The sequence below is a fragment of the Micromonospora fiedleri genome, assembly GCF_016774385.1.
GTDB classification, from domain to species: domain Bacteria; phylum Actinomycetota; class Actinomycetes; order Mycobacteriales; family Micromonosporaceae; genus Micromonospora; species Micromonospora gifhornensis.
The window spans coordinates 512,994-569,542 of sequence record NZ_JAETXL010000004.1 but is presented as its reverse complement, the minus strand read 5'-3'; the positions used below and the strand labels follow the sequence as shown (position 1 = coordinate 569,542).

Below are 56,549 nucleotides of genomic sequence, written 5' to 3'. Positions count from 1 at the left end.
GGTGGCCTTCCCACTGGCCGGGGTGCTGGCGCTGCTCGCCGTCGTGGCGGTGCTCCGCCGACCGGGTCGGATCAGCCCCGGTGCGGCCGGGGCGTTGCGGGCGTACGGCGTGGTGGTCGTCGTGGCGGTGCTGCTGCACACCACGATGATCAAATGGCAGCCGTGGGGGAACCGGCTGTTGCTCTATGCGCTGGCGGTGGCGGTGCCGTTGGCCGGGCTCTGGCTGGACGCGCTGCTGCGCCGCTCGGCCTCGGCGCGGCTCGCCGGCACGTCGGGACGCGCTGCGGGTGGGCGGCGGTCGATCGCCGCGACCGTCGTGGTGACGGTGTTGGCGACCTCCGCGCTGGCCGGTGTGCTGGCGGTGTCGTACGGCTTTCCCCGCCGGCTGGTCGGCTCGGGCTCGGTCTTCACCACCGCCGAGTGGGAGCTGCGTTTCCTGCGGCGTCCTCAGTGGGCGGAGGAGTACCGGTGGGCGGCCGACGCGGTACGCGCCGCCGAGGCCCGCCGGATCGGCCTGTCGCAGCGCAACGACGACTGGGAGTACCCGTGGTGGTTGCTGCTGCGTGACGAGAACGGCCGGCCACCGGAGTTGGTCGCGCTCCAGTCGGTGGTGGACGACCGCCCGGCGGCCGACCCGGCGTCGGTGGACGCGATCGTCTGCGTCGGCAGCCGGACCCTCTGCGCGGACCTGGTGCCCGACGGCTGGGAGTTCGAGTTCCGCAGTTATGTCGGTTACGCCCTGCCCGGCCGCTGACCTCCTGCCCCATTGGCCCGGTTGATCGCACCACGCAAGTATCCCGAAGCGTATTCACATACCCGCATTCCACGCGTTACCGTCCGGCAACTCGATCGACGTCCCGCGATCGAACCGAAAGGAGCGCGTCGATGTCTGGTTCCCCTGCCAGGCGTGAACGGACGCCCCGACGGCGACTCGTCCAGGTCGCCGTCCTCGCCACCGCTCTCGTCCTGCCCATGCTCGCCGGGCCGGCCTCACCAGCCGCCGCGGCCGACCGTCCCGCCGTCCAGCCACTCCCCGCCCACCTCGAAACGATCCGCGCCGCCGAGGCCACCCAGCTCTACGGCACTCCCGGCATCCGACCGCTCGCCCAGCGTCGTACCGCGCTGATCACCATGGGCGACAGTCAGATCTCCGGCGAGGGGGTGGGCAACTACGTGCCCGGCACCCACCAGCCGGGCAACTGGTGCGACCGCTCGTACGACCAGGCGGTGTTCCGTACCGGCATCGCCGCCGACGAGCGCTACAACATCGCCTGCTCGGGCGCCACCCCGTGGAACCTGATCGCGGGCGGACCGACCCAGCACAACGAGCTGAACCAGGGCGACCACCTCGCCATCAAGGCGCGCAACACCAACATCAAGCTGATCTGGGTGGTGGTCGGCGCCAACGGCGACGGCACGATCCAGTTCGGCCCGGTCGCCACCGACTGCGCGCTGCGCCGCGTCCTCTTCCAGGGCCCCTGCTGGCCCACCTACACCGACCAGTGGACGGTACGCACCGACGGCAGCCGGCGCGCCGTCGAGGACGCGCTCAACGACATCCGCCGGACCATGACCGGGGCCGGTTACCTCAACACGAACTACGAGTTGGTGCTGATGTCGTACTCCAGCCCGGCCAGCCCCGACGTGGAGGACAACCCCAACTTCCCCGGTTGGTACGCCGGCGGCTGCCTGCTCTACCTGGCCGACGCCGCCTTCGCCCGGAACAAGGCGGTACCGCTGTTCGAATCGGCGCTCCGGGCGGCGGCGGCCAACACCGGCACCCGCTACCTCGACGGCAGCCGACTCTTCCACGGCCACGAGGTGTGCACCGACAACACGTCAGTACGTGGCCTCTACATCGAACTCGGCGTCTGGGACGAGAACGCGGCCCGCCAGTCGTTCCACCCGAACTACCGGGGTCACGGCATGTTCGCCCAGTGCATCACCCAGTTCTACGCCTCCGGCCAGCAGCAGGGCACCTGCGTCGACCCGGCGAGCACCGGCAACGGCGTGCTCTACCCGGGCCTGCTGCAGTTCAAGCAGCTGCGCAACGCCGCCACCGGCACCTGCGTGGACGGCAAGGGGTACGACTCACGCAACAACACCGCGCAGCAGTCGTACCGCTGCCACGGGGGTCGCAACCAGGGCTTCTGGTACGACCCGACGCGGCAGTCGCTGCACTCCGAGCTGTCCCACGACCGCTGCCTGGACGTCTCCGGCGGATCGTTGACCTCCGGCACGACTGTCAACGTCTACGACTGCCACGGTGGCAACAACCAGAAGTTCGTCTTCTCCGGCAACCAGATCCGCGCCGCCGGCAACACCAACCTCTGCCTGGCCTTCGACAACCCGCTGCTGGGCACTCCCCGGCTGCGGCTGGCGAACTGCTCCAGCAGCTCCCGGCAGCAGTGGTCGTTCGAGTCACGGTCGTTCGCGCAGCCCGTCGGGTACGGGTACGACGACTTCATCGGGTCTCGCGTCTACTGACGCCCGTCCCTGATCATCGGCGGGGCGGTGGGTTCACCTGCCGCCTCGCCGGTCGTTCTCGCCGGCGCGACGGTCAGTGGGCCGCGGCCGGGTGCAGCGTGGTCGGACGGACGGCGGAGGCTTCCGCGACGGTCGCCAGAACCCGGGGCCGGGTGGCGCGTACCCGGGTGCGGAAGGCGTGGTTGAACAGCGCGTCGAGCTGCCACACCTGCTTCGGGTGCTGGGTGCGGACGAGGAAGCGCTCACGGATGCCGTCGATGGCGGTGGCGGCCAGCTCGACCGAGTGCAGTCGGGGGTCGGGGCTCCAGGTCACGTGGCTCAACTCGCGCAGCTCGGTGTTGAGGTGCAGCCGCAGCCGGTGCAGCACCCGGGTCTGCCGGGTGATCACGAGACGTCGGTGGGTGAGCAGGAGAAGGTATTCGCCGGACATCGGCCGGTCGGGCCGGCTGCACCGGGTGACCAGAACTGTGGCGTCGCTGGAGCCGACGCAGCGACGGAACACCGGCATGTGTCGGGTCGCGGTCTGCACCGCCAGCCCGGCTTCGGCGGCGGCGGGAAGGAACGTTCGGGAGAAGACGTCCATGCCCTGCCCAACGACCTTGCTCAACTGGTGACGTGGCTCACGCAACTGCTTTTTGCAAATTCCACGTTATGAAGATCGGCCCGCCAGCGCAGGTCAGAGCAGTTCGACGATCGTCGCATTCGCCATTCCGCCACCCTCGCACATCGTCTGCAGGCCGTAGCGGATGCCGTTGTCGCGCATGTGGGCGAGCATCGTCGTCATGATCCGGGCACCGGATCCGCCGAGCGGGTGCCCGAGGGCGATCGCCCCGCCGCGCGGGTTGAGCCGCTCCGGGTCCGCCTCGGTCTCCGCCAGCCAGGCCAGCGGCACCGGGGCGAACGCCTCGTTGACCTCGTACACCCCGATCTCCTCGATGCCCAGCCCGGCGCGGCGCAGCGCCTTCGCGGTGGCCGGGATCGGCGCGGTGAGCATGGCGACCGGGTCGTCGGCGGCGACCACGGCGGTGTGGATGCGGGCCAGCGGCCGCAGGCCGTGCCGGCTGGCCCACTCGCTGGTGGTGACGGCCAACGCGGCCGCGCCGTCGGAGATCTGCGAGGCCGAACCGGCGGTGACCACCCCGTCCGGGCGGAACGGAGTGGGCAGCTCGGCCAGCTTCTCCAGCGAGGTGTCCCGGCGTACGCCCTCGTCGGCGGCGAACTTGCCGCCGTCCGGGAGGACGACCGGCGCGATCTCGCCCTCGAACGCTCCCGCGTCCTGGGCGGCGGCGGCCTTCTCGTGACTGGCCAGGGCGAACTCGTCGAGCTGGGTACGGGACAACCGCCAGCGCTGCGCGATCAACTCCGCGCCGACGCCCTGGTTGAACGGCAGCGGTGAATCCTCGGCGACGCCCTCGACGCCCCGGTAGCGGGCCAGGATCAGGTCGCTGAACGGCTGGCCGCCGGCCACGCTGGAACCCATCGGCACCCGGGTCATCGACTCCACCCCGCCGGCGACCACCAGGTCGGCCTGGCCGGAGAGCACGGTGGCGGCGGCGAAGTGCAGGGCCTGCTGACTGGAGCCGCACTGCCGGTCCAGCGTGGTGCCGGGTACCGACTCGGGCCAGCCGGCGGCGAGCACGGCGTTGCGTGCCACGTTCCAGGACTGCTCGCCGACCTGGGAGACGCACCCCCACACCACGTCGTCGACCTGCGCCGGGTCGAATCCGGTCCGTTCGGCGAGGGCGCGCAGCACGTGCGCCGACAGATCCACCGGGTGCACCGCGGCCAGGCTGCCCTTGCGCCGCCCGACCGGGGTACGCACCGCACCGACGACAACCGCGTCACTCATCTTGTACTCCCCGGTAACTTGGGCTGCCTCGATCCTACGCCCATCTGCCGGTCGTCCGCCCGCGCTGGCATGCTGGTCTCGTGCCTTCCGAAACGGATGCTGGTCGGGTGCCTTCCGGGACGACCCCGATGCAGTGGCGGATACCTGCGGCCCTACCGGTGCTCAAACTGGTCGGCGCGGTCGGCCTCCTCGCCCTGGGATTCCTGCTGGCCGAGGGTGACCTGCTCCGGCCGGTGGCCAGCGCGTTGGGCGCCGCGCTGCTGGCCGGATGGGGCGTACGGGACGTGATCGCACCGGTCCGGCTGGCCGTCGACCCGAGCGGGATCACCGTGCCGAAGGGCTGGACCGGCCGGCAGCACCTGCCCTGGTCGGCGGTGGAGAGCATCCGGGTGCAGCGCCGGCCCGGGCGCGGCTTCGCCGGCCCGGCGCTGGAGATCGACACCAGCGAGACGCTGCACCTGTTCAGCCGGCTCGACCTCGGCACCGACCCGGAGGAGGTCGCCGACGCCCTGGCCGCCGTCCGTCCGGAGCCGGCACGAGGATCCCGGCCGCCCTCAGGCGAGCAGAGCGACGGTACGGATCAGCGCCGCGCCGAGTAGCAGCACCATGATCACCGTTCCGCCCACCGCCTGCACCAGCGTCCGGTGTGACCTCGGGGCGTAAGCCAGCACCAGGGCCATGAGCCCGCCGAACACCAGGCCGCCGAGGTGCCCGGCGATCGAGATCTGCGGCACGGTGAACGTGAAGATCAGGTTGATCACCAGGATCGGCAGGATCGCCGAGGTGTCCCGACCGAGCCGTCTCATGATCACGAATATCGCCGCGAAGAGACCGAAGATGGCGGTGGACGCGCCGGCCGACATCTGGTTCGGCGGGCTGAACACGTACACCGCGACGTTGCCGCCGAAGCCGGCGATGAAATAGAGCGCGGCGAAGCGCAGCGGCCCGAGCACCGCCTCCAACGACTGGCCCAGTACCCAGAGCGCCCACATGTTGAGCAGCAGGTGCAGGATGCCGTAGTGCAGGAACATCGCGGTGACCAGGCGGTACCACTGGCCCTCGGCGACCCCGCCGATGCTGCCGTCGAGGAACATCGCCCGACCCAGCACGGCACCCCACTCGGTCAGCGGGGTGCTGCCACCCATCAGACCGCCGAAGCCGGTGCCACCGGCCGCCGCGTCCCCGCCCCGGTCGGAGGCGATCGACACCAGCATGACCAGCACGTTGATCGCGATCAGCGCCTTGGTCACGTAGCCGTGCCGGCCGGCGGCACCGCCACCGAAGGCGGTACGCGCCGGCCGGACGCTACGACGTCCTTCCGACACACACTCCGGGCACTGGAATCCGACGGATGCCTCGTTCATGCAGTCCGGGCAGATCGACCGGTCGCACCGGGTGCATCTGACGTACGTCTCCCGCCCGGGGTGGCGGTAACAGGCCGGAGTGGTCGGCGCGGACTCACTCACCGCGAGCCCCAGGTGCCCGAGCGCTCAGTCATGCGAGCAAAGGTACCTTGATCCGCCGCAGCGACGGGTGGGGCCGCACCCCGGTCGGATCCTCCGTGCCCGCCACACCCAGGCCCGGGCGGCGGACACGGCCGGACGACGTACGGGTCAGGCGCCCTGACGCTCGATCTCGACCCGCTCGATGACGACATCCTGAAGCGGCCGGTCGCTCGGGCCGGTGGGGGTGTTGGCGATCGAGTCGACCACCTTCGCGGACTGCTCGTCGGCCACCTGACCGAAGATGGTGTGCCGGTTGTTCAGGTGCGGGGTCGGCGAGACCGTGATGAAGAACTGCGAGCCGTTGGTGCCCGGCCCGGCGTTCGCCATCGCCAGCAGGTACGGCCGGTCGAAGCGCAGCTCGGGGTGGAACTCGTCGGCGAAGTTGTAGCCCGGGCCGCCGCGACCGGTGCCGGTCGGGTCACCCATCTGGATCATGAACCCGCTGATCACGCGGTGCGAGATGGTGCCGTCGTAGTACGGACCGCTGCCCGGCTGGCCGGTCCGCGGGTCGGTGTACTCGCGCGTGCCCTCGGCCAGCTCGACGAAGTTGCGGACCGTCTTCGGCGCGTGGTTCGGGAAAAGCTCCAGCCGGATCGGACCGGCGTTGGTGTGCAAGGTGGCGTAGACAGCCTCGGCCACGGGTACTCCTCACTCGTTGGTCAGTTCCTTGCGGATCCTCCCATGTGCCCGATCTGGACATGCGGAGGCATCCGAAGGTGGAGGATGACAGAGGACAACTCCCAGGAGGTGGGAACGTGTTTGGATTCGCGCGGCGCAAGACCCAGGGGCAACTGGCCAGGGCCGAGCTGAACCGCGGCGTTGGTCACCTGCGTCAGGCTGCCACGCACGCGGCGAAGGGTGCGGGCGCCACCGTCGGTCCACGGGTCGAGGCGGCTCGCAGTGCCGTCATGCCAGCCACTGTCATGATCCGTGATCGCGCGTCGAGCGGTCTGGCGACGACGGCTGCGGCACTCGCGCCCCTGACCCTGGCGATGCGGCAGGCGCAGGCCGAGGCAGCCGGCAAGGCTGCTGCCGGAAGGAAGGTTGCCGCCACCAAGAAGGCGGCGGCCACCAGGAAGGTCAAGGCGAAGAACATGAAGGCGAAGAAGAAGTCCCGCCGCGGCACCATGATCGGCCTGCTCGCCGCCGGCACGGTGGCCGGCCTGGCCGGTGCGATGGCCCTGCGGCGCTACCGGGAACAGCAGACGTGGGCCGAGTACGACCCGGGCACGACGCTTGAGCCGATGCGCGAGGAGGTGGAGACCATCGAGGTGCGTACGAGTGGACCGGCCGGCGCGGGCAAGGCCTCGACCGGCGCGGGCAGTTCCGCGGTGGCCGCCGGCGACAGCGCCTCCACCACCAAGACCACCACCCCGCCCAAGCCCACCCCGACCGACAAGGTCCCCTCGGTCGCCGAGGGCGCCCGCACCACCACCGGCCGCCCCGCCGACAACCTCACCCAGGCCGTCAACAACTCCCCCTCCACCTCCAACGGCCGCCCCTAACCCCAGCGCCCCTGCACCCCACCCCCTCTTCCCCGCCGATCTTGCACTTTGTGTCGGTGCATAGCGGACTTATGCCGCGAATCACCGACCGAAACTGCAAGATCGACGGGGAGAGGGGTGGGGTGGGGAGGGGAGGGGAGGGGTTAGAGCCAGTCGTTGCGGCGGAACCAGCGGTAGAGGGCCAGGGAGATGGTGAGCATCAGGGCCAGGACGACGGGGTAGCCGTAGGCGACCTTGAGTTCGGGCATGAACTCGAAGTTCATGCCGTAGATGCCGGCGATGGCGGTCCAGACGGCGGCGATGGCCGCCCAGGCGGCGATCTTGCGCATGTCGTTGTTCTGGTCGACCGTCACCTGGGCCAGGCGCGCCTGGAGGATCGAGTTCAGCAGGTCGTCGTACGAGTTGACCTGCTCGACCGTACGACTGAGGTGGTCCTGCACGTCTCGGAAGTAGCGGCGTACCTCCTTGGGGACCTCGCGGTTCATCTGCGTGGTCAACGCGAGCAGCGGACGCTGCAACGGCATCACCGCGCGCTTGAACTCCACCAGTTCCCGCTTCAGCTGGTAGATCCGCTGGATCCGGCCGGTGGCCTGACGGTCGAAGACCTCAATCTCCAACACGTCCATGTCGTCCTCGAGTTGGTCGGCGACCTCCAGGTAGAGGTCGACCACCCGGTCGGTGATCGCGTACGCGACCGCCCAGGGGCCGTGCAGCAGCAGGTCCTGGCGACCCTCCAGCTCCTCCCGTACCGGTGCGAGCCGGCTGGCGTCGCCGTGCCGGACACTGATCAGGAAGTGCGGACCGATGAAGAGCATCACCTGCCCGGTCTCCACGACCTCGGAGTTCTCGGTCAACTCGGTGTGCTCGCAGTAACGTGCCGTACGCAACACCAGGAAGCTGACCTCGCCGAAGCGCTCCAGCTTGGGCCGCTGCTGGGCCTTGACCGCGTCCTCGACGGCCAGCTCGTGCAACCCGTAGCTCTCGGCGATCTCGGTCATCTCGGCCAGCTCCGGCTCGTGCAGCCCGAGCCACACGAAGCCGCTCTCCTCGCGGCGCGCCGCCGCCAGCGCCTCCGCGAAGGTCCACTCGCCGGGCTGACGCCTACCGTCGACGTAGACGGCGCAGTCCACCACCGCGCTGCGTGGCGACTCGGCCGGAGCCGTCACCGTCCGTGTTCCGTCCGGGCTGAGTCGACGTGTCATGGCGCGTACCGGTGACCAGTCGCGGGGCCGCAGCGCCCGGCCGGCGACCGCGGAGCGGGCCCGATCCTGATCCGGAGGTGACGTCCGCTGGCCGGCGGTGGAGGTGTTCCGGCCTCGCTTGATCCGATCGGTCATCACGCCCCCTCCGCACGCCCTGGTTGCGGCTTGCAGGGTACGCCGCAGCAACGATCATGGTGGCTTCGGCGACGGCCGGGGGTGGCGCCGGACGGACCGGACCGCTACGGGGGGTGAGGCTGCGGCCCGGCCCGCCCGGCGCCATGGGGGCGGGGGTGGTGCTGCCGCGTCACCCGGGGGCGTACGGCGGCCGGCTCGCGTCGGGCATGTCCACGATGGTCGAAGCCCGGAAGGCCGCAGTACGCAGGTGAGTGACGCTCGCAGCATTGTGAGCCGCCGGTCGCCCCAAGGGGAGCCCTGGAGCGACCGGCGTGGCCGTACTGTCAGAAATCCGACAGTTATTCGCCTCGAACGGCTTCCATCGCCTCGGCCAGCCGCCGTACACCCTCGTCGACCCGATCCGCGGTGACTGCCGAATAGGCGAGCCGGAGCGCGTGCCGCCCACCGTCGATGACGAAGTCACTGCCCTTGACCACCGCGACGCCCCGCTCGGCGGCCGCCGGCGCCAACTTCTCGACGTCAACGTCCTCCGGCAACTCCACCCAGAGGAAGTAGCCGCCGTCCGGCTCCACGAACCGGGCCTCGGGGATGTGCCGGCGCAGCGACTCGGCCAGCACCCGCGCCCGCTCGCCGAGCGCCGCCCGGACCGTCTCGATCGACCGCTCGATGTCGCCGGAGACGCAGAACTGGTGCACGATCGCCTGCGCCACCATGCCGGGCGAGATGTAGAGGCTGGTCGCCTTGCTCGCGATGGCGCCGATCAGGTCCGCCGGGCCGACCAGGTAGCCCACCCGTACGCCGGGGCAGACCGTCTTGGTGAAGCTGGAGGCGTGCACCACGACACCACGGGTGTCCATCGACAGCATCGACGGCAGCGGCTCGCCACGGAACCGGATGTCGGCGTACGGGTCGTCCTCGAAGATCGTGAAGCCGTACTCCGCGGCCAACTCCAGCAGCTCCCGGCGCTTGTCCAGGGAGAGCGTCACACCGGCCGGGTTCTGGTAGTTCGGAATGATGTGCGCCAGCCGTGGCCGCACCCCGGACTCCAGCAGCTTGCGCAGCTCGGCAGTGTCCAGGCCGTCCGGCTGGATGGTGACCCCGTGCAGCTCGCTGCCCATTCGCTGAAGGTTCAGCAGGGTCCGGTCGTAGGTCGGCCGCTCCACCACCACGGCGTCACCGGGGCGTACCAGGTGGTCGAAGAGGAAGGCGTCGGCCTGAAGGGAACCGTTGGTGATCAACACCTGGTCGGCCTCGACCCCGTGCTTCTCGGCGATCCACTTCCGCAACGGAAGGTAGCCGACGGAGGTACCGTACGCGGTCACCCCGGCGGGGTCGGCGTCGAACGCGCGGACGGCGGCGGCCTTGAGCCCTTCGACATCGACGATGTCCAGCGAAGGCGCGCCACGGGCGAAGGAGATCAGCTGCTCGGCGGTCATGGCTGTTCAGCGTACGTGCGGTGGCAGGGCGTACGCCGACGGCACGGCGATGTCCGCATCCTGAGCCACCGGGTCGGGTGAGCCGAGCGACCGGGAAAGGTGAGTGGGTGATCGGGAGGACGGCCGAGCAGTGCAGGACTGACCTGCTCGGCGGAGCGGGTCAGGACCTACCTGACGGCGGAGCCGGTCAGGCGGCCGCCGGTTCCCGTCCGGCGAACACCGGCTCGCCGGCCGACACCGGGGACACGGAGGCCAACGGCACCTGCCGGGACAGGCCCGCCACCTGCACCCCGAGCGAGGTGATCAGCTGCCCCCAGTCGAAGTAGGACCGCCAGGTGACGATCCGACCCCGCCGTACCCGGACCATGTCCACCACCTGCCAGGACACGGAGTGACCGGTCGGCGCGACAGTGCCGAACGGGGTGTGCAGCACCCCGGTGTGGGTGCCGGTGAGCCGATGCTCGACCGCCGCCCCGCCGGCCGTGCGTACCGCGCCGAGTGGGTCGACCCGCAGGTCAGGAAAGGCACCCGTCCAGGTACGCAGCAGCGCCGGCAACTCGGTCGGGCGCACCGTCACGCCAGGCATGCCGTAGCTGCCGTCGACCGCGTACAACTCGGGCAGGCGGGCCACGTCCCGCCGCAGCAGCATGCCGTACTGCTGCTCGATCAACCGGTCCGCGCCACGCATCCTGGCCTCCCCACCGGCCCACCCCACCACCGACCCAACCCCCATACCCCCCACCCGACCCCACCACACCCTCACCACCACCCCGGGCCGGGGCCCAGCCCGTCGATCTTGCAGTTTCGGTCGCTGATTCGCGGCTTATGGCCGTTATGCGGGGACACAAAGTGCAAGATCGCCGAGCAGGTGGCCGCAGGCGCGGGCTCGGGAGGGCGGGTGGTTGAGGGTGGGGGTGGGTCGTGGGGGAGGGTTAGGGTGCTGGGGTGTCGGTTGAGCCGTTGCGGTGTGCTGGGGCGCTGATCGTCGACCCGGAGGGGCGGTTGTTCTTTCAGCGTCGGTCGCCGGACCGGCGCTTGTTCCCCAACTGCTGGGACATCGTGGGTGGTCACGTCGAACCGGGCGAGACGGTCGAGGAGGCCCTGCGTCGGGAGGTCTTGGAGGAGACCGGCTGGCGGGTGGCGGAGATCCTCGGCCCGGTCGGTGAGTTCCGCTACGTCGGTGACGACGGTCTGGCCCGGATCGAGTACGACTGGCTGGTCCGGGTCGACGGTGACCTGGCCGCGCCGGTGTTGGAGGCCGGCAAGCACACCGAGTACCGCTGGCTCGGTCCGGATGATGTCGACGTGCTGGACGAGCACCGCCACGTCAACGAGGGCCTGATCCGCCAGATCGCGGAGCGAGCCTTCGCCTTGCTCAAGTCAACGCCTTCCTGAACGACAGCGGCGGACCGGCGACTCGGGTCGCGGCGGTTGGAGAAGTTGGCCTACCTGGCAGCGGTGTCCGGCTGGGCCGACGGCCGCCCTCGGGACGGCGCTATCCTCCTCCGGTGAACGCCGTGAAGACAGAGACTGGTACCGGCATGGTCGGAATGGTGCTGGCGGCTGGCGCGGGTCGCCGGCTGCGCCCGTACACCGACACGCTGCCGAAGGCGCTGGTGCCGGTGGATGGCGAGATCACCATCCTCGACATCGCCCTGCGCAACCTGGCCGAGGTGGGACTCACGGACGTCGTGGTGGTGGTCGGGTACGCCGCGGACGCCGTCCGGGAACGTCAGGCCGAGCTGGAGCGCCGGTACGGCGTCACGATCACCCTCGTGCACAACGACAAGGCCGAGGAGTGGAACAACGCGTACTCCCTCTGGCTGGCCCGGGACTGGTTCGCCCGGGGCGTACTGCTGGTCAACGGTGACACGGTGCACCCGGTGAGCGTGGAGAAGACGCTGCTCGCCGAGCGTGGTCCCGGTGTTCTGCTGGCCATCGACAACATCAAGGCGCTGGCGGAGGAGGAGATGAAGACCACCTTCGACGCAGCCGGCCAGCTCACCCGGATCACCAAGCTGATGGACCCGGCCGAGGCGTACGGCGAGTACATCGGCGCGACGTTGATCGAGCCGCAGGTGGCCGAGGCGCTCGCCGATGCGCTGGAGGCGACCTGGCGACGCGACCCGAACCTGTACTACGAGGACGGTTACCAGGAGTTCGCCGACCGGGGTGGCGAGGTGCGGGCCGCTCCGATCGGTGACGTGTCCTGGGTCGAGGTCGACAACCACGCCGACCTGGCTCGGGCTCGGGAGATCGCGTGCCGTTACTAGCCCGTACCGTCACGACGCCGCTGTCGATCGAGGTCCGCCGCGGTGCGGTGACGGACCTCGGCGCGCTGCTCGCCGACCGGCGCATCTCCGGCGGCGGCGACGTCGCGGTGGTGGTCGGCCCCGGGCAGGGCGAGAAGATCGCCGAGATGTGCCGGCCCTCGCTCGGATCGGCCGACATCTTCACGGTCAGCGGCGGCACCGTCGACTCGGCCAACGAGCTGGGTGATCAGCTCCGCCGCCGGCACTACGACGCGGTCGTCGGCATCGGTGGCGGCAAGACCATCGACACGGCCAAGTACGCCGCCACCCGCTACGCCCTCCCGATGGTCACCGTGGCGACCAGCCTCGCCAACGACGGCATCGCCTCCCCGGTGGCCTCGCTGAGCCACGAGGGCGGCAAGGGGTCGTACGGCGTGCACATCCCGATCGCCGTCCTGGTCGACCTCGATTTCGTGGAGAACGGCCCGGATCGGCAGACCCAGGCCGGCATCGGCGACGCGGTGAGCAACCTCAGCGCCTGCGCCGACTGGGAGCTGGCCCATCAGGTACGCGACGAGCCGATCGACGGGCTGGCCCTGACGCTGGCCCGGACCGGGGCGGAGGCCCTGGTCAACCACCCCGGCAAGATCACCGACGACGCGTTCCTGACCACGTTGGCCGAGGCGCTGATCCTCGGCGGCATCTCGATGTCGGTCTGTGGTTCCAGCCGACCGGCCAGCGGCGGCGACCACGAGATCTCGCACGCCATCGACCACCTCTACCCGGGCACCGGCTCGCACGGCGAGCAGGTCGGCCTGGGTGCGCTGTTCTGCACCTTCCTCCGTGGTGACCTGGAGCGCTTCGGCCAGCTCGCCCGCTGCCTGCACCGGCACGGCCTCTCCACCCGGCCGAGCGAGTTGGGTCTCACCGACGAGCAGTTCGTCGAGGCGGTCGCCTTTGCGCCGCGTACCCGGCCGGACCGCTACACCATCCTTGAACACCTTGCGCTGTCCGCTGACGACCTCCGTACCCGGCTGGGAGATTACGTTGACGCCCTCCGTGAGCACCTTGGCTGAGCCGTCCCGCCCCACGGTCGCCGACTTCCACCGGGTGAACCGGGGTGGTGGCCTGTTCAGCGAGTCGGTCAGCCAGTGGATCGGTGCGGTCTTCGCGCTTGTCGCCCAGCGACTCGGGCTGCGGCCGACCGTACTGACCATCACCAACCTGGTGCTCGGGCTGGCCACCTCGGCGACCGTGGTCGCCCTCGCCGGCCCGGTCGCCGCCGGGGACGTACCGGCCTGGCTGGTCGGGTTGCTCGCGCTGGTCGGCTGGCAGGTGGCGTACGCCCTGGACTGCGCCGACGGCCAGTTGGCCCGGGTGACCGGTCAGGGCAGTGCAGCCGGTGCCCGGGTGGATGTGCTCTGTGACGTGGCGGCGCAGATCGCCCTGGTCGCCGCGTTGTCCGCGACCGCGGTGGCGCAGCGTCCCTCGACGCCGGTGTGGCTGGTGGCCGTGTTCGCCGGGAGTTGGATGGTCAACCTGGTCACCTCGGTGATGCAGTCCGGCCCGAACGCGGCAAGCATGGTCACCTCGACCTCGCTGCCCGTACGCCTGGTCAAGCTGGTCCGCGACTACGGCGCGGTGATCTTCGCGGCGGCGCTGGTGCTGGCCGTCGCCCCGGCGCTGGTGTTCTGGGTGATCGTGGCGTTCACCGTGGTCAACGGCGGATTCCTGCTCGCCAGCATCGCCTTCTCCGCCCGCGCTTCGCTGTGAGGAAGGGCCCTTTCGCTGCGCCAATTTCGAGGTGATCAACAATTGTTGACACTTCAACGCCTGGGAAGATTCGCATAGATGGTCATCACTTCATGTCGAAGCTGATGCCACTTCCCTCCCGCACCACCACCCACCCCTTTTGGGAGACCTCATGCGCAAAACCGCCAAGCGGATTGCCTCGGTTCTCGCCGCCGCAGCCCTGACCACTACCCTCGCCGCCGCGCCCGCGGCCGCCACCGAGGCGGACCGGGAACCGTTCAAGGTGCCTGACCAGGGCCTGGTCATGTACACCGCACACACCGCCTACGTGGTCGCCCGGCACACCGAAGTCGATGACCTCTGCCACCCGATGCAGGACGCGGTCACCTTGATCGCCTGGACCCACGTCAACGCCATCGCCTACGCGAGTGACGACTGCACCGGCTACGGGTTGGCTCTCAGCGGCTGGCAGGGCTGGCACCCCGGCGATTTCCTCTCCTACAAGCTGACCTCGTACTAGCCCATTTGACTGGTCGTCGGTGGCGTTCGGCTCATGGCCGCCACCGAAGACCCACGCCCGCGTTCCGAGTGATCGCGACGTTCGCCGTGGTCGGCGCTCTCCCCTGCTCGACGCATCACCTTCTCCGCCCGCGCCTCGCTGCGCTGATCCCGCGAGCGTTGATTCACTCCGTTCCGCCAAACAGCGGCATCAGGGAGGATCCGCTATTAACGCGTCGGGTAGCGGGCTGGTGCACCGGCTGATCGCCACGCGGGTGTGAGGTTTCAGGGCAGCCCGATCCGGTCCAGAGTGCTTCCGCTGCGCCGACTTCGAGGCGATCGACAATTGTTGACACCTCAATCAACGCCTGGAAAGATCCTCATAGATGAAGATCGCTTCATGTCGAAGCTGATGTCATCCCTCCCCACACCACCCACCCTCTTTGGGAGACCTCATGCGCAAAACCGCCAAGCGGGCTGCCTCGGTTCTCGCCGCCGTAGCCCTGACCACCTCGGTGGCCGCCACCCCGGCCGCCGCCACCGCACCGGAGCGGGAGCCGTTCAAGTCGCCTGACCAGGGCCTGGTCTTGTACACCGCGAACAGCGCCTACGTGGTCGCCCGACACACCGAAGTCGATGACCTCTGCCACCCGATGCAGGACGCGGTCACCTCCATCGCCTGGACCCCCGTGTACGCCATCGCCTACGCGAGTGACGACTGCACCGGCTACGGACTGGGGCTCGGCATCTGGCGGGGCTGGAGCCCCGGCCAGTTCCACTCCTACAAGCTCACCTCGTACTAACCCCCAACCCCACCCCGACCCCCTGTTGATCAGGAGATCAGCGGCAGACGCGGCCGCTGCGGTGCGTGAGGTGGCCTAGCGGGGTGATCGACACTGTTACGCCGTAGTGGCGGTATCCCACCTGTCCGGATACCGCTACTACGGCGTAACGAAGTCGATCAACGCGCGAGCCCCGCGTACACGGCCAGGAGTTGCTCGGTGACCACGTCGGGGTGGAAGACGCGCTCGTAGCGGGACCGGGCGGGGGCGGCGAGTGCGGCGGCGCCGGCGGCGGCCAGCGGCAGCGCGGCGGCGAGCGCCGCCGGCTCCGGCGGCACCACCCAACCGGCCTCACCGGCCAGGACCCCGGCCGGCAGCGCGGACGCCACCCCGGAGGCACTGCCCAGACCGGCCATGCCACCGACACCACCCGGCCCGCCTGAAGCAGCCGGTCCGCCGGGGCTGGCCGGGGCAGGGGCCGAGGCGATCACCGCCGGGCCGGTGCCGGCGGGCTCGCGCGGGGTGTCCGCACCGACCAGGTACGGGATGCCACCCAGCGCCGTGCCGAGGACCGGACGGCCGCTGGCCAACGCCTCGATGATCACCGTGGGCAGCACGTCGTGCCAGGTGGAGGTGGCCAACACCACGGCGCTCGCCGCCAGTGCCGAGCGGACCCCGGCCCGGTCCAGCGGGCCGAGGAAGGTCACGTCGGCGCGTTCGGCCGCCGCCGCCTCGACCAGCGGACGCAACTCACCGTCACCGGCCACCCGCAGCGGCCCGAGCGCACCGTCGGGGTGCCGACGCCAGGCCTCCAGCAGCAGGCCGAGCCCCTTCTCCGGGGAGAGTCGGCCGAGGAAGAGGAAGCCCTGACCGAGCGGGGCCGGGGTGTCCGGATCGGGAATGCCGTTCGGCTTCACCACGATCCGGGAGTCCGGGATGCCGTAGTCGCGCAGATGGTCGGCGACCGCGCTGGTCAGCGCGATGAACCGGTCCACCGACTTCCAGGTGCCCCGGTGCACGGCCAGGGTGGTGGCCATCAGCGCGCTCTGCGCCCGCGACCCCCGGTAGCAGCGGTGCACCACCGCCGGCACCCCCAGCGCCCGCCCCCGGCAGTCCTGGCAGATCACCCCGTCGCGGAAGTACAGCCCCGAGGAGCAGACCTGGCGGTAGTTGTGCACCGTCTGCACCACCGGCACGCCGTGCTTGTGCGCGGTCCGCACCACCCAGGGCGAGAGCAGCGGGTACGGGTTGTGCAGGTGCAGCACGTCCGGCCGGTGCTCGGTGAGCAGCCGGGACAGGTCGGCCTGCGCCTTCGGCGCGTACATCGGGGAGATCGGCAGCAGGGCCTTCGCCGTCTTCGGCATCGACGGGATCTCGTCGGAGCTGCGCAGGAAGGGCAGCACCTCCACACCGGCGGCGGTGAGCTGGGCGATCTCCGCGTCGACGATGGTGTTCTCACCGGAGGGCTGAGCTTCCCGGTACCGGTTGTGCGCCACCACGATTTTCACGGGATTCGTCTTTCGTTCACGACTGCGGGACTCGCAAGCTCATTCCTCGCGCTCACGGGAAAGAAGGCTACCGTTGGACGATGCCCGAACTACCGGAGGTGGAGGCGCTCGCGGGTTACCTGCGACAGCGCGCGGTGGGCCGCCGCGTCGAGCGGTTGGAGGCCGTCGCGATCAGCGCCCTGAAGACGTACGATCCGGCGCTGACCGCGGTCACCGGCCGGTCGGTGACCGACGCCCGCCGGCACGGCAAGTTCCTCGACGTCGTCTTCGACGGTGACCTGCACCTGGTGGTGCACCTGGCCCGGGCCGGTTGGCTGCACTACCGGGAGGCGTTCGCCTCGACCGTCCCGCTCCGGCCGGGCAAGGGCCCGATCGCGCTGCGGGCCCGCCTGGACGACGGTTCCGGTTTCGACCTGACCGAGGCCGGTACGCAGAAGAAGCTCGCCGTGTACCTGGTGACCGATCCGCAGGCGGTGCCCGGAGTAGCCAAGCTCGGCCCGGACGCGCTCTCGGCCGACCTGGCCGCCTTCGCCGGGGCGTTGCGGAGCCGCCGGGGACAGCTCAAGGGGGTGCTCACCGACCAGGCGGTGCTGGCCGGGGTGGGCAACGCGTACTCGGACGAGATCCTGCACGCGGCGAAGCTGTCACCGTTCGCCCTGACCGACCGGCTCACCGACGACCAGATGGCGACGCTGCACGCGGCCACCCGGCGGGTGCTCGGCGACGCGGTCACCCGCTCGCTGGGGCAGCGGGCCGCGGAACTGAAGGGTGAGAAGCGCTCCGGGCTGAAGGTGCACGCCCGTACGGGGCTGCCCTGCCCGGTCTGCGGCGACACCGTACGCGAGGTCTCCTTCGCCGATTCGAGCCTCCAGTACTGCCCGACCTGTCAGACCGGCGGCAAACCCCTTGCTGACCGAAGGCTGTCCAGACTTGTACGGTGAGTAACGACACGCTTGACTACGGAGCGGAATCGGACGCGGGGTGCGCAACCACGGTCCGGCACTCTTCCCGGGCCGCCATCCATCGGTATAGTGGCTCGGTCCCCGGCTTCCGGATGGCGTGGAGCCGGCCAGATCCCAGGCGAACACGAGTCCGTCACGCAATGTCTCTCGGGTCGGCGTCGAGGCGGAATCCGCGTGGGAAACTGGAACGGTGGGCGACTCGGGCCCTTACGGCGAGTAAGCGGTGCGGGTCATGCGGGAGGACATGGGTGAGGTGACGACAAGCCTCCAGCGCCCGGTAACCAACGAAGGCCGGAGCAGACTCGTGCGGCACGTCGACAGCTTCGAGATCCAGCCGCCGAACCCGCCGTCGCACAACGGCGTACCCCGCTCGGCGTGGGCGCGGGCTCGACGACGTGTCTCCCGCTGGCATCGGCCGTACACCGCGATTCTGCTGCTGCTCGACTTCGCGGCGGCGGCGTTCGCCAGCTTCACCGCGATCCGCACCTTCGACCAGGCCACCGCCGGTTTCCACGAGGCCCAGAACGACCCGACCTGGTTCCACACGGTGGCCTTCCTGCTGCTGCCGCTGGGCTGGCTGACCATTCTGTGGTTCAGCGGGGCCTATGACCGGCGCTGTCTCGGTCTCGGGCCGGACGAGTTCAAGCGGGTGATCCGGGCCGGCGTGGCGGTCTGCGCGGCCGTGTCGTTCCTCGCCTTCGCCACCAAGACCGACCTGTCCCGGTTCACCGTCGGCACCGCCCTGCTGCTGGCCCTGCTGTTGATCCTGCTGGGCCGGATCCTGACCCGCTTCGTGCTGCACGTGATGCGCCGCAACACCCAGCAGGCGGCCCACCGGATGGTGCTGGTCGGCACCCTGCCGGAGTGCCTGGAGGTCTACACCGCGGTCACCCGTAACCCCGCCGCCGGGCTCGTCCCGGTCGCCATCCACATCACCGACGGTTACGCTGCGGCCAAGGGAGTGCAGACCCCCGTCCCGGTGTACGCCGGCCGTGACGTGCTGGCCCTGGTGCGGGAGGTCGGCGGCGACACGATCGCGGTCTGCGGCTCGGCCAGCGCCGAGCCGGGCGAGCTGCGCCGGTTGGCCTGGCAGCTGGAGGGCTCCGGCGTCGACCTGGTGGTGGCACCGCAGCTGACCGACATCGCCGGCCCCCGGGTGCACATCCGCCCGATCGAGGGCCTGCCGCTGCTGCACGTCGAGGAGCCCACCCTGTCCGGGCCGGCGTTGCTGGCCAAGAACATGATGGACCGGGTCGCCGCCGGCCTGGGTCTGCTGGCGTTGATCCCGGTCTTCCTCGTCATCGCCATCGCCATCCGGATCTCCGATCCCGGTCCGGTCTTCTTCCGCCAGCCCCGGGTGGGGCACGAGGGGCGCACCTTCCGGGTGTGGAAGTTCCGCACCATGTACGTCGACGCGGAGGACCGGCTGGCCAGCCTGGTCGACCAGAACGAGACCGATGGCATGCTGTTCAAGATGAAGCAGGATCCCCGGGTCTTCCCGGTGGGCCGCTTCCTGCGCGCCTCGTCGCTTGACGAACTGCCGCAGCTGATCAACGTGCTGATGGGCGAGATGTCCCTGGTCGGGCCGCGTCCGCTGCCCGCCGACGACGGCGACTTCCTCGGCGACGTACGCCGCCGGCTGCTGGTCCGCCCCGGGATGACCGGGCTGTGGCAGGTGTCCGGCCGCTCCGACCTGTCCTGGGACGAGGCCGTCCGACTGGACCTCTACTACGTCGACAACTGGTCGCTGGCGTACGACCTGAGCATCCTGTGGCGCACGGTGGGTGTGGTGCTGGCGCGCAAGGGCGCGTACTGAATCAGCTCTTTCCCTCCAGCCACCGCAACCAGCAGGATCATCGACGTGGGTGGCAACCTCTCGGCCGGCATCGGAGTCCTGTCGCTGGTCGTCGTGCTGACCGGGGCACTGGTCGCGGTCGCTCGGCTGCGTGGTCGGCGGGGCATCGCCACGGCCAGCCAACGGGCCACCTACGAGGTGCTGCACACCACCGGGTTGGCCGCCGAGCCGCTGCGGGCCGGGCTGAGCCCGGCGGGGGCGGCGAAGGCGGCCCGGCACCTGCGTGGCCTGGTCGGCGCGGCGGGGTTGGCGTTGACCGACACCGAGGAGGTGCTCGCCCTCGACGGGCGTGGTGCGCACCACACCGACCAACTGCGCGCGGCGGCCCAGCGAGTGGTGGCCACCGAGCGGTCGACCGTGCTGGGCGAGGCCGAGTTGTTCTGCGACCGCATCGACTGTGCGGTCCGGGGTGCGGTGGTGGCGCCGATGGCCGGCGCGGAGGGCCGGGTGGCCGGTGCCATGATCGCGGTCACCGACGGCGTGCCCGGTCCGGGCCTGGTGCAGGCGACCATGGAGACCGCCCGCTGGGCGGGCAGCCAACTCGCCCTGGCCGAGCTGGACTCCTCCCGGGAACGGCTGGCCCGCGCCGAGGTCCGCGCACTGCGGGCGCAGATCAGCCCGCACTTCATCTACAACGCGCTGACCGCGATCGGCTCGTTCGTCCGTACCGATCCGGAGCGGGCCCGGGAGCTGATCCTGGAGTTCGCCGAGTTCACCCGCTACTCGTTCCGGGCCCACGGTGAGTTCACCACGTTGGCCGAGGAGCTTCGGTCGATCGACCGCTACCTGACCATCGAGCGGGCCCGCTTCGGCGACCGACTTCAGGTGCGGCTGCAGATCGCCCCGGAGGTGCTGCCGGTGACCCTGCCCTTCCTCTGCCTGCAACCGTTGGTGGAGAACGCCGTCCGGCACGGGTTGTCGCGCAAGCCCGGCACGGGCATGGTGAGCATCGAGGCGCGGGACGCGGGCGCCGAATGTCACATCACGGTGGAGGACGACGGAGTGGGGATGGATCCGGGCACACTGACCGCCGGAATCGCCGAGCTGGCCGGGGCCACCGGTGATCCGGGGGACGACCCGGGCCAGCACGTCGGCCTCTCGAACGTCGACGAACGACTCCGCTCGGTGTTCGGCAGCGACTTCGGCCTGGTGGTGGAGACGGGCGTGGGGTCGGGCACGAAGGTGAGCATGCGGGTGCCGAAGTTCCACCCCGGCGTACGGGCGCGTTCGTGACCGGCAACGGCGGTACGCCCGGCTTCCTGCGGGTGCTGGCGGTGGACGACGAACCCCCGGCCCTGGACGAGTTGGCGTACCACCTGCGTACCGACCCCCGGGTGGCGCGGCTGCACACGGCCGGCGACGCCACCGAGGCGCTGCGGGTGCTCCGCGACGACGAGGTCGACGTGATCTTCCTGGACATCCGGATGCCCGGCCTGGACGGGATGGAGCTGGCCCGGGTGTTGCGTCAGTTCGCCCGGCCACCGGCGATCGTCTTCGTCACCGCGTACGACGACGGCGCCGCGGACGCCTTCGACCTGGGCGCCACCGACTACGTCCGCAAGCCGGTACGCGCGGAGCGGCTCGCCGAGGCGCTGCGTCGGGTCGTCGGGTCACGGGTGCTGCCGTCGCATCCGGCGGCCCTGGCCCGCGCCGAGGAGGACCCGACGATCCCCGTCGAGCTGGCCGGCTCCACCCGGATGCTGCCCCGCTCCGCCGTGCGCTGGGTGGAGGCGCAGGGCGACTACGCCCGGCTGCACACCACCGAAGGTTCGCACCTGGTACGGGTGTCCCTGGCGACGCTCGCCGACCGGTGGGCCGACGCCGGTTTCGTCCGGATCCACCGGTCCTACCTGGTGCAGTTGCGGCTGATCGCCGAGCTTCGACTTGTCAATTCCGGCTACGTGGTCGTGGTCGACGACGCCGAGCTGCCGGTCAGCCGACGACACACCCGCGAGTTGAAGGACAAGCTGGTCCGAGCCGCAAAACAGGAATGGAACCGCTAACCCCACCCCCCACCCTGGTTGATCATGAGGTTAACGGCGAAGTCGATCTCCCTGACCGCCGCTAACCTCATGATCAACGGGCTGGGGGCATCGGCTTCGTCCGCCGGGTTTTCCACAGGGCTGGAGCGTTGTCCACAGGTTGTCCACAGCGCTCTTGACAATCCTGGCGAGCGGACGAGACTGCCGTGAATGGCCGCCGAGGATCCAGTGCCGGCATCCTGCCGACCCGAGCAGCACCGGGCGGCAGCCGGGCAGCGCGTGCCCGAGCAGCAGGCAGCCGGGCCGTGGGCAGCCGGGCAACGGACCGAGCAGCACCTGGCCGCCGCCGAGCAGGGTGTGCCTGACCAGCGGGAATCCCCACCGTCGAGACGTACCCGGGTGGTGTTGGCCGAGGTCTCCGGCCGACGACAGCGGGCCGGCGGTGCCCGTACCGAGTTGACCCAGCAGACCCGGGTCGGCGAGACGCTGATCCGCGGCCTGGTACGCGCCCAGCTCGCGCTGGCCCTGCAACTGTCGGCGGTGGTCCTGGTCGGGCTGGGTGGACTGCCCTGGCTGTTCGCCATCGCCCCCTCGGTGGGCCGGATGACAGTGCTCGGTGTCAACCTGCCCTGGCTGCTGCTCGCCGTGCTCTCCTTCCCGTTCCTGGTCGCGGTCGGCTGGACGTACGTGCGGCTGGCCGAACGCAACGAGCAGGACTTCACCGACCTGGTCCAGCGGCCGGAGCGTTGAGGTGACAAACGACCTCGTCGTACCGGCGATCGTGGCGGTCACCCTGGCCACCCTCGGGATCGGCTTCTACGGGCTGCGGCTGGCCCGCACCACCTCCGACTTCCTAGTCGCCTCGCGGGTGGTCAGCCCGACCTGGAACGCCGCCGCGATCGGCGGCGAGTACCTGTCGGCGGCCAGCTTCCTCGGTGTCGCCGGGCTGATCCTCAAGTACGGCGTGGACGTGCTCTGGTATCCGGTCGGCTTCGCGGCCGGCTACCTGGCCCTGCTGCTCTTCGTCGCCGCACCGCTGCGCCGCTCCGGCGCCTTCACCCTGCCCGACTTCTGCGAACTGCGGCTGGGCTCCCGCCGGCTGCGCACCCTGGCCACCGTGTTCGTGATCTTCATCGGCTGGCTCTACCTGGTGCCGCAGTTGCAGGGGGCCGGGCTGACGCTGGCCACCCTGGCCGGTTCCCCGTACCCGGTGGGTGCCCTGGTGGTGGCGGTGGTGGTGACCGCCAACGTGGCGCTGGGCGGGATGCGGGCGGTCACCTTCGTGCAGGCGTTCCAGTACTGGCTGAAGTTGACCGCGCTCGCCGTACCCGCGATTTTTCTGGCGCTTCAGTGGCAGGCCGACGGGCGGCCGGCGGTGACCCCGCCCGACGGGCCGACCTTCCGGACCGCGACCACCGTGGTGGTCGAACATCGTGCCGTCCTGACCCTGCCGGACGGGCAGAGCCGCCAGGTGAACCCCGGCGACGAGTTGACCTTCGCGGCCGGCGAGCCGGTGCCCGAGGTGTCCGGGGTCGCCACCAGCGCGACCGACTGGTTGCTGCCCAGCACCGCCGGCTCGGACGACCGGGGACTGTTCGCCACGTACTCCCTCATCCTGGCCACCTTCCTGGGCACGATGGGGCTGCCGCACGTGCTGGTCCGCTTCTACACCAACCCGGACGGCACCGCGGCCCGCCGCACCACGCTGGTGGTGCTGGCCCTGGTCGGGGTCTTCTATCTGCTGCCCACGATCTACGGCGTGCTGGGCCGGATATACACCCCACAACTGCTGGTCAGCGGCCAGACCGACGCGGTGGTGGTGCTGCTGCCCGAGGCGGCGCTCGGTGCCGGGACCACCGGTCGACTACTGGCCGCCCTGGTCGCCGCCGGGGCGTTCGCGGCCTTCCTGTCCACCTCGTCCGGGCTGCTCACCAGCGTCGCCGGGGTGATCTCCACGGATGTGCTGGGCCGTGGCTCGGTGCGCGGCTTCCGGCTCGCCACGGTGATCGCCGGTGGGGTGCCACTGATCCTCGCGCTGAACGTCTCCGGACTGGACGTCTCACAGGTGGTCGGACTGGCCTTCGCTGTCGCCGCGTCCAGCTTCTGCCCGCTGCTGGTGCTCGGCATCTGGTGGCGCGGGCTCACCGACGCGGGCGCGGCCGCCGGAATCCTGGTCGGCGGCGGCGCGGCGGTGTCGGCGGTGCTGATCACCGTGCTCGGGCCGCCGCTGAGCGGCTGGCCCGCCACCCTCACCGCGCAGCCGGCCGCCTGGACGGTGCCGCTGGCCTTCACGGTGATGGTCGCGGTCTCGCTGGCCACCCGTGGCCGTACCCCCGCCGACACCGGCCGCACCATGCTCCGCCTGCACGCCCCCGACAGCCTCCGGCTGTGAGCGGGCACCCGCGCTCCGACTGTGGGCTGAGTCAAGCTCATCCTGGCGACTGTGGGAGCGCTGGCCAGCACCGGCTACGGTCTGTCACATGACTGGCGAGTACCCTGCGTTGGCGCTACGTGGCCTGGCCAAACGATTCGACAGCAAGGTCGCCGTGGCCGGGGTGAACCTCGACGTACCGGCGGGCTCGTTCTACGGGCTGCTCGGCCCCAACGGCGCGGGCAAGACCACCACCCTGTCGATGGCCGTCGGGCTGCTGCGACCGGACGCCGGCAGCGCATGGGTGCTCGGGCGCGACGTGTGGGCCGACCCGGTCGAGGCGAAACGGTTGTTCGGGGTGATGCCCGACGGCGTACGGCTCTTCGACCGGCTCAGCGGCGCCGAGCTGCTGGCGTACCACGGACTGCTGCGGGGCATGGACCCGGCGGTCGTCGACCAGCGCGCGGCGGAGCTGATCGACGTGCTCGCCCTCTCCGATGCCGGTCGCACCCTGGTGGTGGACTACTCGGCCGGCATGAAGAAGAAGATCGGCCTCGCCTGCGCCCTGCTGCACGGACCCCGACTGCTGGTGCTGGACGAGCCCTTCGAGGCGGTCGACCCGGTCTCGGCGGCGCTGATCCGCGACATCCTCCAGCGGTACGTCACCGGCGGCGGGACGGTGATCTTCTCCAGTCACGTCATGGAGGTCGTGCAGCGCCTCTGCACGCACGTGGCGATCCTCGCCGAGGGCACCATCAAGCGGGTGGGCACCCTGGAGGAGGTACGCGGGGAGCGCTCGCTGGAGGAGGTCTTCGTCGAGGTGGTCGGCGGGCGTACGGCAACCGGCGAGGAGTTGTCGTGGCTGTCCCGGTGACCGAACCGGCCAGCCGCGTACGCCCGGTCAAGGCGCGGCACTTCGTCCGGCTCAAGCTGCGGGTGATCGGCAACAACTTCCGGGGCCAGGCCTGGCGGGCCGTGCTGTTCGTGATCGGCTCGCTGGTCGGGCTCTGGCTCGCGGCCACCGCCTTCTTCGGCCTGGCGGCACCCGGCCTCGCCGGAGAGGACCAGTACGCGCTGCTGGTCGCCGCGTTCGCCGGTGGCCTGACGGTGCTCGGCTGGCTGCTCCTGCCCCTGGTCTTCTTCGGCGTCGACGAGACACTCGACCCGGCCCGCTTCGCGCTGCTGCCGCTGACCCGCCGGACCCTGGTCACCGGGCTGTTCGCCGCGGCGCTGGTGAGCGTGCCCACGATCGCCGTACTGGTGGCGCTCTCCGGCCTGGTGGTCACCGCCGGGGCGTTCGGTGGCTGGCCCGCTGCTGCGGTGGCCATGATCGGGGTGATCTCCGGGCTGCTGCTCTGCGTCGCCGCCGCACGGGCGATGACCAGCGCCTTCGCCAGCATGCTCCGGTCCCGCCGGGTACGCGACCTGGCGGCGGTCCTGCTCGCGGTGGCCGCCGCGCTGCTCGGTCCGTTGCAGCTGGCCGGTCTCGCCGCGATCCGGGACACCGACTGGGATCGGCTCACCGGTGTGGCGACCGTGATCGGCTGGACACCGTTCGGCGCACCCTGGACCGCCGGCATCGACGTGGCGCAGGGCCGGGCCTGGGCGGCACCGCTGAAACTCCTGATCACCGTCGTGACGATCGTCGCGCTGCTGGCCTGGTGGTCGCGCTCGTTGGAGTCGGCGATGATCGGTACGGCCAGCACCGGGCCGACCAAGGGCAAGCCGGAGGTCAGCGGCGGCGCGGTGGCCCAACTGTTCCCACGGGCGGCCGGCTGGCTGCACCGGGACCGCTTCGGCGCGCTGGTCGCCCGGGAGGCCCGCTACTGGTGGCGGGACGCCCGACGGCGAGCGAACCTGATCACCATCGCGGTGGTCGGCCTCTTCGTGCCGGTCATGGTCAACGTGGGTGGGCAGGGCTTCAGCATCGACAGCGAGCAGGGCTTCAGCCTCGCCTCCGACACCTCACCGCTGCTGGTCAGCCTCTCCATGCTCTTCGTCGGGCTGCTGGCCGCGATGACCCTGGCCAACCAGTTCGGTTTCGACGGCAGCGCGTACGCGGCCAACGTGATCGCCGGCGTGCCCGGCCGCCTGGAGTTGCGTGCCCGGATGGTCGCCTTCTCGCTCTACGTGCTGCCCATGCTGGTCCTCGTATCCGTGGTGATGGCGTTGATCCTCGGCGAGCCGACCTGGATAGGCTTCATGGCCGGCACCCTGATCGCCACCTTCGGCGCCGGGCTGGCGGTCAACTCGTTCGTCTCCGTACTCGCCGCGTACTCGCTGCCCGAGACGAGCAACCCGTTCGCGATGAACAGCGGCGCCGGGGTGACCAAGAGCCTGCTGGCCCTGGTAGCCATGGTCGCCACCGCCGCGACCGGCCTCCCCACGGTGATCGCCGCCGCGCTGCTCGGCGACGCCTGGCTCTGGTTGGGTCTGCCCCTGGGCATCCTCTACGGCGTCGGTGTGGCACTGCTCGGCTCCTACCTGGCCGGTGACGCCCTCGACCGTCGCCAGCCCGAACTGCTGACCGCCGTCACCCCGCGCCGCTGACGATCCGCGGCCGGTCACGGCTCGCGGCTCGGCGGCCGGTCACGGCTCGGCGTCGCTGGTCACGGCTCGGCGTTCGCCGGTCTCGGGTCGGCGGTCATGGGGCGGGCTGCTCGGGGATGCGGGGTGCACCGGTGCGGTGGCCGCGGGAGCGCAGGGTGGCCCGCACCTCGGCGACGAAGCCGTCGAAGTCCTCGCGGAGACGCTTCGCAGTCAGGTGCAGGACGATCCAGTCACCGCCGACCACTCGGTTGAGCCGTCGGCGATCCGCGTCGAACTGCGCCGGGTCGTCGTGCCAGAGGCCGTCGTACTCGACCGCCACCCGATAGTCCGGCCAAGCAAGATCGAGACGGGCAAGGAAATCACCCTGGGCCGACACCACCCATTGGGTACGCGGACGCGGCAGCCCGGCCAACACGAGCCGAACCCGAGCGCGGGACTCCTGCGGCGACTCGGCGCCGCCATCCGCCAGGTCGACCGCGCGCAGCATCGCCCGCCAGCCACGACGACCCGCCCGAGCGAGAGCGTACCCACGCAGTGTCGACACGTCGGTGAGTTGGCGTGCCAGCAGAGCGTCGATGACCACCACCGCCTCCACCAGGTCGAGCCAACTCGCCACATCCCAACAGGTGCGCACGGGCGAGGTGACCGGGATGCCCGCCCGATCGACAACATCGCCCGCGTCGACAGGCCCGCGATGGACGCGCAGCCCAGCGGCAGGACCAGCGGGTGTGCCACGCGGGACGAGGACGTCGACCGTGTCATCGAACGTGGTGTGGGCGCACCCGTAGAGCACGGCAGCGGATCGACCGGCGATCGCGGCACCGGCGGGGATCAGCAATCGGCCTGCGGCGGCGCACCGGGTGCGGTGGGTGACGGGCAACTGGGCGTCGGCGTACACGTCGCGGAAGAGCGGCCGCCAGGCGGAGCTACGAAGCTCGTTGCGGGTGAGCAGGCCACGCGAGATCGCGCGCGAACCACGGAAGATGCGCCCCCGCAACTGCGGCGGCCGACGAGGCGATCGGGACATACCCAGACGGTGACAGCCCAGACACCCCGCGCGCTGCCCCTGTGGATAACCCCCCGACTGCCGCCTTCCCCCAGCATGATCACGCTCGCCGTCGAGCGCCCTCCCACCCAGTGGGGCACCCTTCGCACAAGATCACGCTCGATCTGGCAACACGCGGGCCCTCACAGGCCCGCAGAGGCATGCCCTCGATGCAAGATCACACTCGATGCGGTACAGGTGCACTCGCGGGCCCCGCAGGAGATCACCTCCAGCAAGTCACACTCGATGCGGGAACAGGTGCCCTCGCAGGCCCCCGCAGGGGATTACCTCCAGCAAGGTCACGCTCGATGTGGGAACAAGTGCCCTCGCAGGCCTCACAGGGAATGACCTCCAGCAAGATCGCGCTCGATGTGGGAACAAGTGCCCTTATAGGCCCTGTAGAGGGGTTATCTAGAACAAGATCACGCTCGATCTATGATCGAGTGGTTCGTGTTGGCAAACAGACCACTCGATCCCATATCGAGCGTGATCTTGTCGGATCGGGCCTTGCTACGACCACGTTCACCCCCGCTGGGCCGCTGAACGGCACCCGCGCACGGCGAGTTGGCGTGTTCGGCCCTGTTCCGGCCTCTTGTACGCGCTCGGGTGAAGGTCAGCGCCAGGCGGAGGGTGCTGCTTCGCGAGCCAAAGCGAGGAATGATTGCCAGGCGGCTGGGGTGAAGGTCAGCGCTGGGCCGGGGCGGTCCTTGCTGTCGCGCACCAGCACCATTCCCGGAAGGTTGTCCGCCACCTCGACGCAGTTGCCACCGGTGTCGCCGGAACGGGTTGCCGTGCGCCAGCGGGGTTCGGCAGCAGTCATGACGTCACCTTCAGCTTTCGGAGCAGGTCAAGCGAGGCGTTTGTGGACAGTGCTTCGCCGAGCAGGCTATCCCACTTCCGGTCGATCAGACGGATCATCTCCGGGTCGTTCACGACGTGCCCCCGAGCGGCGTTCTCCAGGTAAATCGCCTGCTCACCGTCGGGCAGATCGGCTAGCACAAAGCCGCCGGTGAGCCCGACATGCTCGCCGACGCTGAGCGGCACGATGTGTAGGCGGACGTGTGGCCGCTCCGCTTCGGCCAACAGTTGGCCGAGTTGCGCATCGAGTACTGCTGGACTGCCCACCGGCCGGCGCACCGCGGTCTCGTCGACCAGGAACACGCACTGGGGTGGGTCGTCCCGTTGCAGGAGTTGTTGGCGTTCCATTCGGACGGCCACCAACTCGTCGACCATGGGTGGCTGGTGGAGTCCGCCGGCAGAGATCACGGCTCGGGCGTACGCCTCGGTTTGCAGCAGTCCGGGCACCAGGCAGGGTTCGAAGGCGCGCAACCGGGTGGCTTCCTGCTCGTAGCCCCGCCATGCGGCGAACCAGGAGGGGCCGCGCTCCCGGTCGGCCTCCTTGAGCAGTTCGGCGAGGAGGCCGCCGGTGTGCAGGGCCTCGTCGGAGGCGACCGCGAACTCCATCGTCGGTCGGCGGCGGCCGGTTTCGATGGCGGCGATCAGCGACGGGCTCCATTTGATCAGGGCGGCGAGTCCTTCCTGGGATACCCCGGCGGCGGCGCGAGCGGCTTTCAACGCTCTGATCCACATTTCGAAGTTCATGCTCACCCATTCGGTAAGTACGCGAACGCGCTGGGTAGTAACCGCTGGCATCCTCCCCTGGGCTCAGCTCGGAGTCCAGGGTGGAGACACGCGGCCCGACCGGTGGAGGCGACGATCCCGGCGGTCGGTCCTGCGACGGGCCGCCTCGGTCATTCCCCCGACCGGGGCGGCCCCCGAAGCGAAGGAGGCACCGGTGCTGTTTCCACGACCCGGCAGCGGCGACGTGACCGGGCTCCGGGTGGCCGCGACGTGACCCGGCTGGTGGCGCACCTGCCGATGCGGCCGCTCTGGCGGTGTCGGGCCTGTGGGGCACCCTGGCCCTGCCAGCCGGCCCGGCTGCGGATGTTGATCGAGTATCGCGAGGACCGGACCGCGCTATTGGTGTACCTCGGCACGCTCATGCTCCAGGCCGGTGACCAGCTTGCTCAGCTTGGTGGGCCGCGACACCGGGCGGAGCTCTATCAGCGGTTCGTCGGCTGGGCGCGGGCACGCGGGCAGGCAGGGCGGGTCACAATGTTTCACGTGAATCCAGAGCCGGGCGCCCAGATCCACCACAGCGATCCGTTCGCCGTACCGGCCGACCAGCGCTCGCCCGTACGCCGGTTTCGGGGTCGGCTCGCCGCGCCGGTGACGCTGTGGACGGCGCCGGGGCCGGCGGGTTTGACGGTTTCCTCGACGTTGGTGGCCGACGGTGATCCCGGGCGGTTGCTCGGCCTGATCGACGCGGAGTCGGATCTCTGGGCGGCGGTCGAGGAGGCGGGTCGGTTCGCCGTGGCACCGTTGAGCCCGGGGCATCGACAGCTCGCCGACCGATTCGCCGGGCTGTTCCCGTCCCCTGGCGGCCTGTTCGCCATCGACAGCTGGGCCGAGACGCCGTACGGGCCGGTGCCTGCCGACGGCGGCGGTTGGGCCGGATGCCGGCTCGACGACGCGCGGGAGTACGGCTGGAGCCTGCTGGTCGAGGCGACAATCGAGCGGGTGGAGCTGACGGACGGCGGCGGGCCGCTGCTGCACCATCGCGGCCGCTACCACGAGCTGGGCTGATCCCGCCGAGCCACAACCGTCCCACCCGAGCCACAACCGTCCCACCCGAGCCACCACCAGCCCGCTGGCACAACCACCTGCCCCGCTGCCGTGCGGTTACCGGTCAGCGGTGTGATCCAGGTCATTGAGCGCAGCAGCGCGGCCGTTCGGCGCAGCCGTCGACCGGCACCGGTATTGCCTCTTCTCCGGCGGGGAGCGCGCTTTCTACCGTGCGCGAAACTCCTGACGTCTGTGAAGGTGGTGATCAAATGTCCACGGACACCCCTGCTACCGCGCCGACCGACTCGGAACCGGAGCGGTACCTCGCGGTCCAACGGTCCGACGAGTTCGCCGGGTTGCGTCGCGCGCTGCGCGGCTTCGTCTTCCCGATGACCATCGCGTTCTTCCTGTGGTACGCGCTCTACGTGATCCTCTCCGCGTACGCGCGAGACTTCATGAGCACCCGACTGTTCGGCAGCAACATCAATGTTGCGCTGGTCTTCGGCCTGCTCCAGTTCGTCTCCACCTTCCTCATCGCCTGGCTCTACTCCCGGTACGCCGACCGGAAGATCGACCCGGTGGCCGACAAGATCCGCGGCGAGCTCACCGGAGGTGAGTCGTGAACTCAATCGTCCTCGCGGCCGAGGCGGGCAACACCACCGCCCGCAACCTGACCATCGTGCTGTTCCTGGCCTTCGTGGCGGCGACCCTGGCCATCACGATCTGGGCCAGCCGGCAGACCAAGACCGCCACCGACTTCTACGCGGGCGGCCGGTCGTTCTCCGGCTTCCAGAACGGCATGGCGATCGGCGGCGACTACATGTCCGCCGCGTCCTTCCTCGGCATCGCCGGCATCATCGCGCTCTACGGCTACGACGGCTTCCTCTACTCCATCGGTTTCCTGGTGGCCTGGCTGGTGGCGCTGCTGCTGGTCGCGGAGCTGCTGCGGAACTCCGGGCGGTACACGATGGCCGACGTGCTGGCGTTCCGGATGCGCCAGCGTCCGGTGCGTACGGCGGCGGCGGTCTCCACCATCACCGTCTCGATCTTCTACCTGCTGGCGCAGATGGTCGGCGCGGGTGCCCTGGTGGCACTGTTGCTCGGCATCCGGCCGGGCACCACCTTCCTGGGCATGGACGCGGACACCGCCAAGGTGGCGACCATCATCATGGTCGGCGCCCTCATGATCATCTACGTCACCGTGGGTGGCATGAAGGGCACCACCTACGTCCAGATCGTCAAGGCGTTCCTGCTCATGGGTGGCGCGCTGTTGATGACCCTGCTGGTGCTGGCGAAGTACAAGTTCAACCTCTCCTCGCTGCTCGGTGACGCGGCCGCGAGTTCCGGCCAGGGCACCGCATTCCTGGAACCGGGTCTGCGGTACGGCGTCGAGGTCGCCGGCAACGCGACACAGACCTTCTACAACAAGGTCGACCTGCTCTCCCTCGGTATCGCGCTGGTGCTCGGCACCGCCGGCCTGCCGCACATCCTGATCCGCTTCTACACCGTCCCGACGGCGAAGGCGGCCCGCAAGAGTGTGCTCTGGGCGATCGGCATCATCGGCTCGTTCTACCTGCTCACCCTGGCGCTCGGCTTCGGCGCGGCGGCGTTGGTCGGCGGCGACGCCATCCGGGAGCAGGACCGGGCCGGCAACACGGCCGCACCACAGTTGGCCGAGGCCCTGGGCATCGACTTCTTCGGCGGCGAACTGGGCGGTGCGGCACTGCTGGCGATCATCGCAGCGGTCGCCTTCGCCACCATCCTGGCGGTGGTCGCGGGTCTGACCCTGGCCTCCTCGTCGAGCCTGGCGCACGACTTCTACGCCAACGTCGTCAAGCGGGGCTCCGCGTCGGAACGGCAGGAGGTGAACGTCGCCCGGATCTCCGCCCTGGTGATCGGCGCGGTCTCCATCGCCCTGTCGATCTACGCGCAGAACCTGAACGTGGCGTTCCTGGTGGCGCTGGCCTTCGCGGTGGCCGCCTCGGGCAACCTGCCGGCGATCCTCTACAGCCTGTTCTGGAAGCGGTTCAACACCTCCGGCGCGGTCTGGGCGATCTACGGCGGTCTGCTCGCGGCCGTGGTGCTGGTGTTCTTCTCGCCGGTGGTCTCCGGTGCGCCGACGGCGATGTTCCCGGACCACGACTGGCAGTGGTTCCCGCTGTCCAACCCGGGCATCCTGTCCATCCCGTTCGGCTTCCTCTGCGGCTGGATCGGCACGGTGATCTCCAAGGAGAGCGACGAGGAGAAGTACGCCGAACTGGAGGTGCGTGCCCTCACCGGTGCCGGCGCGCACTGACCCACACCTGTTAACAGGGGCCCCCTGTAGTACGCGAGGCGTTAACAGGGGGCCCCTCCTTTAGGCTGATCGGCATGAAGGTTGAGCAGCGTTTCGGTCCCGGTCACCGGGTCCTGGTCACCGGCGGCGCCGGCTTCGTTCCCTCGCACCTGGTGGATGCGTTGATCGCCCGCGGTTGCACGGTGGTCGCGGTGGACAACTTCGTCACCGGCTCGAAGGAGAACGTCGCCCACCTGCTCGACACGCCGACCTTCACACTGGTCGAGGCGGACATATCCGACGGGCTGCCGGATCATCCCGCGCTGGCGGAACGCTTCGACGCGATCCTGCACATGGCCTCACCGGCCAGCCCGACCGACTTCGAGAAGCTGCCGGTGGAGATCCTGCGGGTGGGCTCGGTGGCCACCCTGCACCTGCTGGACCGCGCGGTCGCCGACGGCGCCCGGTTCCTGCTGGCCTCCACCTCCGAGGCGTACGGCGACCCGAAGGAACACCCGCAGCGGGAGACGTACTGGGGCAACGTCAACCCGATCGGCATCCGCAGCGTGTACGACGAGGCGAAGCGCTTCTCCGAGGCCGCGACGATGGCGTACCGACGCAGTCGGGGTCTGGACACCGCCATCGTGCGCATCTTCAACACCTACGGCCCCCGGATGCGGCCGGACGACGGACGGGCCATCCCGACCTTCATCTCGCAGGCGCTGCGCGGTGAGCCGATCACCGTGCACGGCACCGGCAACCAGACCCGCTCGATCTGCTACGTGGCGGATCTGGTCCGGGGCATCCTGCTGTTGCTCGACTCCACCGAGAGCGGGCCGGTGAACTGCGGCACCGAGCACGAGATGAGCATGCGGGAACTGGCCGAGACGATCGTGTCACTCTGCGGCAGCAGCTCTGAGGTGACGTACGTCACCCGCAGCGCCGACGATCCGGAGATGCGCCGGCCCGATCTCAGCCTGGCCCGCGAGGTGCTCGGCTACGAGCCGACGGTGACGCCGGAGATCGGCCTGCGACGCACCATCGACCATTTCCGGGAGCGGCTGGCCTAGCCAGTCCGACACGGCGCGGGGGTTCGACGCAGGGCGACAGTGGCCGGGGCTGCGTACCCTGAGTTACATGTCAGCGACCAGCCCCGATGCCCCCCGGCTCCCTCACCTGCACCGCAGCGCCGGGCGCGCGGCGGTGCCGGGCCCCGGTCGCGGCGGGCGTGCCGCCCGACCGGCCGACACCGCCCAGTGGCAGCCCGGCTACGACGAGGAGCCGGTACGGTCCGGCGGGCCGGGCGGCCCGCGTGGGCCGCTGGGGCCGGGAGGCCCGGGCAGTGGTCCGCCCCGGAGGCGGGGACCGCACTGGCGGCGCATCGCCCTGGTGGCCGGCGTCGTCGTGCTCGCGCTGGCGTTGATCGGTGGCGGTGGGGCCTGGTTCTACGCCCGCAGCCTGGACAAGAACCTGGCCCGGACCGACCCCTTCTCGGAGATCACCGGCGGTCGGCCGGCGAAGTCGGTGGACGGCGCGCTGAACATCCTCATGGTCGGCACCGACTCGCGGGATCCGGACGCGCCGATGGATCGGCCGGGTGAGTGGCGGGCCGACACGATCATCGTCATGCACATCCCCGCCGACCACCAGAAGGCGTACCTGGTCTCCATCCCCCGTGACCTGTACGTGCCGATCCCGGAGAGCGCCGGCGCGGACTGCGGCTCCGGCCAGCGCCGCAAGATCAACGCTGCCTTCGCCTTCGGCGGGCTGCCGCTGGCGGTACGCACGGTCGAGTGCTTCACCGACGTGCACATCGATCACGTGATGGCGGTCGACTTCGGTGGCTTCAAGCAGGTCACCGATGCCCTCGGTGGAGTGGATCTGGAGGTGGAGCGGACGATCACCTCGATCCACAAGCCGTACCGGAAGTTCACCAAGGGCACCAACCACATGAACGGGACCGAGGCGCTGGACTGGATCCGTCAGCGCAAGCAGTTCCCCGACGGCGACTTCGCCCGGATGCGCCACCAGCAGGAGTTCCTGCGTGCCCTGATGGACAAGGCGGCCAGCTCGGGCACGCTGACCAACCCGAAGAAGCTGAACGCCTTCCTCCGGTCGGTGACCGACGCGGTCACGGTCGATCACGGCTTCTCGCTCACCGACATGGCGGTGCAGTTCCGCAACCTGCGGGGCGAGAACCTCACCTTCGTCACCAGCCCGCACCTGGGCAGCCAGACCATCAACGGCGAGTCGGTGGTGGTCTCCGACCGGGAGAAGGCCCTGGCCATGTACCGCGCGATGTCCGCCGACACGATGGCCGAGTGGATGTCGGCCAACAAGCCATCGACCAGCGGCAACGGCTGACGCAGCCAGCTGAACCCTTCCTGTGAGCCAACGGCTGATCGGATGATTGATTCTGACCGTTCGGTCATTTCGCCAGGATGACGCGGCGGAGAACAGTAACTGGCCGTCATGAGAACTCGCTTCGGCGGGATTGCGTACGTAAAGTGTCTCCGCCCCCTTTTGCTACACAAGAGCTGGAGCGCGCATGCCGGTTCACAGTTCCGCCTTGCTCGAACCACCTCATGCGACAGCCACCCCACCGCCGCCGCCCGGGGGCAAGAAACGGTCCGGTAAGGCCGGGAAGGGGCGTCCGCGGCGCAAGGATCCGCTCTGGGCCCGACTCACCGTGGTGGCCGGAGCCGTGCTGATGATGACCAGCGGTGTCGCCATCGTCGGCAGCAAGGCGGTGATCAGCCAGGCCACCGGCAGCATCACCCAGCGCAATCTGCTCGGCGACGCGGGCAAGACGTTGGCCGAGGGCGGGTCCGACCTCAAGGGCCCGATCGACATGCTGCTGCTGGGCGTGGACGCCCGGGAGCGCTGGGCCGCCGACGACGTCCGGGCGGACAGCATCATCGTGCTGCACATCCCGGCCACCCACGACCAGGCGTACCTGATCTCCATTCCCCGGGACACCGAGGCGCAGATCCCGGCCTGGCCAAAGGGCAACTACGCCGGCGGGGTCGACAAGATCAACGCTGCGTTCCAGGTCGGCGCCCGCAACGGCGGCGGCTGGGAGGGTGGCGCCCAGGTGATGGCTCAGACGATCAAGAACATGACCGGCGTCAGCTTCGACGGCGCGGCCATCATCAACTTCGGCGGCTTCAAGAACGTCATCGACGCCCTCGGCTCGGTACGGATCTGCCCGAAGCAGGACGTCAAGTCGACCCACATGTCGTACGTCGATGGCAAGCCGATGTGGAACGCGGATGCCAAGAAGACCGGCAAGCCGCGTACTCCGGTGGTGCACAAGAAGGGCTGCCAGGAGATGGAGGGCTGGGCCGCGCTGGACTTCTCCCGGCAGCGCTACGGTCTGGCCAACAGCGACTACGACCGCCAGCAGAACCAGCAGCAGCTGATCAAGGCGATGGCGAAGAAGGCCAGCCAGAACGGCACGCTGACCAACCTGGGCAAGCTGAACGAGTTGATCAAGGCGGCGGGCAAGGCGTTCATCCTCGACACCGGCGGCGTCTCGGTGGAGGACTTCGTCTTCACCATGCGCGGCGTCACCGGCAACGAGCTGATCATGCTGAAGACCAACGGCGGCACGTACAACGCCAAGGGCAACGGCAACGAGGCGCTCGACGAGCAGACCCTGGACATGTTCCGGGCGGTCCGGCAGGACAAGCTCGCCGAGTTCGTCTTCTACAACCCCGAGGTGATCTCCAACCGGAAGTGACCGGCGGGGCGCGGATCTCCGCAAACCCCCGTCACGCTGTGTGAACCTCTCCTAGCCTGACATGAGAAGTGTTCAGGTTGAGCTAGCGGGAGGGACGTCACGGCCAGTCGGGCGCGCGACGGCGGAACGCGGCCGCCGGGGAAGGGTTCCCGGCATCCGCGCTGGGCGCGCGTGCTGCTCGGGGCCGGGCTGGTGGTGGTGCTGCTGGCGGCGGTCGCCGTGGTCGGCCTCCGGGTGCTCGCCGACCGGTACGAACGCACCATCACCCACGAGCAGTTGCTCGATCCGTCCGCCCGCACCGGCCGTACCGACCTGGACGGGCCGCTCAACTACCTGCTCGTCGGCTCGGACCGGCGTCCCGGCGACACCGCTCCGGAGCAACGCACCGACACCATCCTCATCGTGCACATCCCCGCCGGGCTGCGCGAGGGCTACCTCGTCTCCGTACCCCGGGACCTGCTGGTCAGCATCCCGGCCGCGGCCGGTTGGCCGGGCGGCGAAGACAAGATCAACACCGCTTACGAGTACGGCGGGGGCGGCCAGTCCGGCGCCCAGCTGCTCTCCACCACCCTGACCCGGCTCACCGGGATCCGCTTCGACGGCGCCGCCCTGGTCGACTTCGCCGGGCTACGCAGCGTCATCGACCTGCTCGACGGCGTCGAGATGTGCGTACGCACCGAGGTGCGCTCGATCCACACCAACCGGGTCTTCCAGCCCGGCTGTCAGCGGATGGACGGCGCTGCGGCGCTCGACTACGTACGCCAGCGCTACGACCTGCCCGGCGGCGACTACGACCGGCAGACCCACCAGCAGCAACTGCTGGGGGCGATGCTCGAACGGGCGGGCGAGACCCGGGTACGCACCAACCCCGTCCAGATGCACCAGCTCATCCAGGCTGTCGGCGAGTCGTTGACCGTGGACACCAACGGCGTACCGGTGGAGGATCTGCTGCTCGCCCTGCGCGGGCTCTCCACCGACGGGCTACGCGGTGTGCAGGTGCCGTCGTACCCGCAGACCATCGACCAGGTCTCCTACGTCCTGCTCGACAACGGCGGTGAGGGACTGTTCGAGGCGGTCCGCGGCACCCGGATGCCGCAGTGGGCCGGGGCGCATCCGCGCTGGGTGACCCGGCTCTGACGGCATCGATCGGTGGCGTAGATCCTCGCCGGGCCCGCCGAGGATCTACCCTTGGTACCCGTGTTCGGATCCCAGATTCCCACCGTGACCGTTTCCGAGATCACCGACGACACGTACCTGCTCGACGTCCGGGAGGACGACGAGTGGGCCGCCGGCCACGCCCCGGAGGCCCACCACCTGCCGATGATGGAGTTGCCGGCCCGGATCGCCGAGGTGCCGACCGACCGCGACGTGGCCGTCATCTGCCGCTCGGGTGGGCGCTCCGCCCAGGTCGTGTCGTACCTGATGCGCAACGGGTGGGACCAGGTCCGCAACGTCGCGGGCGGAATGGGCGACTGGGCGAGCGCCGGACGGCCGGTGGTCGCCGACAACGGGCAGCCGGGCCGGGTCCTGTAGGGCGCAATGGGCGCACCCCTCGTATTCGCGCACCGTGGCGCCTCGCACGACCTGCCCGAACACACCCTTGCGGCCTACCTGCGGGCGCTCGACGAGGGTGCCGACGGGTTGGAGTGCGACGTACGGCTGACCCGCGACGGGCACCTGGTCTGCGTACACGACCGTCGGTTGGACCGGACCAGCAACGGCCGGGGCCCGGTCAGCACCCGTACCCTCGCCGAGTTGGAGAGCCTGGATTTCGGCTCCTGGCACCCGGGCTGCGTACCGCCCGACGGTGACGAGGTGCTCGACGACTCGCACACCCGGCTACTCACCCTCGAACGGCTGCTGGAGGCCGTCCTCGCCGCCGGTCGACCGGTACGGCTGCTGGTGGAGACCAAGCACCCGTCCCGCCACGGCGGGCACGTCGAACGCCGACTTGTCGCCCTGCTGCGCCGCCACGGGCTGGCCGAACCGCGGCCGGACGCCCCGGTACAGGTCACCGTGATGTCGTTCTCCCCGCTGGCCGTACGCCGGATCCGGGCTCTTGCTCCCGCGCTGCCGACGGTGCTGCTGCTGGAGGTGCTGCCGCGCTGGCTGCGCCTCGGCCGCCTGCCGTTCGGTGCCGGCATCGCCGGTCCGGGCATCGGGCTGGTGCGGACCCGGCCGATGCTGGTGCCCGCCCTGCGGGCAGCCGGCAACCAGGTCTACGTCTGGACGGTGAACGAGCCGAACGACCTCGACCTGGTGCTGGCCGCCGGGGTCGACGGCGTGATCACCGACCGTCCGGCGCACACGCTTGCCCGATTGGCCCGGTAACCAACTCGGGGGTGCCCAGATACACGAATCGCGGGGCACACTCTGGGTCATGCCGGACCGCACCGACTACTCGGCCCTCATCGCCGGGCACACCGTCATCATCGAGATGATCAATTCCGGTGACGCGGGCCTGCCGGTCCTGAACCGACTGCTCCGGATGGCCCAGCCGGCCCTCGGTGCGGCAGGCATGGCGTTCGTGGAGTTCGCGCCGAGCGGTGGGCGGGTGATCGCCGCCACCGGCGCCGCCGAGTGGATCGTCGGCCGGCCGGTGCCCGCCAACGACCCGGCCACCACCTGCCTGCTCTCCGGGCCGCGCGTGCGGTGCGTACGCACCGACCAGCTGACCAACCAACTCGCCGTCGAACTGGCCGGCCGTGGCCTGCTGCGCATGGTCGTGTCCCGGGCGGAACTCGGCGGGCACACCGTCGGCAGTCTGCACGCCCTCTACCCCGCCGACGCCGACGAACCCAGCACCGAGGAACGGGGCGTCGTCGCATACCTCGGCACCTGCATCGCGCACATGTACGGCGACCACAGCCATCTGCCGGTGCAGGGTGACGATCCGACAGTCGCGACCCGCGCCGACGGACCGGACCTGCGGGACGCCCTCGACCAGCAACGCCACGACCGCGAACGCGACCTCTTCGTCGCCGTCACCAGCCACGAGCTGCGTACCCCGGTGACCGTCATCAAGGGGTACGCGGACACCCTCAACGATCACTGGGACTCGCTCGGCGAGGCCGACCGACGGCAGGCGGCCCGGGTCATCGGGCAACGGGCGAACGAACTGGCCCGGCTGCTCGACCGGCTGCTCTCCTCCGCCGCCGAGGTGTGGCCGGGCGACGGCCCACCGGCCCCGTTCGACTTCGCCGAGACGCTCCGGGTCGCCGTCGCCAACCTGCCGGCCGACCTGCGTCGCCGCGCCACGCTCCAGGTGCCGGCCGACCTGCCCCGGGCGGTCGGGCACCGGCAGAGCCTCGCCACCGTGCTCACCGAACTGGTCACCAACGCCGGAAAGTACTCACCGCCCGGCTCGCCCATCGAGATCAGCGCAGCGGCCGACGGCCGGACGGTCAGCCTTCAGGTCAGTGATCGCGGCATCGGCATCCGCCCGGAACACGTCGAACGCGCCTTCGAACGGTTCTGGCAGGGCGACTCCGGCGACCGGCGGCGCTATCCCGGCACCGGTCTGGGCCTCTATCTCGTCCGTCGGATCGTTGAACAGCAGAATGGATGGGTATTCCTTCGACCGAGGACCGGCGGCGGTACGGTCGCAGAGATGCGACTGCCCTGCCGGTGACCGGTGGGAACAACGGGGGCGGAAGAGGGGCAGAGGTGTCGACCACAGCTGTCGAACGAGCGTGGTGCGTGGTGGTGCCGCACCACGCCACCGGGGCGCGGGTCGCCCGACACCGGCTCGCCACCGAGTTGGCCGAGGTGGTGACCCCGACGGTCCTCGCCGACCTGGTGGCGGTCCTGGCCGAGTTGGTGGGCAACGCCGTCCGGCACGCCGATCCGCTGCCCGGTGGGGTGGTCCGGGTGTCCTGGCGGCTGCGCGCCACGACCGAGGGCACCCAGGTCCGGCTCCAGGTCACCGACGGCGGGGCTGCCTGCGGTCCGCAGATCCGGCCCGCCGACCTGGGCGCGGCCGACGGTCGCGGCCTGCACATCGTCTCCGGGCTGGCCAACCGGTGGGGCGTGGAACGCGACGGCCTCGGGCAGAGTGTCTGGGCCGATTTCGATCCCGTGCCGCAGCGGCCGGGCCTGGTGACCGCCGGCTGAACGGCCCGCCACGGTGGCAGGGGTGGGTCCGGCCCACGCGGTGCCGCCGGGGCCTCTAGGCTGTCTCGCCGTGAGCAAGCGTCGAAAGAACCAGCGGGCGGCCACTCCGAGCACGAAGCGGGAGCGGGTACGCGACGTCTTCGTGCCCCGCCCCTTCGAAGGGCTGGCCGACGAGCCGGAGTGGATCGCCCTGCGCGAGCTGGTGCCGGCCGCCTCCGCGCCGCTGCGGCTCACCCCGGAGCTGACCGAGGAGTACGGCGACCGCCCGATCACGCTGGCCACGGTGCTGCCGATGGCCGCGCCGGCGATGAGCCGGCAGGACGGGCGCGTCTTCATCGGGCTCCAGCGACACCAGCAGTCCGGTGACGTGTCGCGGGATCTGGCCGAGTCGCTGCTCTGCGCGCTGCGGACGGAACCGGGCGCGCCGGTCGCCGTACCGCCGCTGCCCGGCCCCGGTCCTCGACTCCAGGACATCCTGGCGGACGGTCCGCTGGAGATCACCCTGCACGAGGGGTTCGAGTTCTGGCTGGTTCCGGAGGCCGTCGACGACCCGACCGTGCAGGCATCGCTGGAGCGGGCCAACGCGGCGATCTACCCGACCGTACGGTTGGCTGCCGCACCTGCCGCGTACTGGTGCCGGGTGCCGGAGAAGGCGCACGTGCGCTGGGTGCTGCCCGAGGACGAGGAGGCCGCCCTGGACGCCCTGGCGCGGCTGAGCGCGGCCGGCTCGCTGCCCCTGGCTGAGTCGACCAAGTTCGCGGGCATGTTCCGCGCGCACGGGCGACTGGTGCCGGTCTGGGATCTGCCCGAGGACGTGCCGGCGAGCGACTGGGAGGAGCCGGTCGCCGAGTTCGCCAAGCGGTACGCCGAGGCGCTCGCCGAGACCGGCCCGCTCGACGCGGCGGCTCGCCGGTCCCGGCAGGGTCTGCTCGGCCGCCAGCTCACCCTGCGCTGAGGCCGCTCTTCTCATCCCCGCAGCAGCGGGCAGGACATGCAGCGGGGGCCACCCCGCCCGGAGCCGAGTTCGGAGCCGGCGATCGTGATGATCTCGATGCCGGCCCGTTCCAGCTGCGCGTTGGTCTCGATGTTGCGTTCGTAGCCGACGCAGAGTCGGGGTGCCAGCGCCAGCGTGTTGTTGCCGTCGTCCCACTGTTCCCGCTCGGCGGTGACCGGGTCCAGGCCGGTGTCGATGACCCGGAGCTGGTCCAGGTCCATCGCGTCGGCCGCCGCCCGCAGGAACGGCGCCGGCCCGTCGACCCGCGGGTCGTCGCCGTCGGTGCCGGCGATCACGGTGTACGCCGACAGCGAGGCGGCGACGTTCGGGTACATCAGCACCGCGTCGACGTCGACCATCGTGCAGATGGTGTCGAGGTGCATGGTCGCCCGTTCCTGGGCGATCGGCACGACGAGGATGGTGTGGGCCAGTTCGGCGGCGAAGACCCGACGGGCCAGCCGCTCGGCACCGGCCGGGGTGGTCCGCTCGCCCACCCCGACGGCCAGCACCCCGGGCGCCAGCAGCAGGACGTCGCCGCCCTCCAGGTGCTCCAGCTCGGGCCGGTAGACGAACTCGGTGTTGGCGAACCGTGGATGGTGGCGGTAGATCGCGTCCGTCAGGGTGGTCTCCCGACGGCGGGCCGGCATGGCCAGGCTGGTCACGCCCACGCGGTCCCGGATCCACAACGACGAGTCGCGGGTGAACAGCAGGTTGGGCAGCGGTTCGATGACGAAGTCGTGCCGGTCCATCAGGGTGTACACCAGCCCACCCGGGCGGTCCCGGCCGATTCTCAGTTCCTCGTGGGCCAGACCGGCCACCAGGACACCGGCGAGGGCGGCCGGGTCGAGGTACGACAGGTGAGCGGCCACCCGGGCCCGCAGGGTGTCGCCGAGTCGGGGCGAGCTGAGCACCTGTTCGGTGAGTTCGTGCCGGGCGTCGGCCACCGCCAACGTCTCGGTGAGCAGGTCGGTCAGGTAGAGCACCTCGACGCCGCGTGCGCGCAGCGCGTCGGCGAAGCCGTCGTGCTCCTCCTGTGCCCGCCCCACCCAGGGGATCGCGTCGAACAGCAGGGAGTCGTTGTTGCGTGGGGTGAGTCGGGCGAGTTCCGGCCCCGGTCGGTGCAACAGCACGCTGCCGAGCCGACCGACCTCACTGTCCACGTAGTGGCTCACTCTCGCAGCGTAGGACAGGGTTTGGCGGCATCTGGGAAAACAGCTGTGGATGAATACGGCATTCATCCGCAGTCATTCCGGCGCTCCGGCTTGCCGACCACCCGGACCAGCAACGTAGTGTAGTGAGAACGTAACTTCGAGGGACCTTTTGCCGGAGGTCGCGATGACTGTCTTCCCCGCTCGTCGAGCCGTACCCCCGACCCGGGCACTGCCGCCCGTGGCGGTACCGCACCCCCGGACGGAGGCGGCAGGGGTGGCCGCTCGTCCGTCCCCGTTGGAGTGGGCCCGGCGTCGCCGGGCCGAGCGTGGCGCACGGCGGCTGGAGGCAGCCGGTGCCCGCGCGCTGGGCCAACTGGGTCACCTCGGGCCGGCCTGGCACGTCGTCGACTGGCCCCGGGTGGACCCCGCCGACGTGCTGCTCGACGAGAGCGACGACAACCGGGCCGGGTTCCTCGCCATCGGTCCCAGCGGCCTCTTCGCCGTCACCATCGCCGACCACGGCCGGGCTCGCGTACTTGTCGCCGGTGACGTGGTGCAGATCAACGGCAAGCGTCCGCCGTACGTGACGGAGGCCCGGCGGGACGCCCGGCGAGCCAGCAAGGCGCTCACCGCAGCTGTCGGCCATCCGATTCCGGTCACGCCGGTGCTGACCTTCGTCGGCTCCGGCGTGATCAGCGTCTACGGCCTGCCGAAGGACTGCCTGATGGCCACGCACCGGGAACTCGACAGGTTGCTCGTCGCGGGCGGCAACCGGATCAGTCCGGCCACGGCGGAGAAGCTTTCCCGGGTGGCCCAGCATCCCAGCACCTGGACCACCGGTGGACACCAGCCGGCGGCGGACTACCGGTGGTACGAGGACGGCCGAACGGCCGCTGACAAGGCGGCCACCCACCGGTAACGTCTGCCACGACGCCACGCGGCCGGGCTGTCCCGGCTCGGTATTCGTCCCGGCCGGCTCAGCTGCCGACCGGGACACCGATCCCACCGACGACCCGATGCGCGACGCACGGTCGGCGATCGCCGCGATGACCGGCTAGCGTGGACGTACCGTCGGTGTACATAGGAGGCGCGGTGGCCCACGTCGAACTCTCGCTCTCGGAAGTGTTCGCGCCCACGACGGGGACACCGACAGAGCAGGAGTGCGACAACATCGGTCGCTGGTCGGCGACGGTGTCCAGCGCGGACGAGCCGTGCCTGCTGATCGACGACCAGACGCGGGTGGTGGCCGTCTCCGCCGCCGGCTGCGAGCTGCTCTGTCTGGGTACGCCGGAGGAGCTGATCGGCCTGCCGTTGCTCGACGGCGGGTTGCGCCTGCTGGACTTCACCGCCAACCGGGGCGAGCTGACCGAGCCGGAGATCGACAAGATCCCACCGCTGCTCGCGCTCACCTCGGGCCGGCTGGCCCGAGGTCTGTTACGCATCGAGTCGGCCACCGTCGGTGGGCCCGACGCGACCGTTGACGCGGTCTCCACCCCGGTGCTCGCCGGTGGTGCCGTCGCCGGCTCGCTGACCTTCTTCTCCGAGGTCTGAGCACCGGTCACCGGCGCAGGCTCGCGGGCCGCTGTCGGTGCGGTCTTCCACCACGGCAACGGATCCTCCTACCATGGGCCCCACCCCATGCACGCCCCCGCATTCCCCGAGGATCCCTCCCGTGTCGCCCAGTCCCCTCCGTCGCGCCGCTGCCGGCCGTCTCCCGGCCCGCCCCGACCCGCGCCCGCGCGTCGGCTGGGCGGCCGGTGTCCTGGCGCTGAGCGGGCTGCTGCTGTCCGGCTGTGGCGAGCCTCCCGAGGTGCGCGATGGCGGCACATCCGGATTGCCGACCGCCACGGCGCCTCCCAGTTCCTCCGGGCCCGTCACGCCCTCGCCCTCCATCGCCGTACCGCCCGTCGCCGGCACGGCCGTTCCGACGACGGATGCCGGCCTGGTCGCCGCGGCCTGCCGGGGTGAACCGTCGGGTCAGGGCGTCGTCGATCTGGTCCGGGGGCGCTCCGGCCTCCTGCCCCGCAACGCGAAGGTCAAGGTCAGCGAAGGCCCGTTGTGCGCCGCGGACTGGCACTTCACCGCCCTCGACGTGACCGGCTACGAGCCGCTGCACGTGGTCACCCGTCGGCAGGCGGGCGCGCTACGGCTGGTCACCGCCGGCACCGACGTGTGCTCGGTCGAGGTACGGGTCACCGCGCCGCCCGGCGTCCGTAGGCTGGCCTGCGGCGACGACGCCCCGGTCACCGTGCCGTTGCCGACGCGGTTCCCGACCACACCGACGCCGTTGCCGACGACGCCCGCTGCGACGCCTTCGACCACCTCACCCGGACCGGGTGCGTAGGCTGGACGCCATGCCGGGAACACCGCCGACCCGCTTCGCCTTCCTCGGTCCCGAGGGGACCTTCGCGGAGCAGGCGTTGCGCACCCTGCCCGCGGCCGAGCGGGGCACGCGTACGCCGGCCCGCAGCGTCGGTGAGGCGCTGGACGCGGTACGCGCCGGTGACGCCGACGCCGCGCTGGTCCCGCTGGAGAACTCGATCGGCGGCGCGGTCGGGGTGACCCTGGACGAGTTGGCCGAGGGCGAGCCGTTGGTGATCACCCGCGAGGTGATCCTGCCGGTGGAGTTCGTCCTCGGTGCGCGTGCGGGCACCCAGCTGTCGGCGGTTCGCACCGTGGCCGCCCATCCGCAGGCGTCCACGCAGTGTCGCGGCTGGCTGCGGACGTACCTGCCGGACGCGACAGTGATCGACGTACTCTCCAACGGCTCGGCGGCGGCCGGCGCGGCCACCGGCGAGTACGACGCGGCGATCTGTGCTCCGGTGGGCGCGACGCGACACCGGCTGGCCGTGCTCGCTGACAAGATCGCCGATCATCCCGACGCGGTGACCCGGTTCGCCCTGGTCGCCCGGCCGGGTCCACCACCGCCGCCGACCGGCGACGACGTGACGACGCTGGCGGTGTACATCGCGCACGACCGGGTCGGCGCGCTGTTGTCCGTACTCATGGAGCTTGCGGTCCGGGGTGTGAACCTGAGCCGGATCGAGTCCCGGCCGACCGGCAAGGCCCTCGGGGAGTACGTCTTCTTCCTCGACTGCACCGGCCACGTCGCCGACGTCCGGCTGGGCGAGGCGCTCCAGGGGCTACGGCGGGTCTGCGCCGACGTACGCTTCCTCGGCTCCTATCCGCGTCACCGGTGGAGCGGGGCCGAGGGCGAGCAGCCGGTGCCCGCCCCGGCCGGTCTCTCCGACGCCGACTACGCCGACGCGGCGGCCTGGCTCGCCCGGCTCAGGGCCGGCGAGCTGAGCTGAGTCGGCTCAGCGGAACAGGCCGCCGAGCACCCCGCCCTGATCCTGCTGACCGCTGCCCATGATCGGCGGTTCCTCGGACGGCTGGACGACGACGAAGCCCTGCCCCGCGAAGCTCATCGTGTACGCCTCGCCCGTGGTACGGCCCAGCAGCGTGCCCAACCCGAGCTGGTCGGCCCGGTGGTAGCCGGTCTGCAGGCCGGCCGACCAGCAGACCGCCGCCTGCGGATCCACATAGGTGGGCGCGTCGACGGCGAGCACCACCGGGGTGCCCCGGGTGGTCACGGCGATCCGGCCGTGGCCGGTGAAGACGCAGTTGAACAGGCCGGTCGAGGCCATGCCCGCCCCGCCGACCATCTTGATGTCGTACTGGAGGCTGGGGTCGAAGGCCAGCACGCTGGAGCCGTTGATGGACAGCGCGTCGCCCGGTTCCAGGTCGATGATGTGCACGTCCTTGGCGAAGTCGGCCAGGAAGACGTCACCCTGGCCGGTGAGCTTCATCAGCGGCACGCCTTCGCCGGTGAGCTTCTGCTTGAGGAAGTTGCCCAGCCCGCCGGAGCCGAGCGCCTGGAACTGCACATGTCCCTGGTACGCAACCATCGAACCGACGCGGGCCAGCATCTCGCCATTGAGCTCGATCTTGAGCATCTTGGAGTTCTGGAGCCGCATGCCGGGCTGTGCGGACTCCTGCTCCAGGTTCGCCGCTGAGAACAGTTCGCTGCGCATGTCTTCCTCCGTACTCGGCCGTGCCTGGTCGAGACGATAGGTCAGCTGCGCAAACCGTCAACCCCACCCGAGGTCGTGCAGGCGCTCGTCGTCGATGCCGAAGTGGTGGGCGATCTCGTGCACCACGGTCACCGCCACTTCGTCGACGACGTCGTCCTCGGTCTCACAGATCCGCAGGATCGGGTTGCGGTAGATCAGAATGCGGTCCGGCAGGACACCCGCGTAGTCCCACCCCCGGTCGGTCAACGCGTGCCCCTCATACAACCCGAGCAGATCCTCCCCAGGCGGAGGATCGTCCTCCACCAGAATCACCACGTTGCTCATCAGCGCCAGCAGTTCCTCCGGAACCTCGTCCAGCGCCTCCCCCACCAGTTCCTCGAACCGCTCCCGCTCCATCTCCACCGCCACGCCACCATTCTCCCCCACCCCCAACCCATCCCCACCCCGCGATCTTGCACTTTTCGTCGCCGCATAACGGGACGTAAGACTCATCTCGCCGACCGAAAGTGCAAGATCGCGGCGGTCAAAGGGGTGGGGAGGGGGAGGGAGGGAGGGAGGGTTAGGAGGAGAGGTGGGTGGTGAGGGTTATTTCGGCGCCGGGGGAGAGGAGGCGGGAGATGGGGCAGTTCTGCTTGGCGGTCTCGGCCAGCTCGGCGAAGCGTGCCTCGTCGATGCCGGGAACGACACCTACGGTCTCCAGCGCGATGCGGGTGACGGTGAAGCCCGCGTCGGTCTTGTCCAGGTGCACCTTCGCGGTGGTCTCCACGGAGGTCGGCGTCGTGCCGGCGTCGGCGAGGGCCTTGGAGAAGGCCATCGAGAAGCAGCCGGCGTGCGCGGCGCCGATCAGCTCCTCGGGGTTGGTGCCCTCACCCTCCTCGAAGCGGGACTTGAAGGAGTAGTTGCCCTCCAGTCCACCCTTGCCCGTGCGAATGGTGCCGGACCCTTCGGGGAGGTTGCCCTGCCAGCGTGCGGAAGCGGTACGAATAGGCATGCAGTTGACGCTAGTCGAACGTACGCCCGGCGGGCGACCGACCCCGCCAGCTGCGTCCACGTTCCCCGACGGGAGAGGTGGGCTGTGCCAGAATTCGTCACAGACCCCGCCCTGGGCACGCAGCCAAGCCACGAGCGGCAGCCAAGCCACGAGCAGGCAGCAGGCCACGAGCACGCAGCCCGGCCACAAGGAGGCGCAGCGGTGACCCATGACCTCCCCATCCCCCGCCAGGAGGACCGCTCCGAGAGCACAAGCGTCCTTGAGTGGGGCACGGAGGACGAGAAGACCACCAGCACGAGTCGGTGGCGCTCGGCCCTCGGCGGCCTCGGCCACGACCACCGGGTACCGCTGCTGCTGGCCGGGCTCGGTGTCGCCGCCACCCTCGCCTCCCTGCTCGGCGAATGGGTCACCGTCACCCTGCCCACCGGTGGCGAGCGGATCGAGTTGCCGAGCACCGTGTCCGAGATCGGCGGTCTGGGCGTCGGCTACCTGGTCGGGATGCTGATGCTCGGCGTCTCGGTGGCCCTCGCGCTGCGCGGCACCGACGCCGTACGCGCCAACGCCCGGGTCGCCGGCTTCGCCCTGGCCGTGGGTCTGGTCGCCGTGCTGGTGGCCACCGCCGTCGCCCTCGAAGACGGCGGCGGCCGCGCGGCGTTGGCCTACTCCACCGAGGACGGATTCGCCGTCGAGCTGGGGCGAGGACTGATCGTGGCCTTCGCCGCCGTCCTGCTGTTCGCCACCGCCCTCGCCCGCACCACCACCGGGCCCGAGGATGCGACCAGCGACCCGGGTCGACGTCAGCCCCGCCCCCGCCGCCAGATCGACGACACCGACACCGACGAGGGCGGGCGGCCGATCGACATCACCGTCACCCCCACCGTGCCCTTCGCCCGCGAGCCCTGAGCCGACTGATCGGTCCCCCACGCCGCCCCGGCAGACCACCGCACGTTGAGCGGGCCACCGGACGTTAAGCAGCAGCCCTTCCGCTCGCCGCATCCGATTCGCCTGGAAGCCGTGGTTGCCACCCGTTCGGCGAGGTACGGTTGCTGCCCGCCGTCACGCCGGGTCGCCACCTGACGACCGGAAACGGCTGGCTGCGACGGCGGTGGGCGAAGGAGGAAAAATGACCCGCCCGGGCCTGCCCAAGCTGATCGCCACCGACCTCGACGGGACGCTCGTGCGCAGCGACGACACCGTGTCGGCGTACACCCATGAGGTTCTGGACCGGGTGCGTGCGGCCGGGATTCCGGTGGTCGGTGCCACCGGCCGGGGCCCACGGCTGACCGAATTGACCCGCAACGACATCCGCGCGGCGGACTTCCTGGTGATGGCCGGTGGCGGCCGGGTGGTCGACCAGAGCGACCCGGCCGGGCCGGTGGTGCTGCGCGACGAACGGCTCTCCAGCGAGGTGCTGGCTACCCTCCTGGCCGACCTGGAAGCCGCGGTCGGCCCGCTGACGGTGATGGTCGAGGCGTCCGACGAGCACGACGCCCCCCTGTGGGGCGACTACCACCCGGCTTGGCCGTATCAGGACCGGTTCGAGGTACGCAGCCGCGACGAGTGCCTGGCCGGTGACGTGATCAAGGCGTTTGCGCGGACCGCGGACCACCATGTCGACGAGTTGCTGACGGTCGCCAGACAGATCATCCCGCCGCACCTGGCCGCGCTCACCCAGGCCGGGCTCGGCTTCATCGAGATCAGCCCGTCGGGGGTGGACAAGGCGACCGGGCTGAGTGTGGTGGCGCAGAGCCTCGGCGTCGACCCGGCCGAGGTGCTGGTCTTCGGTGACATGCCGAACGACCTGCCGATGTTCGAGTGGGCCGGCTGGGCGCGGGTGGCGGTGGCGAACGCTCACGCCGAGTTGCGTGCCGTGGCCGACGACGTGACCTTGCGCAACGACGACGACGGGGTGGCGGTCTACCTCGACCGGCTACTGTCCAGGTGATGGAGGCACTTCCACGCCTGGTCGCCAGCGACATCGACGGCACGCTGCTGCGCGACGACGCGACACTCAGCGCCCACACCGCCGAGGTGCTGGCCCGGATCTCCGCCCGGGGCACGCCCGTCGTGCTGGTCACCGGCCGACCGATCCGCTGGCTGAAACTGGTGTACGACCAGCTGGCCGAGCCGGTGCCCGCGGTCTGCGCCAACGGTGCGGTGGTCTACGACCCGGTCAACGACGAGGTGCTGCGCGCCGATCCGCTGGCCCCCGAACTGCTCGCCGAGGTGGCCCGCCGGCTGCGCGACGAGGTGCCCGGGGTGAGCTTCGCGGTGGAGATCGCCGACAGCCGGCAGATGCGGCACGAGGCGCACTACCCGATGCGCTGGGACGCCGACGACACGGCGATCCGGGTCGTGACGACTCCGGACGAGCTGCACTCGCTGCCGGCGGTGAAGCTGCTGGTGCGGGCCGAGGAGCAGCAGGATCCCGATCGGTTCACCGAGTTGGTCGCCACCGCCCTCGCCGGACTGGCCGAGGCCACCCACTCCTCGCGGTCCGGCCTGGTGGAGATCTCGGCGGCCGGGGTGACCAAGGCGGCCGGCCTCGCGTGGTACTGCCACCGGCTCGGCATCGAGGCGGACGAGGTGCTGGCCTTCGGCGACATGCCCAACGACGTACCCCTGCTGACCTGGGCGGGCCGGGCGGTGGCGGTGGCCAACGCGCACCCCGCCGTACGGGAGATCGCCGACGAGGTCACCTCGGCGAACTCGGTCGACGGGGTGGCGGCGTACCTGGAGAAGGTCTTCGGGGTGGACTGACGGCTGCGGGGCGCGGCACGCCGCACCCCGCAGCGATCGTCAGAGGTACTGGCCGGTGCTGTGGCCCTCGCCGCCGGGCACCTGACCCAGGCCGGGCATCCCCGGCAGGGCGGCTCCGCTCGGCCCGCTCGGCAGCGCCTGCCGGCCGGAGCGCATCTGCTCCAACTGCACCCGGGCGGCCATCTGCTGGGCGACCAGGGCGGCCTGGATGCCGTGGAACAGCCCTTCCAGCCAGCCGACCAGCTGGGCATGGGCGATCCGCAGCTCGCCCTCGGTCGGGGCCTGGTCCTCGGTGAACGGCAGGGAGAGTCGCTCCAACTCCTCGCGCAGCTCGGGCGCCAGCCCTTCCTTGAGCTCGACGATCGACCGCTCGTGGATCTCCCGCATCCGGTGCCGGCTGGCGTCGTCCAGCGGCGCGGACTTGACCTCCTCCAGCAGCTGCTTGATCATGCTGCCGATCCGCATCACCTTCGCCGGCTGCTCGACCAGGCGAGTGGGGTCCTCGCCCTGGCCGTCGTCGGTCTGCACGGTGCCGACGGGTCGGCCGTCCGGGCCGACCACCACCACGGTGCCCGAGTGCCCGGTGCCGTCCCGGCCAGGCTCGTCGTTCTGTCCAGCGGTACGCGCTTCGGTCATGGCATCCATCTTGACTCAGCCATCCCCGTCGCCGCCCGCCGGCCCGGCGAGAAGGTGCAACGGACCCGTCCGGTCGGCCGCCGACCAGCCGCGCTACCGTCGGCCGATGTCGCCCGATCCCCGCGCCGTGCTCAGCCGACCCGCGCCCGAGCCGGACCTCACCGTCGCCTACGGCGAGCATCCCGATCAGGTCGCCGATCTGCGCCGCCGGCCCGGTGACGCCCCGCCCCGCCCACTGGTGATCGTGGTGCACGGCGGTTTCTGGCGCGTGGAGTACGACCGACGGCACACCGACTCGCTGGCCGTCGGGCTGGCCCGGCTCGGCTTTCCGGTGGCCCAACTGGAGTACCGCCGGACCGGGCAACCCGGTGGTGGCTGGCCCGGCACGCTGACCGACGTCCGGTCCGGGGTGTCCGCACTGCCGGGGCTGGCCGCCGCGGCGCTGCCCGGTCAGGTCGCGCCGGTGCCGCCGATCCTGGTCGGCCACTCGGCCGGCGGTCATCTCGCGCTGCACACCGCGACGCGGTCACCGCAGGACGTCGGCGGGGTGCTCGCGCTCGCCCCGGTCGTCGACCTGGCCGAGGCGTACCGGCTGGATCTGGACGCGGGCGCGGTGGCGGCGTTGCTGGGTGGTGGGCCGGCCGATGTGCCCGATCGGTACGAGGTCGCGGACCCGCGAGCCACCCCACCTCCCTCAACACGGACGGTAGTGATTCACGGCACCCTGGATCAGCACGTTCCGGTCGACATGAGCAGGGCATACGTGCAGGCAGCACAGGCACTAGGTGCGGATATGCACCTTGTCGAGCTGCCTGACTGCGAACATTTCGGGCTCATCGACCCGGAGTCTCCGGCCTGGCCGCAGGTTACCGCCGCGTTCCGTTCTCTAGTCGAAGATCATTAACCATTGACGCAGCGTCGCTAAGCAGGTAGAACGCCGGAGGGGCGGGAGGCCCCGGCAGCACATCCGAAGGGAACCCGGTGTCGCAGATGAACCGTAGGCGGGCACTCCAGATGCTGGCCGCGCTCGGCGCGGGCGGCCTCGCCGCCGGATGTGCCTCGGACACCGAGGAGCCCGCGAAGCCGAAGAGTCCGGTCAAGGTCGGGCTCATCGCACCGCAGTCCGGCTCAGGCAAGGCCGTCGGTGACGAGTTGCGTAACGGCTTCCAGCTCTATCTGGAGCTCAACGAGGGCCAACTCGGCGGCCATCCGGTCAACCTGCTCGTCGCCGACGAGGGTGAGAGCGTCAAGTCCGGTCAGGCCGCCGTCGACGGGCTGCTCAAACAGGGCGTGCTCGCACTGACCGGGGTCGCCTCCTCGGCGGTCATGTTCGGCATCCGGAACACCATCGAGCAGGCCCGGGTGCCGCTGATCGGTTCCAACGCCTCACCCTCCAGCCTCCAGAGCGTCGTCTACATCTGGCGTACCTCGTACGTGCTCGACGAGGCGGGCCGGGCGCTCGGCCGCTACCTGCGGGACGTGTTGGGCCCCGACGAACGGGTGGCGATCGTCATGCCGGAGTCGGCCGTCGGCGGCGACGACGTGCTGCTCGGCTTCCGTCAGGAGTTCGGCGAATCCGACCCGCGCATCGCGGATCAGGTCGTCTTCACCACCAACAGCGCGAACCCGGGCAAGGGCGCCTTCGTCCAGGACATCGACCGCGCGTTGAGCCGCAACCCGTCGGTCGTCTTCTGCTTCTACTCCGGCCCGGCGGCGGCGGAGTTCATCATGCAGCTCCGCGACGCCGGCTTCCAGGGCGGCATCTACGCTCCCGGGTTCCTCACCGAGGGCACCGTGCTGGACAGCGTCCGGCCGGCCAACGACGCCCTGGGCATCCGCACCGCGTTGAACTACTCCGCCGACCTGAACAACGCCGCCAACCGTCGGTTCGCCTCGGCGTACCGAAAGAAGCACAGCGCCTCGCCGACCACCTACGCGATGGCCTCGTACGACGCGGCGAAGGTGCTCGACCAGGCGATCCGCCTGGCCGGCGAGGACCCCACCCCGCAGACGGTCAACCTGGCGTTGGGCCGGATCGGTCAGATCGACAGCCCGCGCGGCGCCTGGCAGTTCAACCAGCCGCGTACCCCGCAGCAGAAGTGGTACCTGCGGGAGGTTCAGCACGACGGCCAGGTGCTGTCGAACGTCATGGTCAGCGAGCTGGCCACGCTGGGCTGACCACCCCGGTTCGTCTCCGCGACGAGCAGGTCGGCCACTCTGCTCGTCGTCCGTTCAGTGCCGCAACTCGGCGATGCAGCACTTCACGCTGCCGCCGCCCTTCTTCAGCTCGGCCAACTCCACCGGTATCGGCGTGTAGCCGGCCGCCTTGAGCCGCCCGGCCAGCCGGGTCGCCTCGCTGTTGAGCACCACGTTCGCGCCGTCGCTGACCAGGTTGAGTCCGAAGGCGAGGACGTCCTCGGCCTCCGCCAGCACCGCGTCCGGAAAGAGTTGGGCGAGCACCTTCTGGGCGGCCGCGGAGAAGGCGCCCGGGTAGTAGACGATGTTGCCGTCGTCGATCGAGGCGAGGGCCACGTCCAGGTGGTAGAAGCGCGGGTCGACCAGCCGCAGCGAGATCACCGGACGGCCCAGCGCCTCCTGCGCCTCGGCGTGCGCGGCCAGTTCGGTACGGAATCCGTACCCGGCGAGGATCAGCCCGCCGTGCGCCTCCGGCAGGTACGCGAAGTCGCCCTCGCCCTCGTTCGTCTCGTTCGGAGCGATGAACCGCCAGCCCTGCGACTCGTAGAAGGCCCGGTGCGCCGCCGCCTCGGCGGTGCGCTGGTGGTGCTTGAACCGGGCACCGTAGACCGTCCCGTCGACGCTGAACGCGCCGTTGGCGGCGTAGACCATGTCGGGCAGTCCGGGCTCGGGCGCCAGCAGGTGTACCTCGTGCCCCAGACCGACAAGGGTCTCCCGCAGGCGATCCCACTGCTTGACGGCCAGCTCCGGGTCGACCGGCCTGGTCACGTCCATCCACGGGTTGATCGCGTACTCGACCGCGAAATGCTCCGGCGAGCACATGAGATATGTCCGCTTTCGCGGCACTCGCTGCTGGTTCACGATCACCAAGAGTAGGTAGGCTGAGACTTCCGTAACAGCCACGACCATTGCTTTTCAGGGGCGGAACGTTGCAGATAGACGCAGTTGACCAGCGAATCATTGCGTTGCTCGTCGCTGATGCCCGTGCCTCGTACGCGGACATCGGAACCCGAGTCTCACTCTCCGCTCCGGCCGTCAAGCGACGGGTGGACCGACTACGTGCCGCCGGGGTCATCCGGGGATTCACCGCCATCGTCGACCCGGCGTCGGTGGGCTGGACCACGGAGGCGTTCGTCGAGCTGTTCTGCGCCGGCCGCACCACCCCGGCACAGATCGGCGCCGCGGTGCGCCGCCATCCGGAGGTGGTCGGGGCGTACACGGTCTCCGGGGAGGCCGACGCGCTCGTGCACCTGCGGGCCGCCGACATCGCCCACCTTGAGCAGGCGTTGGAGCGGCTGCGGGCGGAGAGCTTCGTGACCTCCAGCCGCAGCACCATCGTGCTCTCCCGACTGGTCGAGTCCCCCGGCGTCGGCCCGTCGATCAGCTGACCATCGGTCAGGATCTCGCGGCCGGTGCGGAACCGGACGACGACCGGCGGCGTCGAAGCCGACATGATGCGGGCAAACAGAGTCGTCGCGGTCGGCAGCACCCTGGTCGCACTGACCCTGCTCGCCGGCAGTACGGCCGGTCCGACCCCGGTCCGGCCGACCGGGCCGGTGATGGTGCCGGTGGCCGCCCTGACCACGTTCGACTCCTGCGCCGACGCCCTGGCCGAACTGCGCGCCGCGGCCCGCGACTCGGTCGGGCCGTACGGCTTCGAGGACGGCACGCTGTTGAGCGCCCGGGCGGCCGTCGCGGCCGGGGCGGAGGGCAGCAGCCAACGTCTCGACTACGCCGCGCCCGACCACTCGAAGACCAACAACCATGAAGCCGACGCGGACGAGCCGGACGTGGTGAAGACCGACGGACGACGGATCGTCACGGTCACCTCCGGCGTGCTGCGGGTGATCGACCCGGCCGGCCGACGGATCATCGGCCAACTCGACCTGCCCGGCGCGGAGGCGGGCTCCTACTGGGGCTCGTACCGACTGCTGCTGCACGGCGACCGGGCGCTGGTGCTGGCCGACGGGGCGCCGTTCGTCGCGACGGACCGAGCCTGGCCGGCGCCGCCGGTCGAATCGGCCCGCCTGTTCCTGGTCGACCTGGCCGGTGCGCCCGCGGTGCTCGGCTCGTACCGGATCGAGGGCAGCCTGCTCGACGGCCGGCTGACCGGCGACACCGCGCGGATGGTGGTCCGCACCGCGCCCCGGATCGAGTTCCCGCTCGACGGAATCGGCAGCGACCGGGCCCGGACCAGGCAGAACCGCGCAATCATCGACCGGGCCGGGATCGAGTCCTGGCTGCCGAAGTACGAGTGGACGGCCGGCGACGAGCGGCACACCGGGCGGGTCGACTGCGATCGGCTCAGCCGTCCGAAGCGGATGACCGGCACCTCGCTGCTCACCGTGCTCAGCTTCGACCTCGCCGCCGACCGGCTGGGCGCGGGCGACCCGGTCAGCGTCGCCGCCGACGCGACCACCGTCTACGGCACGGCGCAGAGCCTCTACCTCGCCGGTCAGCAGCCACAACCGGGAATGGGCCTGCTCCGCTGGCGACCCACCGTCCGCGACCAGGTCACCGAGATCTACCAGTTCGACACCAGCGAGCCGGGTCGTCCCCGCTACCTCGCCGCCGGCACCGTGCCAGGCTGGCTGATCAACCAGTACGCGCTCTCCGAATGGGACGGACACCTGCGGGTGGCCACCACCGTCGGCGACGTCTGGGGCGAGGGACGCCGATCCGAATCGACCGTACGGGTGCTGCGCCGCGACGGCGGGTCACTCGTGCCGGTCGGTGCGGTCGGCGGGCTCGGACGCGGTGAACGCATCTACTCCGTGCGGTACCTCGGGCCCGTCGCGTACGTGGTGACGTTCCGGCAGACCGACCCGCTCTACTCACTCGACCTGACCGACCCGACGAAGCCGCTGGTGACCGGCGAGCTGAAGATCACCGGCTATTCCGCGTACCTGCATCCGCTGCCCGACGGGCGGCTGCTCGGCGTGGGTCAGGAGGCCGACGGTCGGGGCCGCACCGAGGGCGTGCAGGTGTCCCTCTTCGACGTCCGGAACCCGGCCCGGCCGACCCGACTGGACCAGTGGCACCTACCGTCCGGCTGGTCCGCCGCCGAGCACGACCCGCACGCCTTCCTGTACTGGCCGGCCACCGGCCTGGTGGTGCTGCCGGTGGACACCGGCCTACGGCTGCTGCGGGTCAGCGCCGACCGGATCAGCGAGATCGGTCAGGTCACCCACCCGACCGTCACGACGCACAGCGACCGGGCCTGGCAGCGACCGGACGTGCAGCGTGCACTGATGATCAGCGACGTGCTCTGGACCGTCTCCGAAGCGGGCCTACGGGCCTCCGATCCGGCCACGGCCCGGAGCCTCGGCTGGATCCCGACGACCTGAATCACCCTC

The 56,549-nt window shown here is 70.5% G+C and carries 57 protein-coding genes and 1 pseudogene (1 of these 58 only partly in view); 41 read left to right on the top strand and 17 right to left on the bottom strand.

The genetic code is table 11. From position 1 onward, the window contains the following. A protein-coding gene (locus tag JMF97_RS13605) for a DUF2142 domain-containing protein (RefSeq protein ID WP_203221874.1) crosses the window boundary here: on the top strand, positions 1-754 show its end. Its footprint begins 1,481 nt before the window's first position; only the last 754 of its 2,235 coding nucleotides appear in the window; its start codon lies beyond the left edge, outside the window; it ends in the stop codon at positions 752-754. Positions 755-885: 131 nt separating this feature from the next. Then, positions 886-2,487 carry a ricin-type beta-trefoil lectin domain protein gene (locus JMF97_RS13600; RefSeq protein ID WP_203221873.1) on the top strand — a complete coding sequence of 534 codons (1,602 nt, stop codon included), beginning with the start codon at positions 886-888 and terminating at the stop codon, positions 2,485-2,487. 73 nt (positions 2,488-2,560) lie between these two features. On the opposite strand, the gene JMF97_RS13595 is transcribed toward JMF97_RS13600, so the two are convergent. Next, complete coding sequence (locus JMF97_RS13595) at positions 2,561-3,070, bottom strand: hypothetical protein (protein ID WP_203221999.1); 510 nt, start codon at positions 3,068-3,070, stop codon at positions 2,561-2,563. 93 nt (positions 3,071-3,163) lie between these two features. Next, positions 3,164-4,336, bottom strand: a complete 1,173-nt coding sequence (locus JMF97_RS13590) for a thiolase family protein (RefSeq protein ID WP_013736491.1) — start codon at positions 4,334-4,336, stop codon at positions 3,164-3,166. Positions 4,337-4,464: 128 nt separating this feature from the next. Here JMF97_RS13590 and JMF97_RS13585 point away from each other — a divergent pair, with 128 nt between their 5' ends. Next, positions 4,465-4,935 (top strand): PH domain-containing protein, encoded by a 471-nt coding sequence (locus JMF97_RS13585; protein ID WP_203221998.1) that lies wholly within the window; start codon positions 4,465-4,467, stop codon positions 4,933-4,935. On the opposite strand, the gene JMF97_RS13580 is transcribed toward JMF97_RS13585, so the two are convergent. Next, positions 4,891-5,802, bottom strand: a complete 912-nt coding sequence (locus JMF97_RS13580) for a rhomboid family intramembrane serine protease (RefSeq protein ID WP_203221872.1) — start codon at positions 5,800-5,802, stop codon at positions 4,891-4,893. The genes JMF97_RS13585 and JMF97_RS13580 overlap by 45 nt on opposite strands. A 147-nt stretch (positions 5,803-5,949) precedes the next feature. Continuing rightward, positions 5,950-6,480 carry a peptidylprolyl isomerase gene (locus tag JMF97_RS13575; RefSeq protein ID WP_102660857.1) on the bottom strand — a complete coding sequence of 177 codons (531 nt, stop codon included), beginning with the start codon at positions 6,478-6,480 and terminating at the stop codon, positions 5,950-5,952. 59 nt (positions 6,481-6,539) lie between these two features. Here JMF97_RS13575 and JMF97_RS13570 point away from each other — a divergent pair, with 59 nt between their 5' ends. Continuing rightward, positions 6,540-7,346 carry a hypothetical protein gene (locus tag JMF97_RS13570; RefSeq protein WP_203221871.1) on the top strand — a complete coding sequence of 269 codons (807 nt, stop codon included), beginning with the start codon at positions 6,540-6,542 and terminating at the stop codon, positions 7,344-7,346. A gap of 143 nt (positions 7,347-7,489) precedes the next feature. Here the strand turns inward: JMF97_RS13570 and corA are convergent, their stop codons facing one another. The 3 genes from corA to JMF97_RS13555 all read right to left on the bottom strand — a co-directional run bounded on the left by corA (position 7,490) and on the right by JMF97_RS13555 (position 10,807). Continuing rightward, positions 7,490-8,548 carry a magnesium/cobalt transporter CorA gene (gene corA, locus JMF97_RS13565; RefSeq protein WP_238359400.1) on the bottom strand — a complete coding sequence of 353 codons (1,059 nt, stop codon included), beginning with the start codon at positions 8,546-8,548 and terminating at the stop codon, positions 7,490-7,492. 473 nt (positions 8,549-9,021) lie between these two features. Beyond that, positions 9,022-10,119 carry an aminotransferase-like domain-containing protein gene (locus JMF97_RS13560; RefSeq protein WP_203221870.1) on the bottom strand — a complete coding sequence of 366 codons (1,098 nt, stop codon included), beginning with the start codon at positions 10,117-10,119 and terminating at the stop codon, positions 9,022-9,024. A gap of 187 nt (positions 10,120-10,306) precedes the next feature. Beyond that, positions 10,307-10,807, bottom strand: coding sequence for an ester cyclase (locus JMF97_RS13555; RefSeq protein ID WP_203221869.1), 501 nt, complete (start codon positions 10,805-10,807; stop codon positions 10,307-10,309). Between the two features lie 257 nt (positions 10,808-11,064). Here JMF97_RS13555 and JMF97_RS13550 point away from each other — a divergent pair, with 257 nt between their 5' ends. From JMF97_RS13550 to JMF97_RS13525, 6 genes are all read left to right on the top strand, one after another. Next, entirely contained in the window at positions 11,065-11,514 is a 450-nt protein-coding gene (locus JMF97_RS13550) for an NUDIX domain-containing protein (RefSeq protein WP_203221868.1), read from the top strand. A gap of 146 nt (positions 11,515-11,660) precedes the next feature. After that, entirely contained in the window at positions 11,661-12,392 is a 732-nt protein-coding gene (locus tag JMF97_RS13545; protein WP_203221996.1) for a phosphocholine cytidylyltransferase family protein, read from the top strand. Beyond that, positions 12,380-13,447, top strand: a complete 1,068-nt coding sequence (locus tag JMF97_RS13540; RefSeq protein WP_043722342.1) for an iron-containing alcohol dehydrogenase family protein — start codon at positions 12,380-12,382, stop codon at positions 13,445-13,447. Before JMF97_RS13545 ends, JMF97_RS13540 begins: the two co-directional genes overlap by 13 nt. Then, positions 13,431-14,144 (top strand): CDP-alcohol phosphatidyltransferase family protein, encoded by a 714-nt coding sequence (locus JMF97_RS13535; RefSeq protein WP_203221867.1) that lies wholly within the window; start codon positions 13,431-13,433, stop codon positions 14,142-14,144. The genes JMF97_RS13540 and JMF97_RS13535 overlap by 17 nt, the downstream gene beginning before the upstream one ends. Positions 14,145-14,295: 151 nt before the next feature. Further along, positions 14,296-14,643, top strand: coding sequence for a hypothetical protein (locus tag JMF97_RS13530; RefSeq protein WP_203221866.1), 348 nt, complete (start codon positions 14,296-14,298; stop codon positions 14,641-14,643). 433 nt (positions 14,644-15,076) lie between these two features. Beyond that, positions 15,077-15,424 (top strand): hypothetical protein, encoded by a 348-nt coding sequence (locus JMF97_RS13525; protein ID WP_203221865.1) that lies wholly within the window; start codon positions 15,077-15,079, stop codon positions 15,422-15,424. A gap of 158 nt (positions 15,425-15,582) precedes the next feature. On the opposite strand, the gene JMF97_RS13520 is transcribed toward JMF97_RS13525, so the two are convergent. Continuing rightward, complete coding sequence (locus JMF97_RS13520; protein WP_203221864.1) at positions 15,583-16,911, bottom strand: glycosyltransferase; 1,329 nt, start codon at positions 16,909-16,911, stop codon at positions 15,583-15,585. An 80-nt stretch (positions 16,912-16,991) separates the two neighbouring features. On the opposite strand from JMF97_RS13520, the gene JMF97_RS13515 reads away from it, so the two are divergent. The 8 genes from JMF97_RS13515 (at position 16,992) to JMF97_RS13480 (ending at position 26,631) form a co-directional block, all read left to right on the top strand. Next, positions 16,992-17,852, top strand: coding sequence for an Fpg/Nei family DNA glycosylase (locus JMF97_RS13515; RefSeq protein WP_013736506.1), 861 nt, complete (start codon positions 16,992-16,994; stop codon positions 17,850-17,852). A 265-nt stretch (positions 17,853-18,117) separates the two neighbouring features. Continuing rightward, entirely contained in the window at positions 18,118-19,689 is a 1,572-nt protein-coding gene (locus JMF97_RS13510) for a sugar transferase (protein ID WP_203221995.1), read from the top strand. A gap of 45 nt (positions 19,690-19,734) precedes the next feature. After that, positions 19,735-20,961 (top strand): sensor histidine kinase, encoded by a 1,227-nt coding sequence (locus tag JMF97_RS13505; protein ID WP_013736508.1) that lies wholly within the window; start codon positions 19,735-19,737, stop codon positions 20,959-20,961. After that, positions 20,958-21,731: a LytR/AlgR family response regulator transcription factor gene (locus tag JMF97_RS13500; protein WP_203221863.1), complete on the top strand. Its 774-nt coding sequence runs from the start codon at positions 20,958-20,960 to the stop codon at positions 21,729-21,731. Before JMF97_RS13505 ends, JMF97_RS13500 begins: the two co-directional genes overlap by 4 nt. 315 nt (positions 21,732-22,046) lie before the next feature. Continuing rightward, complete coding sequence (locus JMF97_RS13495) at positions 22,047-22,460, top strand: hypothetical protein (RefSeq protein ID WP_238359395.1); 414 nt, start codon at positions 22,047-22,049, stop codon at positions 22,458-22,460. A 1-nt stretch (position 22,461) separates the two neighbouring features. After that, a complete protein-coding gene (locus tag JMF97_RS13490; RefSeq protein ID WP_013736511.1) occupies positions 22,462-24,102 on the top strand; it encodes a sodium/solute symporter in 1,641 nt (546 codons plus the stop codon). An 88-nt stretch (positions 24,103-24,190) separates the two neighbouring features. Continuing rightward, a complete protein-coding gene (locus JMF97_RS13485; protein ID WP_203221862.1) occupies positions 24,191-24,955 on the top strand; it encodes an ABC transporter ATP-binding protein in 765 nt (254 codons plus the stop codon). Next, positions 24,940-26,631 carry an ABC transporter permease gene (locus JMF97_RS13480; protein ID WP_203221861.1) on the top strand — a complete coding sequence of 564 codons (1,692 nt, stop codon included), beginning with the start codon at positions 24,940-24,942 and terminating at the stop codon, positions 26,629-26,631. Before JMF97_RS13485 ends, JMF97_RS13480 begins: the two co-directional genes overlap by 16 nt. A 94-nt stretch (positions 26,632-26,725) precedes the next feature. Here the strand turns inward: JMF97_RS13480 and JMF97_RS13475 are convergent, their stop codons facing one another. The 3 genes from JMF97_RS13475 to JMF97_RS13465 form a co-directional block, all read right to left on the bottom strand. Beyond that, a complete protein-coding gene (locus tag JMF97_RS13475) occupies positions 26,726-27,658 on the bottom strand; it encodes a type IV toxin-antitoxin system AbiEi family antitoxin (protein ID WP_203221860.1) in 933 nt (310 codons plus the stop codon). 631 nt (positions 27,659-28,289) lie between these two features. Further along, positions 28,290-28,496: a DUF397 domain-containing protein gene (locus JMF97_RS13470; protein ID WP_203221859.1), complete on the bottom strand. Its 207-nt coding sequence runs from the start codon at positions 28,494-28,496 to the stop codon at positions 28,290-28,292. After that, positions 28,493-29,278 (bottom strand): helix-turn-helix domain-containing protein, encoded by a 786-nt coding sequence (locus tag JMF97_RS13465; protein WP_203221858.1) that lies wholly within the window; start codon positions 29,276-29,278, stop codon positions 28,493-28,495. Before JMF97_RS13465 ends, JMF97_RS13470 begins: the two co-directional genes overlap by 4 nt. 348 nt (positions 29,279-29,626) lie before the next feature. On the opposite strand from JMF97_RS13465, the gene JMF97_RS13460 reads away from it, so the two are divergent. From JMF97_RS13460 to JMF97_RS13405, 12 genes are all read left to right on the top strand, one after another. Then, positions 29,627-30,322, top strand: a complete 696-nt coding sequence (locus tag JMF97_RS13460; RefSeq protein ID WP_203221993.1) for a flavin reductase family protein — start codon at positions 29,627-29,629, stop codon at positions 30,320-30,322. Positions 30,323-30,570: 248 nt separating this feature from the next. Further along, positions 30,571-30,924 (top strand): DUF485 domain-containing protein, encoded by a 354-nt coding sequence (locus JMF97_RS13455; protein ID WP_203221857.1) that lies wholly within the window; start codon positions 30,571-30,573, stop codon positions 30,922-30,924. Beyond that, complete coding sequence (locus tag JMF97_RS13450) at positions 30,921-32,597, top strand: monocarboxylic acid transporter (protein ID WP_307816898.1); 1,677 nt, start codon at positions 30,921-30,923, stop codon at positions 32,595-32,597. Before JMF97_RS13455 ends, JMF97_RS13450 begins: the two co-directional genes overlap by 4 nt. 74 nt (positions 32,598-32,671) lie before the next feature. Next, entirely contained in the window at positions 32,672-33,646 is a 975-nt protein-coding gene (locus JMF97_RS13445) for an NAD-dependent epimerase/dehydratase family protein (RefSeq protein ID WP_203221856.1), read from the top strand. A gap of 67 nt (positions 33,647-33,713) precedes the next feature. Next, positions 33,714-34,940, top strand: a complete 1,227-nt coding sequence (locus tag JMF97_RS13440; RefSeq protein WP_203221855.1) for an LCP family protein — start codon at positions 33,714-33,716, stop codon at positions 34,938-34,940. Between the two features lie 184 nt (positions 34,941-35,124). Further along, positions 35,125-36,318, top strand: a complete 1,194-nt coding sequence (locus JMF97_RS13435; RefSeq protein WP_412101268.1) for an LCP family protein — start codon at positions 35,125-35,127, stop codon at positions 36,316-36,318. 171 nt (positions 36,319-36,489) lie between these two features. Then, a complete protein-coding gene (locus JMF97_RS13430; protein ID WP_438803752.1) occupies positions 36,490-37,455 on the top strand; it encodes an LCP family protein in 966 nt (321 codons plus the stop codon). A gap of 60 nt (positions 37,456-37,515) precedes the next feature. Next, complete coding sequence (locus tag JMF97_RS13425; RefSeq protein WP_203221854.1) at positions 37,516-37,851, top strand: rhodanese-like domain-containing protein; 336 nt, start codon at positions 37,516-37,518, stop codon at positions 37,849-37,851. 6 nt (positions 37,852-37,857) lie between these two features. Next, positions 37,858-38,649 carry a glycerophosphodiester phosphodiesterase gene (locus JMF97_RS13420; RefSeq protein ID WP_203221853.1) on the top strand — a complete coding sequence of 264 codons (792 nt, stop codon included), beginning with the start codon at positions 37,858-37,860 and terminating at the stop codon, positions 38,647-38,649. 49 nt (positions 38,650-38,698) lie between these two features. Continuing rightward, complete coding sequence (locus JMF97_RS13415; RefSeq protein ID WP_203221852.1) at positions 38,699-39,949, top strand: sensor histidine kinase; 1,251 nt, start codon at positions 38,699-38,701, stop codon at positions 39,947-39,949. Positions 39,950-40,017: 68 nt separating this feature from the next. Next, positions 40,018-40,431: an ATP-binding protein gene (locus JMF97_RS13410; RefSeq protein ID WP_307816906.1), complete on the top strand. Its 414-nt coding sequence runs from the start codon at positions 40,018-40,020 to the stop codon at positions 40,429-40,431. A gap of 70 nt (positions 40,432-40,501) precedes the next feature. Then, a complete protein-coding gene (locus JMF97_RS13405) occupies positions 40,502-41,386 on the top strand; it encodes a DUF5926 family protein (RefSeq protein WP_203221850.1) in 885 nt (294 codons plus the stop codon). 11 nt (positions 41,387-41,397) lie between these two features. Here JMF97_RS13405 and JMF97_RS13400 read toward each other — a convergent pair whose 3' ends face one another. Beyond that, complete coding sequence (locus JMF97_RS13400; protein WP_203221849.1) at positions 41,398-42,597, bottom strand: arginine deiminase; 1,200 nt, start codon at positions 42,595-42,597, stop codon at positions 41,398-41,400. Positions 42,598-42,760: 163 nt separating this feature from the next. On the opposite strand from JMF97_RS13400, the gene JMF97_RS13395 reads away from it, so the two are divergent. The 4 genes and pseudogenes from JMF97_RS13395 (at position 42,761) to pheA (ending at position 45,887) form a co-directional block, all read left to right on the top strand. Further along, positions 42,761-43,495, top strand: a complete 735-nt coding sequence (locus JMF97_RS13395; protein WP_043722371.1) for a hypothetical protein — start codon at positions 42,761-42,763, stop codon at positions 43,493-43,495. A gap of 173 nt (positions 43,496-43,668) precedes the next feature. Next, on the top strand, positions 43,669-44,127 hold the full coding sequence (locus tag JMF97_RS13390) for a hypothetical protein (protein ID WP_203221848.1): 459 nt from the start codon (positions 43,669-43,671) through the stop codon (positions 44,125-44,127). A gap of 211 nt (positions 44,128-44,338) precedes the next feature. Continuing rightward, positions 44,339-44,803 (top strand): annotated as a pseudogene (locus JMF97_RS13385) (hypothetical protein); the annotation flags it as partial. A 127-nt stretch (positions 44,804-44,930) separates the two neighbouring features. Continuing rightward, positions 44,931-45,887 (top strand): prephenate dehydratase, encoded by a 957-nt coding sequence (gene pheA, locus JMF97_RS13380; RefSeq protein ID WP_013736531.1) that lies wholly within the window; start codon positions 44,931-44,933, stop codon positions 45,885-45,887. 6 nt (positions 45,888-45,893) lie between these two features. On the opposite strand, the gene JMF97_RS13375 is transcribed toward pheA, so the two are convergent. The 3 genes from JMF97_RS13375 to JMF97_RS13365 all read right to left on the bottom strand — a co-directional run bounded on the left by JMF97_RS13375 (position 45,894) and on the right by JMF97_RS13365 (position 47,601). Next, complete coding sequence (locus tag JMF97_RS13375; RefSeq protein ID WP_013736532.1) at positions 45,894-46,610, bottom strand: AIM24 family protein; 717 nt, start codon at positions 46,608-46,610, stop codon at positions 45,894-45,896. A 57-nt stretch (positions 46,611-46,667) separates the two neighbouring features. Beyond that, positions 46,668-47,012: a metallopeptidase family protein gene (locus JMF97_RS13370; RefSeq protein ID WP_203221989.1), complete on the bottom strand. Its 345-nt coding sequence runs from the start codon at positions 47,010-47,012 to the stop codon at positions 46,668-46,670. 157 nt (positions 47,013-47,169) lie between these two features. Then, on the bottom strand, positions 47,170-47,601 hold the full coding sequence (locus JMF97_RS13365; RefSeq protein ID WP_013736534.1) for an OsmC family protein: 432 nt from the start codon (positions 47,599-47,601) through the stop codon (positions 47,170-47,172). 201 nt (positions 47,602-47,802) lie between these two features. Between JMF97_RS13365 and JMF97_RS13360 the strand changes: the two genes are divergently transcribed. The 3 genes from JMF97_RS13360 (at position 47,803) to JMF97_RS13350 (ending at position 50,361) form a co-directional block, all read left to right on the top strand. Further along, complete coding sequence (locus JMF97_RS13360; protein WP_203221847.1) at positions 47,803-48,504, top strand: hypothetical protein; 702 nt, start codon at positions 47,803-47,805, stop codon at positions 48,502-48,504. Between the two features lie 220 nt (positions 48,505-48,724). Beyond that, positions 48,725-49,546, top strand: coding sequence for an HAD family hydrolase (locus JMF97_RS13355; protein WP_203221846.1), 822 nt, complete (start codon positions 48,725-48,727; stop codon positions 49,544-49,546). Beyond that, positions 49,546-50,361 (top strand): HAD family hydrolase, encoded by an 816-nt coding sequence (locus JMF97_RS13350; RefSeq protein WP_203221845.1) that lies wholly within the window; start codon positions 49,546-49,548, stop codon positions 50,359-50,361. The genes JMF97_RS13355 and JMF97_RS13350 overlap by 1 nt, the downstream gene beginning before the upstream one ends. Before the next feature lie 39 nt (positions 50,362-50,400). Here the strand turns inward: JMF97_RS13350 and JMF97_RS13345 are convergent, their stop codons facing one another. Beyond that, complete coding sequence (locus tag JMF97_RS13345; RefSeq protein WP_043722382.1) at positions 50,401-51,006, bottom strand: bacterial proteasome activator family protein; 606 nt, start codon at positions 51,004-51,006, stop codon at positions 50,401-50,403. 97 nt (positions 51,007-51,103) lie between these two features. Between JMF97_RS13345 and JMF97_RS13340 the strand changes: the two genes are divergently transcribed. Together JMF97_RS13340 and JMF97_RS13335 are read left to right on the top strand one after the other, a co-directional pair. Next, entirely contained in the window at positions 51,104-51,901 is a 798-nt protein-coding gene (locus tag JMF97_RS13340) for an alpha/beta hydrolase family protein (RefSeq protein ID WP_203221844.1), read from the top strand. A gap of 77 nt (positions 51,902-51,978) precedes the next feature. Beyond that, the gene (locus JMF97_RS13335) at positions 51,979-53,175 is read left to right on the top strand and encodes an ABC transporter substrate-binding protein (protein WP_203221843.1); all 1,197 of its coding nucleotides are present in this window, start codon (positions 51,979-51,981) and stop codon (positions 53,173-53,175) included. A gap of 54 nt (positions 53,176-53,229) precedes the next feature. Here JMF97_RS13335 and ddaH read toward each other — a convergent pair whose 3' ends face one another. Then, a complete protein-coding gene (gene ddaH, locus JMF97_RS13330; protein WP_203221842.1) occupies positions 53,230-54,063 on the bottom strand; it encodes a dimethylargininase in 834 nt (277 codons plus the stop codon). A 59-nt stretch (positions 54,064-54,122) separates the two neighbouring features. Here ddaH and JMF97_RS13325 point away from each other — a divergent pair, with 59 nt between their 5' ends. Both JMF97_RS13325 and JMF97_RS13320 read left to right on the top strand, forming a co-directional pair. Then, positions 54,123-54,581 carry an Lrp/AsnC family transcriptional regulator gene (locus JMF97_RS13325; RefSeq protein ID WP_013736542.1) on the top strand — a complete coding sequence of 153 codons (459 nt, stop codon included), beginning with the start codon at positions 54,123-54,125 and terminating at the stop codon, positions 54,579-54,581. 66 nt (positions 54,582-54,647) lie between these two features. After that, entirely contained in the window at positions 54,648-56,540 is a 1,893-nt protein-coding gene (locus JMF97_RS13320) for a beta-propeller domain-containing protein (RefSeq protein WP_203221841.1), read from the top strand. Positions 56,541-56,549 lie beyond the last annotated feature (9 nt).

Bases quoted from the DNA above. Each gene is read 5' to 3' on its own strand.
- JMF97_RS13515 (WP_013736506.1), top strand. From the start codon at position 16,992: ATGCCCGAACTACCGGAGGTGGAGGCGCTCGCGGGTTACCTGCGACAG.
- JMF97_RS13485 (WP_203221862.1), top strand. From the start codon at position 24,191: ATGACTGGCGAGTACCCTGCGTTGGCGCTACGTGGCCTGGCCAAACGA.
- JMF97_RS13395 (WP_043722371.1), top strand. From the start codon at position 42,761: ATGACTGTCTTCCCCGCTCGTCGAGCCGTACCCCCGACCCGGGCACTG.
- pheA (WP_013736531.1), top strand. From the start codon at position 44,931: ATGCCGGGAACACCGCCGACCCGCTTCGCCTTCCTCGGTCCCGAGGGG.
- JMF97_RS13555 (WP_203221869.1), bottom strand. From the start codon at position 10,807: ATGCGTGGCGCGGACCGGTTGATCGAGCAGCAGTACGGCATGCTGCTG.
- JMF97_RS13440 (WP_203221855.1), top strand. From the start codon at position 33,714: ATGTCAGCGACCAGCCCCGATGCCCCCCGGCTCCCTCACCTGCACCGC.
- JMF97_RS13345 (WP_043722382.1), bottom strand. From the start codon at position 51,006: ATGGATGCCATGACCGAAGCGCGTACCGCTGGACAGAACGACGAGCCT.
- JMF97_RS13470 (WP_203221859.1), bottom strand. From the start codon at position 28,496: ATGACTGCTGCCGAACCCCGCTGGCGCACGGCAACCCGTTCCGGCGAC.
- JMF97_RS13570 (WP_203221871.1), top strand. From the start codon at position 6,540: ATGCGGAGGCATCCGAAGGTGGAGGATGACAGAGGACAACTCCCAGGA.
- JMF97_RS13350 (WP_203221845.1), top strand. From the start codon at position 49,546: ATGGAGGCACTTCCACGCCTGGTCGCCAGCGACATCGACGGCACGCTG.
- JMF97_RS13530 (WP_203221866.1), top strand. From the start codon at position 14,296: ATGCGCAAAACCGCCAAGCGGATTGCCTCGGTTCTCGCCGCCGCAGCC.
- JMF97_RS13510 (WP_203221995.1), top strand. From the start codon at position 18,118: ATGGGTGAGGTGACGACAAGCCTCCAGCGCCCGGTAACCAACGAAGGC.
- JMF97_RS13340 (WP_203221844.1), top strand. From the start codon at position 51,104: ATGTCGCCCGATCCCCGCGCCGTGCTCAGCCGACCCGCGCCCGAGCCG.
- JMF97_RS13445 (WP_203221856.1), top strand. From the start codon at position 32,672: ATGAAGGTTGAGCAGCGTTTCGGTCCCGGTCACCGGGTCCTGGTCACC.
- JMF97_RS13475 (WP_203221860.1), bottom strand. From the start codon at position 27,658: ATGTCCCGATCGCCTCGTCGGCCGCCGCAGTTGCGGGGGCGCATCTTC.
- JMF97_RS13465 (WP_203221858.1), bottom strand. From the start codon at position 29,278: ATGAACTTCGAAATGTGGATCAGAGCGTTGAAAGCCGCTCGCGCCGCC.
- JMF97_RS13415 (WP_203221852.1), top strand. From the start codon at position 38,699: ATGCCGGACCGCACCGACTACTCGGCCCTCATCGCCGGGCACACCGTC.
- JMF97_RS13585 (WP_203221998.1), top strand. From the start codon at position 4,465: ATGCAGTGGCGGATACCTGCGGCCCTACCGGTGCTCAAACTGGTCGGC.
- JMF97_RS13525 (WP_203221865.1), top strand. From the start codon at position 15,077: ATGCGCAAAACCGCCAAGCGGGCTGCCTCGGTTCTCGCCGCCGTAGCC.
- JMF97_RS13600 (WP_203221873.1), top strand. From the start codon at position 886: ATGTCTGGTTCCCCTGCCAGGCGTGAACGGACGCCCCGACGGCGACTC.
- JMF97_RS13435 (WP_412101268.1), top strand. From the start codon at position 35,125: ATGCCGGTTCACAGTTCCGCCTTGCTCGAACCACCTCATGCGACAGCC.
- JMF97_RS13560 (WP_203221870.1), bottom strand. From the start codon at position 10,119: ATGACCGCCGAGCAGCTGATCTCCTTCGCCCGTGGCGCGCCTTCGCTG.
- JMF97_RS13420 (WP_203221853.1), top strand. From the start codon at position 37,858: ATGGGCGCACCCCTCGTATTCGCGCACCGTGGCGCCTCGCACGACCTG.
- JMF97_RS13455 (WP_203221857.1), top strand. From the start codon at position 30,571: ATGTCCACGGACACCCCTGCTACCGCGCCGACCGACTCGGAACCGGAG.
- JMF97_RS13355 (WP_203221846.1), top strand. From the start codon at position 48,725: ATGACCCGCCCGGGCCTGCCCAAGCTGATCGCCACCGACCTCGACGGG.
- JMF97_RS13545 (WP_203221996.1), top strand. From the start codon at position 11,661: ATGGTCGGAATGGTGCTGGCGGCTGGCGCGGGTCGCCGGCTGCGCCCG.
- JMF97_RS13365 (WP_013736534.1), bottom strand. From the start codon at position 47,601: ATGCCTATTCGTACCGCTTCCGCACGCTGGCAGGGCAACCTCCCCGAA.
- corA (WP_238359400.1), bottom strand. From the start codon at position 8,548: ATGACACGTCGACTCAGCCCGGACGGAACACGGACGGTGACGGCTCCG.
- JMF97_RS13595 (WP_203221999.1), bottom strand. From the start codon at position 3,070: ATGGACGTCTTCTCCCGAACGTTCCTTCCCGCCGCCGCCGAAGCCGGG.
- JMF97_RS13320 (WP_203221841.1), top strand. From the start codon at position 54,648: ATGCGGGCAAACAGAGTCGTCGCGGTCGGCAGCACCCTGGTCGCACTG.
- JMF97_RS13375 (WP_013736532.1), bottom strand. From the start codon at position 46,610: ATGCGCAGCGAACTGTTCTCAGCGGCGAACCTGGAGCAGGAGTCCGCA.
- JMF97_RS13590 (WP_013736491.1), bottom strand. From the start codon at position 4,336: ATGAGTGACGCGGTTGTCGTCGGTGCGGTGCGTACCCCGGTCGGGCGG.